This is a genomic window from Halothiobacillus sp., assembly GCF_027346185.1.
Classification (GTDB): domain Bacteria; phylum Pseudomonadota; class Gammaproteobacteria; order Halothiobacillales; family Halothiobacillaceae; genus Halothiobacillus.
Window position 1 is genome coordinate 1 of record NZ_DAIESY010000113.1, and the last position, 53,985, is coordinate 53,985.

The window sequence follows — 53,985 nt, forward strand, 5'->3', positions numbered from 1 at the left end:
GCTTTCTTTTCAGCCTCAAATTGTTCCAGCACGGTTTTTTCCCAAGGCTGGGGCGCTATGGCGCGCGGCTTGAGTGAGGTGCGATGAATTTCAAGATCGTATTTCTTACCCACCTGCGCTGCAATTTGCGGGGCTTGGGTATGACAAACGGGGATGGCAGCCATTGGCCCGCCCGCCTTCATGGCCGTTTGCAAGGCGGCTTTGAGCGTTGTAGCGTATTCCTTGATGGCTGCTTGAGATTTTTGCATGGCTGCCTGTTCAGATTTGGACTGATCCGCCTGAACCGCTAACGGGGAAAGAGCAAGGGCAGCGAACACAGAAAGCACGACGGGACGGAATGAATTGATTGGCATCGGTGTATCTCCAAGAGTTTTTATCAAAAACAGGGCGTTTCAAACGTGATGTTCACAAAGATAATAGTTTAGTCTTTATGCCCATTAAAATGGCTTGGCTAATCGTAACGTCTTTCAATAAGATTTATCGCTTATGTTTATTCTCCCGGAATTAATCTCCCAGGATTAATTTCTTGGGGCTCATAGCCGCTGAACCGATTCAACTGCGGGCAATGCCTGCAAGCGTTTGATCAGCCCGGCGGTATCACCGGCGGCGGGCAACTCGAAGGTCACGGCCATATCCGTCAGCCCGCTATTGCGTTCCAACCGGCTGCGACTCTCGACCACGCGCGCCTTGAACGGTGCCAGCACCGGCCCGAGGTCCGCCCAGAATCGGGCCACATCTTCCAGCAGGAAATCGAGCTTCAGGACTTGTGCCCAGCCAGTCGGCTGACTTGGCCACTCGACGGCCAGAATCCGTTCCGGGAACTCGGCCTGCAGATGGCGAATATTCGCGCAGTCGCTTTTATGCAGTTTGAGTCCTTGCCCCCGGGTGATGAATGCCAGTACCGGATCGCCGGGACGTGGATGGCAACAGCCCGCTGGCTGCGCCTTCATGCCATCGAGCGACAGCACTGCTTCTTCCGGCGACAGGGCCGCACCCGAAACGGAGGCGTTTTTTAACCGCTGCGCCGGTGCTGGCTCTTGCTCCGGCAATTTAATGACCTCACGGGCCGCATTGAGCAAGCTATTGGCATCGAGTTTGTGATTACCGACGGCTTCATACAAGGCATCCAGACTCTTGAGCTTGAGTGTGGTCACCAGTTTGGATTGTGCCTGCCGATTCAACCCCAGGCGACGAAACAAACGATCGCAATGCGCCGCGCCCGCCTCCCGGGCCGCCGTCTGATCCAGCCGGTGGAACCAGTTGCGGACCTTCGCCCGCGCACTGGCCGAATGCAGAAATCCGGCCTGCGCATTGCCCCATTCACGGCTGGGGCCGGGGGTCGGCTGGGTGAGAATTTCCACCTGATCGGCCTGATTCAACACGGTTTTGATCGGCACGATCTGGCCGTTGATTTTCGCCCCGCGACAACGATGCCCGACAAGGGTATGCACACGGTAGGCATAATCGAGCACGGTCGAACCCAGTGGCAGGGCGATGATGTCGCCTTGCGGTGTGAAGACATACACTTCTTCCACACGTGGCTGCGCCGTACCACCCGCTGCCAACGCCTGCCGCAGGCGGTTCAATTCGGCAGCAAAGGGGTCTTCCTGTTGCCCGCCGCCTTCCTTGTATCGCCAGTGCGCGGCCACGCCCAGTTCTGCCTGTTCGTGCATGGCACGGGTACGAATCTGAATTTCGACCACCTTGTCCTCCAGCGCGTGCACGGCCGTGTGCAGGGACTGATAGCCGTTTTCCTTCGGGCGGGCGATGTAATCGTCATATTCGGCCTCGATGGGCGCAAACAGGCTGTGTGCCACGCTCAAGGCAGCGTAGCAATCCTGCAGCGTTTCGACTTCGACCCGCAGGGCGCGCACGTCAAACAGGCCATCGAAGCTGAGTTTCTTGCGCTGCATCTTGCCCCAGATGCTGTAGATGTGTTTTGGGCGGCCATACACCCGCGCCTTGATGCCCGCCTCCGCCAATGCCGATTCCAGCGCGGTACGCACGCGCTGCAAATAGGCTTCCCGCTCGGTGCGCCGCTCATCGAGCAGGTGCGCAATGCGCTTATAGATGTCCGGTTCCAGATGACGGAAGGCGAGGTCTTCGAGCTCCCACTTGATCTGCCCCAACCCCAAGCGGTGTGCGATGGGCGCATACACATCCAGCGTTTCAGCCGCGATGGCCCGACGTTTGGCCTGATCCGGTTCGAATACGAGCCCACGCAACCGCTCCAGCCGATGCACGAGCTGAATCAGCATGACGCGCACGTCGCTGATGGCGCTCAGCAATAACCGACGCAGATTCTCGTACCAGTCGGCCTGCTGGTCGCGCCGATACTGCTCGCCCAACTGCAACAGGCGCTGCATTTGCGCCACCTGCCAGGCCACAACGCCACCATAGTCCCGCCGCAATTGATCTTGATCCATCTTGCCCAGCAAACGAGGGTCGGCCAGTACACAGGCCTGAACGGTTTCAATATCCGCACCGATTTCGAGCAGATCCAAAGCCGCACGCGGCCCACGTGCGCGCGAAACCTGGCCGTCCCATACCGAACCGGCCAGACGACAGGCAGCCATAACCCGCGTGTCACCCGCCGTGCGTTCGGCAAGCTCGCTGCACAAAGACTCATTGGGCGCATCGAGGGCATAGCGCATGATTCAACTCTCACAAACCGGCGATCAGGACGAAAAATGGCCTATCAGTATAGGGTTTTGGCAAGGGAAGTTTCGGATCAATCCAAGACATGCCGAACAAACTGCCCAGAACTATGCTCATCGGTTCACCCGAGGGGGCCGTTCCGTGCTTTAATTCGGGTCGAAATGACGACCGACAAAAAAGGCCCACACCATGACCGCTAAAAAAACTTTTGATTTGAACGCAGAACACCACCGTATCAATCGCAATTCGTGGCTGCGTGCGTCTGTGATGGGCGCCAACGACGGCATCGTCTCGGTATCAAGCCTGATGCTTGGCTTCATCGCCTCAAATGCCGACAACCAGACCATCGTACTGTCGGGTCTTGCCGGTCTTGTCGCCGGCGCCATGTCGATGGCTGCAGGTGAATATGTATCTGTGCAATCACAAAAGGATACGGAGCAATCCGACCTCGAACAGGAAGCCCACGAACTCGAGCGCAACTACGAATATGAGCTTCAAGAACTGGCCACCATTTACAGGGATCGTGGCCTTTCTCCCGCACTGGCTGAACAGGTCGCCAAGGAACTGATGGAAAAAGATGCTTTGGGCGCCCACGCCCGCGACGAACTGGGCTTACATGAAATTTCCCGCGCTCGTCCACTGCAAGCGGCGCTCTCATCGGCCGCCGCGTTCTCGATCGGTGCCGGCATGCCGCTGGTGTCAGCCTTGTTGCTCCCGCAAGCGTGGCTGTTCAGTGGCGTTATCACCATCACCCTGCTCGCACTCATTATTCTTGGCAGCCTCGCCGCCTGGACCGGCGGTGCATCCATCGTCCGCGGTGCCTCCCGCGTGTTAATTTGGGGCGCATTGGCCATGGCAGCCACCTCATTGATCGGTCATTTCTTTGGCATCAGTGTCTGACCCGATGGGTTCAACACTTGAAGGGGCTTGAAGAGGGCTTGCCATTAACGGCCTCAAGCGAGGATAATGCCAGCCCTTCGCGGGTGTAGTTCAATGGTAGAACTTCTGCTTCCCAAGCAGATAGCGAGGGTTCGATTCCCTTCACCCGCTCCACAACATTTCAGGGCCCGTATGGGCCTTTTGTCTTTTTGAGATTCGGAGAACGACCACAAAGTCATGCACCGAGTCACTAAGGGCGACTGCTTCGGTCTATTATTCTCCTTCTCAACCAAACATCAGAGTCACGTTTTGTCTCAGACTGATTGCATTATTGTCGGAAGTGGAGTCGCCGGGTTATCCAGCGCATTGCGCCTGGCCAAGGCCGGTTGGCGCGTCACCGTGCTTGAGCGGGAAGAAATCGGTCGCGAGGCCTCCTGGGCGGGCGGCGGTATTTTATGTCCGCTGTACGGTTGGCGTTATCCGGAACCGGTCATGCGCCTGGCGGCTGCGGGTATGGCGCAATACCGTCGATTCACCGACGAACTGAGCGCCAACGGCCACACCGATCCTGAACTATTCACCAGCGGCATGCTGATCCTTGATCCGTGTTCATCTTCCGCCGAGCAATCCACTGTTTCGAATTGGGCAACGCGCTACAGCATCCGGCACCAGTGGCAAGATGCGAGCCAGCACTTCCCGCACTTAGCTCAGGAACGCGCCCTCTGGCTGCCGGACATCGAAACCGTCCGTAACCCGCGGCTGATGCGGGCGCTGGTGGAATCCGTTCGTGAAGCCGGGGTGGATATCCGTGCGCACACGCCAGTGCATGGTTTGATTCTGGATGGCTCTCAGGTCATCGGTGTTCGCACCGAACAGGGTGACCTGTTCGCCTCGCATGTGCTGATCACGGCGGGCGCCTGGTCCGGGCAGTGGGTGCCCGACCCTCTGATCCCCGGCTTGAGCCCGGCCGACATCTTCCCTGTTCGCGGGCAGATGATACGTTTCGATGCCGCGATGCACACGGGGCTTGCTACCATTTTGATGGATGAAGGCGTTTACCTGATTCCACGCAAGGATGGTTCGGTGGTTGTTGGTTCCAGCGTCGAGCACGTCGGTTTCGACAAGCATACGACGGAAGAAGCCATGGCCCGCCTGCACCGCAAGGCAGTTGAGCTCTGGCCGAATCTGGCCCACGCCCCGATTGCACAGCAATGGTCCGGCCTGCGGCCCGGCACCCGTGACGAAATCCCCTACATCGGCGCGCATCCAGAGATTGCGAGTTTGTTCGTCAGCACGGGGTTCTACCGCAACGGGCTGGCGATGGCGCCTGCCGTGGCCGAACTCATTACCGATGTGATGCTGGGCCGACCGACACAAATCGATCTCGGCGATTACCGGATCGATCGCCCGTAAGAGTCGGGCTAAGAAGACCGAAAACAGAAAAGCCTGAGTCGTCCGACATGGACGTCCTCAGGCTTTTGCCGTTTCAAACGAGGGCTCTGTTTACCCTCACCAATCAACAGGCGCTCTGCCAGAGACAACCTGCTGCGCAAGCGGCTGAATTAAAGCGCATCCTCGTTCTCTTCACCCGTACGAATCCGCACTGCTCGCTCGACCGGGAACACGAAAATCTTGCCGTCGCCGATCTTGCCAGAATGCGCCGACTTGATGATGGCGTCCAAAACGGCATCGACCAAGTCATCGGAAACCACGATTTCCAGTTTTATTTTTGGCAGAAAATCAACCACATAATCAGCGCCACGATACAATTCCGTATGGCCTTTCTGCCGGCCGAAACCCTTGACTTCCGTCGCTGTCATGCCATTGATACCCAGCTCCATCAGTGCGGTGCGCACGTCATCGAGACGGAAGGGTTTAATGATGGCTTCGATCTTTTTCATGCAATTGTCCTTAGTTGAGTTGTTGTGGTTGCTGTAATGACAGGATATTAAGCCATATCCACCGGATCAACATCAATCGACCAGCGAATACCTTTTGTGCGGCGACTGCCCTGCCAGGATTCGAGTTGAGTCAGTGCCGCGTGCAGCCTTGGGCGATCGTCCGCCAGAATCAGTAATTGGTAACGATAACGGCCCGCCCGTCGGGCCAACGGGGCAGGTACCGGCCCCCATACATCCAGTGGGCTATCGGCAGGATCGGCATGGTATTGATGCAACCAGTCGGCCATATGGGTCAAAAGATCTCTGGGCGCATCGACATCCCGGGCATCCGCTCGGATCAGTGCCGCCGCACGCACGGGCGGCAATCCGGCTTCGGCTCGCTCCGCAAGCAGGGTTTGCGCAAAGCTGGCGTAACCGGCAAGGATCAGTCGGTTCAGGCCGACGTGTTCTGGCTGATGCGTCTGCACGAGAACCGTTCCGGCACGGCTGGCACGCCCTGCCCGCCCCGCTACCTGAATCAGTTGCTGTGCAAACCGCTCTGCGCCACGAAAATCATTGGCGAACAACGCCTGATCCGCATCCACAACGGCAACCAGAGAAACGTGGGGGAAATCATGCCCTTTGACCAGAATTTGCGTACCGACGATCAAGCGCGCCTCGCCGGACTGGATACTTGCCAGCCGACGATCCAATTCCCCCACCCGGCTCAAGGCATCCCGATCGAGCCGTTCGATGCCGAATCCGGGAAATAGCCCGGTCAACACATCTTCGAGCTGTTCCGTACCCAAGCCGCGTGGTGAGAGCGGCGTGGAACAACTCGGACATGCCGTCGGCGGCTGACACTCGAATCCGCAATGATGACAACGCAGTCGCTGCGCCCCCCGGTGCCAGGTCATGAACGAATCGCAATGTGGACACTCGGCAACCCAGCCACAGGCATGACACAACAGATTCGAGGCATAACCTCGCCGGTTGAGGTAAAGCATCACCTGTCCGCCCGCGAGCAGATGCGTTTCGATGGCAGCAGCCAGCTCATCCGACAACCCGCCGCGCATCCGTTGCTGACGCACGTCCAGCAGACGGATATCCGGCATGGCCGCTCCACCCGCCCGCTCCGGCAGGGTCAGCAGGTGATAGCGCCCCAAGGAAACATTGCGCAGTGATTCGAGCGACGGTGTGGCCGAACCCAGCATGATGGGCACACCCAAACGTCGCGCGCGCCAGATGGCCACGTCGCGTGCGTGATAACCAAAGCCTTCGGACTGCTTGAACGAGCCGTCGTGCTCCTCATCCACCACGATCAGCCCCAAATCGGCAAACGGCTGGAATACGGCAGACCGGGTGCCGATCACGACTTTCGCATCGCCCGAACGCGCTGCCAGCCAGGCATTCAACCGGTCGCCATCGTTCAAGCCCGAATGCAGCACGGCAGGAACCAAGCCTAACCGATCCGTAAAGCGGGTAACCAACTGTGGCGTCAGGGCGATTTCGGGCACCAGAATCATTACCTGCCGGCCCTGCGCCAAGACCTGATCGATCAGGTTCAAATAGACTTCCGTCTTGCCGCTACCGGTCACGCCTTCAAGCAGCCAGACCCCGAAACGGTCAAGAGAGGCGGCAACCTCGGTTACTGCTGCCGATTGCGCTTCATTCAGAGTCGGAGCAGGCAGGGTGTTGGCGGACGTATCGGCCCGCACTGGCCACATCCAGGACACGGTTTGTTCGAACGGCTCAATCAAACCCATATCGGCCAACCGCTGCCGCACAGCTTTGGGGAAATCCCGCAACCGGGATTCGGACACACCCTCCGGCGTTTGCGCGATCCGTTCCAGCAACGCGCGCTGTCGCACACCGCGCAAGGTTCCTTCGACCAAGGCCTGTTCGCCGGACGGCAGAATCCGCCACGCCATGCCACGCAGAGACTGGCCTTGCCGCAGTCTCGGTGCCAGCGCCGCCAGCACGGTTTCCCCCAAAGGGAAATGGTAGTAATCGGCAGCCCATCCCAGGCAGGCCAGCAATTCGACGTCCAGCAGCGGTTCGTCATCCAGAACCGACAGCACGGGTTTGATCACCCATTCCGCTTCTTTCTCCGCCGGGGACCAAAGCACGCCCATGCGTTGCCCCTTGCCCAGCGGAACCTGTACCCTTATTCCGGCCTGAACAGGTGTCTGGTTTGGCACACCGTAGGTGAACAAGGTCTGCAACGGCCCCGGCAAGGCGACCTGCCAATACACCATGCCTTCGCCCGAAGATGCTTCGCGCGTGCTGATGGATGGGGCGATGTTGGGCTTGGGCATGAGGTGTTCAGCAGGTGCGGATGAGACCGCCGTGATCTCAAAATTGCGTTCATCATAACGCCTGCTTCGCGGCATGTTGATGGTTCGATCAAGACATAGGCCATGACCGGATGAAACGCCTCTGAAAAGCTTAACCAGCACTTGCGTTTGTCATGCAAACGAGATAAATTGCGCGCCTTGCCTGGGTGGCGGAATTGGTAGACGCAGTGGATTCAAAATCCACCGATAGCGATATCGTGTCGGTTCGAGTCCGACCCTAGGCACCAAACACATGTTATAAATCAACAAGTTAATTGACATGAGGTGCATTCACGGTGCATCGATTTTAAGAAACCCAGCTAGTCTGGGTTTTCTTTTGCCCGGATTATTCCCTCCCCCTCTGTAAGCATAGATGACCGCCCGGTTTGTCCGGGACACTTAAACTTCGAGGGGCGGAAAGAAGGTATGCATGCGTCGTTACAGTGATGAGTTCAAAGAGCAGGTGGTACGCAAGATGATGCCGCCCAATGCCCAGTCGGTAGCCCAAGTGCATCGGGATACCGGCATTTCCGAGCCAACCCTTTATGCTTGGCGTAATCGTTATCGTGCGGAGGGCTATGTGGTGCCGGCAGATCAATCGAACCCGGAAAGTTGGCGTTGAGAGGACAAGCTGGCGGTGGTGATCGAGACGGCTGCCTTGAACGAGCAGCAGATGTCAGCGTACTGCCGTCGCAAAGGTCTTTATCCCGAACAGGTTCAGCGTTGGCGAGAAGCGGCAGCGGCTGGTACCTCGGGGGCTGAGCGGCTATCGGTGGCAGAGCGGCGAGCATTGCAAGCTGAACGCAAGAAGATCCGGCATCTGGAAAAGGATTTGCAGCGTAAAGAGAAGGCACTGGCGGGGGCGGCCGCACTGCTGATACTGCAAAAAAAGCCCGCGCCATCTGGGGGAACGACGGGGACGATTGATCGTTGCTACCGACCGTCAGATGGCCATTGAGTTGATTGATGTGGCCTGTGCCGCCGGGGCTCGCCAAGCCTCTGCTTGTGCCGTGCTGGAGATCGATACCCGCACGTTGCGGCGGTGGCGGCGACAGCGCGAGAAACACATGTTGTGCGATCGACGCAAAGCGGCTGCACAGACTCGGGCGATGGGCAACAAGCTCACGCCACAGGAGCGCGAACGCATTCTGGCAATCTGCAACGAGCCGGATTATCAGAGCCTGCCCCGTCACAGATCGTGCCGCGTTTGGCTGACCAAGGCGTATACGTGGCCTCTGAGTCAAGTTTTTACCGGTTGTTACGAGATGCCGGCCTGCAGCATCGCCGCGGTCGCGCGCAAACGCCGCGTACGGTGATCAAACCGCAGGGCTTCAAGGCCCAGGCCCCGAACCAAGTCTGGAGTTGGGATATTACCTACCTGGCCTCAACGATGCGCGGTGCTTTCTATCGACTATACCTAGTCGAGGATATCTACAGCCGCAAGATCGTCGGCTGGGAAGTCCATGAGCAGGAGACGGCAGCGTATGCGGCACAGATGATCCAACGGACCTGTCTGGCCGAAGGCATACAGCGGGAAGGTTTGGTATTGCACGCAGAAAATGGCGGACCGATGAAGGGCGCCACGATGCTGGCGACCCTGCAACGTCTGGGTATCGTGCCCTCGTTCAGTCGACCGTCGGTCAGTGATGACAACCCGTACTCGGAGAGCCTGTTTCGCACCCTCAAGTACGTACCGACTTATCCGGCAAAACCCTTTGCCAGCCTGAGTGAAGCCCGGGCGTGGGTGGACCGGTTTGTTCATTGGTATAACGAGGAGCACCGCCACAGCGCCATACGCTACGTCACGCCTGGACAGCATCACCGTGGTGATTATGCTGCGATCCTGGCGCATCGTCGAGAGGTATACAACCAAGCGAAAGCCCGACAGCCTCAACGATGGTCAGGGGGTATCCGTGACTGGCAGCCTATCGGCGAGGTCTGGCTGAATCCGCCTCGGGAAATCCGGGAGCGCAGCCAGAATAAAGACTTAGCTGCATGACATCAGCGGTCATCTTTGTTGACAAACACCGTGCTCTAGTTCACGAGTCTTGTCGGCTGATACAAAAACTTCTGAAAACCACTGAACATCTCACCGATTTCATCCGGCTTGCCGAGGTCGGCGATGGCATCATTGATGGAGTCGTGGTATTTCAAACGCAGTAGCGGGGTGAGTTTGGTTTTGTCCAATTCCTCCACCCCCACGCTGATGTAATGCGAGAGCACGAAATCCAGAAACACTTGCTGCTTGCTGTTGAAGTGGCTACTGATGAGTGCCATGGCCCGATCCGCGCGTTCTTCACGGCTCAGCGGTGTTTGGGCGTAGGCCACATAAGCCAGCACATCGAACAGATCACTCTTTTGTGCATCGATAATCTGTTGCATTTCCCGCAGTTGATCCGTACCGAAGCCTTTTTCGGCCAAACCATCGAGCAAGCGTTTGCGGGTTTCGGGATCGCTCCACAGGGCGCGTAATTCGTCTTCGTCTTTGAAAAACTCCGGCAATCGGCCAAATAGCGACTCCATGAACTGCTGGGCAGACATCGGCGTGCCATCCGGGTGCCAGAAGCTCGTGCTCATCATGTGCTGGATGGTGCGGGCTTTGCCATCGGAAAGCTGCACTTTCACCTTGGGTTTGCGCTCGTAAGGCGAACCGGGTTCATGCACGCCATCGGGCGGGGTTGGTTCACCCGGTGGTTTGGGTGGGCGGGGTTCGGTCGGTTCCGGTTCCAGCGGTTCACCATCCCATTCGGGGTCATTGAAGTGATGGTGCGCTTTGACGAAATCATAAATCGTGAAGTAATCCTTGCCGTCATACAGCCGCGTGCCGCGCCCGATAATCTGTTTGAATTCGATCATTGAGTTGACGGGGCGCATCAGCACGATATTGCGCACGTTGCGGGCATCCACACCCGTCGAGAGCTTTTGCGATGTGGTTAGGATTGTCGGAATGGATTTCTCGTTGTCCTGAAAATCACGCAGATATTGCTCACCCAAAGCGCCATCATTGGCGGTCACGCGTTGGCAGTAATTCGGGTCGCTGCTGGTTTTGATCTGGTTGATCAGGTCACGCACGGCCAGGGCATGTTCCTGGGTTGCACAGAACACAATGGTTTTTTCACGCTGGTCGATTTGCGCCATGAAAATCTCGACTCGCTTTTTCTCGCGTTCCTTGATCTCGATGATTTTGTTGAAGTCGGCCTCTTCGTAGCGCTTGCCCGCTTCAATCTCGCCTTCCACCAGCGTGTCATCGGGCGTGTACACGTACTCATCGAGCGTGGTGGCGATCTGCTTCACTCGGAATGGGGTCAAAAAGCCATCGTTGATGCCGTCCTTCAATGAATACACAAACACCGGCTCACCGAAGTATTTGTAGGTATCCACGTTGTCCTTTCGCTTGGGCGTAGCGGTCAGGCCAAGCTGAACGGCAGGTGAGAAATATTCCAGAATGCCGCGCCAGTTACTTTCATCGTTCGCGCCACCTCGGTGGCACTCGTCGATAATGATGCAATCAAAAAAATCCGGCGGGTAATCACCAAAATACGGTGCAGGCTTACCTTCTGCATCCTGCCCGCTCATGAATGTCTGGAAAATCGTGAAAAACAGACTGCCGTTTTTCGGCACCCGCCCCTGCTTGCGAATATCGGCAGGGTCAATCCGCACCAGCGCATCTTCAGGGAAAGCCGAAAAGGCATTGAATGCCTGATTGGCGAGAATGTTGCGATCAGCCAGGAACAGAATACGCGGGCGGCGGCTCGGCTCCGCTTCACGCTGCCAATCGCGCAGATTCCAACGGCTATGAAACAGCTTCCATGCCAGTTGAAAGGCAATAAAGGTTTTGCCTGTGCCGGTTGCCAAGGTGAGCAAAATGCGCGATTGATGATCGGTGATTGCCGACAGCACGCGCTCGATGGCGATGTCTTGATAATATCGGCTTTGGATATAGCCGCCCCGATCCTCGAACGGCACCGCCGCGAAGCGATCACGCCAAGCATTTTGGGTGGCAAAAGTCCGCGCCCATAACTCATCGGGGGATGGAAAATTTGCGAGCTCGGCTTCGGCACCGGATTCCATATCGACGCCATAAATGCCCTGCCCATTGGTCGCATACGCAAAACGGATGGCGAGTTTGCCGGAGTAATCCTTGGCTTGGCCCACGCCCTCGGTCAGTGGTTTATTCCACGCCTTGGCCTCGACCACGGCTAACTTGGTATTGCGGTATTCCAGTACATAATCGGCCGTCAGCGCCTTGCCGCGTTTACCCGCACCTTCAATGCGCCCCATGGTAATCGGATATTCCCGCCGAATGCGCGAACCGGCCACCACGCCCCATCCGGCAGCAGCCAAGGCAGGGTCAATATGTTCGGCGCGGGTTTCGGCTTCGTTCACCGGATCAGCCTCCTTGCATGCAGATTCGGTGTTAGTGGGGCGTTAAATCACGCCCAGTGGGGGTTTGCTTTGATCAGCTTGCGCCTGAACCTTGCGGTGGGCAGCTTCTTTGATAACCTGTTGCTGGCGTTCGGTGGCTTCTTTGAGCACACCGGCATAAACACGCTTCTTCTGCTCGGAAGACGCATTACGAATAAAGTCCGAAAATGGCGTTGACTCCACCGGGTGCGATTTTTTCAGGAAACTCAGCATAGTATTCAGCTCTTATCTAGCACTTGGAGATGCCTAAAAGGCGCTCAAGGGAGGAAACATCGTATTTTTCGGGAATATGGTTGTCAACGTTATCCACATTGTCTTTATAGACGCGCGTCGATCCATCAATGTTCTTGAACAATAGGTCAACGCGAATTTTTTTACCATAAATTTGTTTGAGATGATTAACCACTTGCCGGGAAGAAAAATACTGCTCAATAAAAGTCTCTGGCAAAATGCGTCGGCCTTCCATCGCTTCTCGTGCCTGCACAAACACCCATGCTTGGGCGGGATCTTGATACACATACAGAATCTGTACGAGACGATGTTTACCCAAGGCCCTCTGAATGTTTTTAACCGCCACCTTGAAGCTCGATAGCGTGCCATCCAGAAGGAAGCTCTGCTCTTTTTTAAACGCCTCATCAAGAATACGATCCACCACGCGAGCCACCGCTTTCTGAAATAACCACGCATTACCGCCGGTGTAGGCGGGAAACTCGTGGCGCAGTTCATCGGGGTCAATGCGTAGAATCTTGAAACCATCATTGGCTTCGAAGGCGCTAAGTAGTGCTTGTGATGTTTCTGTTTTGCCCGCCCCCGGCGAACCAGCCATAAACACCGATACGGGATTGGCCTCGGGGGGATGTAAATCAAGAGCGGTCAGTTTTTTTGCAATCTCCGCACGATGCTGCTTGGCATAAGCAATGGCCTCATTTTCAATTCGCTGCTCTTCGTCTGACTTGACCATGGCCGCCCCTATAATTGTCCACTGAAAACCTGGTGCAGCAGGGATTTTTTCAGCTCGTCGAGGGCAGCGAGTTTTTGTTGGTAGAGGGATTCGAGGCGTTGGGTTTCGGCAGCAACTGCCTTGATTCCGCCGACGATAGTTTTTTGCTGTTCAAGCGGTGGCAAGTTAATCGACAGATTCCCAAGATCGGTATTGCTCAAATTTGGCATTACCGCGCCACCGGCAATCTTCTCAAGCCTCTGCTTGCAGGCATCCGAGCGAAGGAATCTGACAAGGTAGCCGGAATCGCAACGCTCAGACGGTTTGATGAAGAAGCAGCCTGTCCCGCACAACCAACCATCCTCAACACTTGTGACCAACGCACAACGACCCATTTCGCCCCTGCGACCGATCACGATGTCACCCTCTCGCATGATGTAGCTCGAAAGACGCTCGGCGGTTTCTTTGGATACGGTTTTCTGCATGTCGGGTTCGATGCCAGTCGCGGAGATATGGGCTGGATTGACCAGAGGAATTCCGTTAGTAACGTAGTCACTCTTGTGAAGCAATGAGCCGAATGGCCCAGTGTAAATTCCACCAGTTGCTTTACCCAGTGTTGTGCTGATCCACCCCTCACCCCGCTGCGTGAACACGGATTGCAGGTGGCTTTCAAACAAGGCGCGGGCGTTCTGGCGGTTCTGTTCGACATTGGCGCGGGCTTTGGCGATGCCATCAAAAGCTTCGTCGAGAATGGCGACAATGCGGTGTTGTTCGTGGATCGGCGGAAGTGGGATTTGTAGTGATTTTACGAATGGAAGTTTTACGCCTTGAACCGTAGCACCAGTGCCGGCCGCCACGATTAAGTCCGCAGTGCTCTTGAGCCACCAAAAAAGAAAGCGCACTGCAAGATCGCTTGGGTTAATTGGAACAATAGCGCGAAGATCTTGATTGATAGCTGTGTCTTGTCCAAGTAGGCAGACTTTTCCCAATCCAACTCGGGTTGCGATTACCACATTGCCACTCGGAATAATGTTGGTTGCACTACTTGTGACGGCTGCCTTGGTGATCTTGCATTCAGTCTCGGTAATAACGTCCGACCGCATGTCCCGGACGGTCGCCCAATGGATTTCGCCTGAGTAATATTCCGCGTTGTCCTTGGATGGAGTACCGCCACCAATTACTTTGCAGACGTCGCCAAGACTTTTGGTCTTCCACCCAGCCTTCATAACAACGCCCGAATATTCGCCAGCACTTCCGCACTTTCCGCATCCAGCGCGGCAATCTCGTCCATGATGGCTTGCGGGCTGCGGTGGATAATTTCTTCATGGCCATTCGGGTTCTTGACCGAAAGATCATAGGTGGTGGTGTCGAGGGTGTTGGCATCCACGCGCCAGCTTTTGGGCGAATCGGCAAAGGTTTTTTGCAGTTCGATAAATTCAGCTAAATCCGCATCGTTTAGCGGGTTGGTTTTACCCATATTGCGGCCGGGGTCGAGCTGGTAATACCAAACGTTGCGGGTCGGCGCGCCTTTCTCGAAGAACAGCACAACGGTTTTGACACCAGCACCCAGAAACGTGCCGCCGGGCATATCGAGCACGGTGTGCAGGTTGCAGGATTCGAGCAGCAGTTTACGCAAGGATACCGAGGCGTTGTCGGTGTTGCTCAAGAAGGTGTTTTTAATCACCACGGCCGCGCGGCCACCAGCCTTGAGCAGTTTGATGAAGTGTTGCAGGAACAAAAAGGCGGTTTCGCCGGTGCGGATGGGGAAGTTTTGTTGCACTTCCTTGCGTTCCTTGCCGCCGAAGGGCGGGTTGGCGAGGATGACCTCGAAGCGGTCTTTGTCCTGCACGTCGGCGAGGTTTTCGGCCAGGGTGTTGGTGTGGACGATGTTCGGCGCTTCGATGCCATGCAGGATCATGTTCATGATGGCAATCACATAGGCCAGCGATTTCTTTTCCTTGCCGTAAAAAGTGCGCTCTTGCAGGGTTTTGATGTCGGCGGTGGTAAGGTTCGGCTGGCTTTTGAGGTAGTCGAAGGCTTCACACAAAAAGCCCGCGCTGCCCACGGCGCCATCGTATATGCGCTCGCCGATTTGCGGGGCGACCACGCGCACCATGGCGCGGATCAACGGGCGCGGGGTGTAATATTCACCGCCATTGCGCCCGGCATTACCCATGTTTTTGATTTTGGCTTCGTACAGGTGCGAGAGTTCGTGCTTTTCGGTTTGTGAGCCAAAACGCAGTTCGTCGATATGGTCGATGATTTCGCGCAGGTTGTAGCCGCTGTGAATCTTGTTTTTTATTTCACCGAAAATCTCGCCGATTTTGTATTCAAGCGTGTTCGGCCCCGCCGCGCGTTGCTTGAAGCCTTGCAGGTAGGGGAACAGTTTGCAATCCACAAAATCACGCAGGTCATCGCCCGTCATCGCGGCATTGTGGTCAACCACGCCGTTGGCATCTTTTGGCGCGGCCCAGGCATCCCATCGGTAGGCGGCATCCAATATCGGGGTGTAGGTTTTGCCTTCAAGCTGGGCTTCAATCGCCTTGTCCCGTTCAAGGCTATCGAGATATTTCAGGAACAACAGCCACGAGGTTTGCTCGGTGTAATCGAGCTCTGTGGTGCAACCGGCTTCTTTCCAGAGCACGTTGTCGATATTGCGAAAGGCTTGTTCAAACATGGCTTATGGGTTTTGTGTGGCGAAAACAGCTTGCATGATAGCCCAAGGGCTGGAAAACCTTTCCGCACCCACTCAATAGCGTGAATGAAACAGCAATTTCTGCCGGTTGGGCGAATGTTTCCTAAGAAAAGGCAAATGGGTACGCGACTGGGTACGTGAACGCTAAAAAACAAAAAACCGCCTTTCGGCGGTTAATGAAAATTTTAGATTTAATTGGTCGGGATGAGAGGATTTGAACCTCCGACCACCTACACCCCATGCAGGTGCGCTACCAGGCTGCGCTACATCCCGAGTATTTTCCACAGCAATGCCGTGTGAAATCAGGCGCGCATCTTAACCGAGCAGCGCCAAATAATAAAGCCATTTGATGCAATTTACGCGGCAAGATCACGCGGGTTTTCTCACACGGAACCACAAGGCATACATTGCGGGCAAAAACAGCAGGGTAAGGAAGGTGCCACCAAATATGCCGCCGATCAGGGTATAGGCCAGTGGCCCCCAGAAGGTGCTTTCGGTCAGCGGAATAAAGGCGAGTACGGCAGCCAAAGCGGTGAGTATGACGGGGCGCGCGCGGCGGATGGTGGCTTCGATGACGGCGGTGTAGCGATCCTGCCCTTGCCGCTCGTTTTCGTTGATCTGCCCCACCAGAATCAGGGTGTTGCGCATGAGAATACCCGCCAGACCGATCAAACCCAGCAAGGCGACAAAACCGAACGGCTGGTTGAACAGCGCCAGAGAGGCGACGGCACCGATCAGGCCCAGGGGTGCAGTCAAAAGCACCATGAACATGCCGGGGAAGGAACGCATGATGAGCATGATCAGGGTCAGCATCAGCAGCACCATGATCGGCATGACCTTGGCGATGGAGGCTTGTGCCTTGGCAGATTCTTCCACAGACCCACCGATCTGTATTTCGTATCCAAGCGGCAAGTCGGCACGGATCGGTTCGAGCTGTTTCCAGATCGCGGCGGTGACATCCGGCGGTTGGGCGCCGCTGACTTCGGCATCCACGTTGATATACGGATCACGATTGCGCCGCTTCATGATGGGGTATTGATACGCCGTGGTGATGTGCCCAAGCTGACCGAGCGGCACGGTTTTGCCGTTATCGAGGCGAATGGACAGGGCTTCGAGTTGGGCCAATTGGCGCGAGGTGAACGGGGAACCGCGCACGTTCAGATCCACGCTGCGAATATCGACGCGCAATTCGGTGGCCGTCGTGCCGGAAAGCCACATCTGCGTTTGCTCGGCGATGGCTTGGGGGGTGATACCCAACGCGGCCAGGCGCGCCTGATCGAGCTTGAAGTCGAGCACAGGAACTTTTTCACCCCAGGCCAGATGCGGGTCGATGGTGTGTGGATTGGCAGCCATGACGACGCGGACGCGCTCGCCAATGCGCTGAAGCTCACGGATATCCGGCCCCATGACCCGGAATTGTACCGGCCAGATGACCGGCGGGCCGTAAAGCAAGGGATGTGGCCGGATACGCGCCTCAGGGAAATCGCCCGCATCGATTTTCCTTTGCAGCATGGCCTGAAGCTCATCGCGCTCGGTCGCGTTGTGGGCCACGGCAATGATCTTGGCGAACGCCGGATTCGGCAGTTCGGGATTCAACGCCAAGAAGAAACGCGGTGCGCCCTGCCCGATATAGGTTGAGAGCGAATCGAGCTGTGGAGCGCCACGCAGCGCTGCTTCCACGCGGTGAGCCACTTTCTGCGTGGCCCCGATGGACGAACCTTCGGGCAGATCGATATCGATCAAGAGTTCAGGGCGATCCGAGCTGGGGAAAAACTGCTTGGCGACGCCCTTGCCCATCACGGCAATAGAGGCAACGAACAGCAGCAAGGTTACGCCCGCGACGAGCCAGCGATAATTCACGCAGAAGGTGACGACTCGGCGCAGGCCACGATAAACCCGCCCCTGATACATGCCGGTACTGCCCTCGGGGTGCGGAATAACCTTCGGCAGGAAGTGCACACCCAGATAAGGCGTAAAGACGACGGCAACCAACCAGGAGGCGATCAGCGATATGCCGAGAATCCAGAAGATGTTACCGGCGTACTCGCCGACATTGGACTGGGCAAAACCAATCGGCACGAACCCGACCACGGTAATGAGCGTGCCGATCAGCATGGGCGCTGCCGTGATGCGCCAGGCCGCTGCGGCCGCCTCGACGCGATCGACGCCTTCTTCGAGTTTTACCAGCATCATTTCGATGGCGATGATGGCGTCATCGACCAGCAGACCGAGCGAGAGAATCAGCGCGCCCAAGGTGATACGGTCAAGATTCTTTCCGGTCATCAGCATGATACCGAAGGTGATGCTGAGCGTCAGCGGCACGGCCAAAGCGACGACCAGACCGGCCCTCAAACCCAGCGCGATGAAACCGACCAGCATCACGACACCCAACGCGATGAAGAACTTGAGCTGAAACGTGTTGACGGCCAGCGCAATCGCATTGGCCTGATCGGTGATCTTGGTGAGTTTGACGCCCAACGGCAGTAACCCGGACTCGGATTTCTCGAAGGCCTCCAGTCGCTTGCCCAGGGCCAGGCCATTGGCGTTCTTCGCCATGACCACACCGACGATAATGACATTCTGGCCTTCGCTTTGAATGATATAGCTCGGCGGATCGGCATAACCGAGGCGCACCTTCGCCACGTCGCCGACGCGAATCACCTTGCCCTGGACATTCAGAGCGGTGTTTTCAATGCGCTGAACCATACCTGGGGCGCTCGCGCGGAAACCTGAATCCAACCGGAAATAGAGTCGCGGCCCTGCCGTTTCGATCAAACCGGCAGGCACGATGGTGTTCTGGGCGGCCAGGGCGCGGCCGACCTCAGCCGGGGTAATGCCCAGTACGTTCAGGGTATGGGGGTCGAAATCGACAAACACTTGCTCGGGTTGTTCGCCCAGAATATGCGCCTTAGCGACACCCGGCACCGACAGCACGGCCGAACGCAAACGCTCCGCTTCACGCGCCAGTTCGCGTTCAGGCAATTTCGGCGCTGTCAGGGCATAGAGGGTGAAATACACATCGGAAAAATCGTCGTTGAAGAACGGCCCCCGCACACCTTGCGGCAGTGTCGGTGCCACATCACCCAAGTGCTTGCGCACCTGATAGAACGACTGTTGAACCTGATCAGGCGGCGTATCCTCACGGAAATTGACCAGCATTTCGATGCGACCGGGGCGCGCGGTGGTTTCCACCCGATCAAAATAGGGCACATCCTGCAGGGCCTTTTCGAGGGGATCGGCCACCTGATCCTGCATTTGCCGGGCCGTGGCACCCGGCCATTGCGCCGTGACCACCATCACCTTGAGCGTGAACGCCGGGTCTTCCGCCCGCCCCAAGGAGACGAACGAGTAAATGCCGACCAAGGCCACCATGATGATGAAATACAAGGTAACGGCACGCTCGCGCACCGCCAGTGCCGACAGGTTAAACCCCGAGAACGGGCGGGTGGGCTGTTCGCTCACTGCTTATCTCCCGTTTCGATCACCGTGCCCGTGTCTGTTCCCAGGCCCGGCTGCATGCGAACTTTCTCACCATCATGGAGCCGATTGACCCCGAGCGCGACGATGGGGGTACCGGTGGGCAGATCGGTCGAAATCACGGCGAATTCATGCTCCAGCCGGTTTACGGTGATAGGCTGCATCTTCACCTTGCCGTCACGCTGCACCACGAACACGGCGGCTTGACTACCCTGACCGAGAATCGCCGAGATCGGAACAATCTTCGAAACGGATTGCCCGGCGAACGACAAGGTGACGCTTTGACCCAACCCGGCCACCACCGAAGGATTCTCTGCCAAGTCGAACCGGACTGACCAAGTCCGACTGGCCGGATCAACCGCGCCGTCTACGGAAGCGAACCTGGCATCGATCGGTGTCGATTGGCCATAAATCTGCGCCTGGGCTGAATGCGGCAAGCTGGTCAAACGCTGTTCCGGCACAGCCACCAGCGCCTGTCGCGCCTGCCCTGCCGCCAACGTCACCACCGGCTGCCCCGCGCTCACCACCGTACCTTGATCGGCATCCACCGACGCCACAACACCGGCAAAAGGTGCCGTGAGATCGGCATAATCCAAGGCCAGTTTCGCCTGATCGAGTTGCGCCCGACTGGCTGTTTGTGCTGCACGAGCGGTTTGTAGGCCGGATTTGGCCTGATCATAATCCTGCGGGCTGGCGAGTTTCCTGGTCAGCAAGGATTGAATGCGGTCGAAGTTCTGCTGCGCGAACCGCGCCTGCGCTTCGGCCTGTTGTGCCTGAGCCTGGGCTGCTGCCAGTTTTGCCCGAAGATCGGCAGGGTCCAGCTTCGCCAACACTTCACCCGCCTTGACACGGGCACCCCGCTCGACCAACCGTTCGGCAATCCGCCCTCCGACCTGGAAGCCTACTACCGACTGGGTTTTTGCCACGACCAGGCCAGTCAGGTCCGGCTGATCCAGCGTTCCGGGCTGAATGGTCGCCACACGCACCACTGGTGGAGGCACATCGACTTTGGGTTGGTCTTTCTGGCAACCTGCCAAAACCACGCTCAAAGCAATCAAAAATGCGGCCTTGCCATAGGGTTTCCGCGCCACAATTCCAACACTCATAGTCTTTTCCTTAGGTACCAACGCTACAGACGCCAAATCGCCCGACTGCTGCCATAATTGGTGCCCTTTTGTATTTGTTTGCCATCATATGACCACACTTGTCTGGTTCCGTCAGGATCTGCGCCTCACTGACCACCCTGCCCTCCATGCGGTGCTGCGCGCACCCACGGACAAAGGCCTCATCATACCGGTTTATATCCATACCGCCGAAACACTTGAGTCGGGTATGGGAAGTGGCCATGGCCTTCCTGAAGGCGGTGCCGCGCGCTGGTGGCGACATCATAGCCTCAAAGCACTTTCCAAAAGTCTGGAAGCACGGGGCAGTCGGCTTGTGATCCGACGTGGCGATCCGTTGACCGAGCTGCGGCAACTGATTCGGGAAACGGGCGCCACCCGCGTGGTTTGGCATCGGCGCATGGAACCGGCAGCACGCGAAGAAGACAGCCGGATCAAGGCCACTTTGCGCGCCGCGGGAATCGAGGTTCACTCCTTCAATGGCAATTACCTGCATGAGCCCTGGGAGATTATGAACAAACAGGGCAAACCTTTTCAGGTATTCACACCGTACTGGAAGGCCGTGATCACAGCCGGACTGGATTTGCCTTCACTGCCTGCGCCCGATGCCCTGCCAAACGTACCCGATAACCTCAACAGTCTTAACGTTGAAGATCTCGGGTTGTTGCCCAAAATCCCCTGGGATCTGGATTTCTATGTGCAATGGCAACCCGGTGAAACCGGCGCCTGGAAAAGGTTTGAAGACTTTCTGCCCCTGATCGACGATTATGCCGAAGCTCGCAATCTGCTCATCGGTACCGGGGTATCGAAACTCTCCGCGCATCTGCATTTCGGTGAAATCAGCCCGCGCCAGATTGTGCGCCACCTGCTCGATACGCGCGGCAGCGTGCTCGAACCGCGTGGTGTCGAGCATTTCGTGCGTGAACTCGGTTGGCGGGAATTCGGTGCTTATCTCGCTTTTCATTTTCCCGAAACCGTCGATTCACCATTGGATAAACGGTTTTTGCACTTTGCATGGCGTGATGCACCGGAAGATTTACGGGCCTGGCAACGCGGCCAGACAGGTGTCCCCGTGGTCGATGCCGCCATGCGTTGCCTCTGGCATACGGGATGGATGCACAATCGCGCGCGGATGATCGTGGCCTCGTTTCTCACCAAAAATCTGTTGATCGACTGGCGGCATGGCGCGGCGTGGTTCATGGACACGCTCATCGATGCGGACGAACCCAGCAACACCGCAGGCTGGCAATGGACCGCCGGTACCGGGGCCGATGCCGCACCGTATTTCCGCATCTTCAACCCCGTGTTGCAGGCCGAGAAATTCGATCCGGATGGCGCCTTCATTCGCCGTTGGGTGCCCGAACTGGCGCGATTGCATAATCGCTATCTGTACGCGCCCTGGACGGCAGACACAAATACATTACATCAGGCAGGAATCACACTCGGCAAAACCTACCCCGCCCCCATCGTCGATCTCCAAGGCAGCCGCCAGCGGGCCCTGGAACACTTCAATGAGATCAAGCGGGCGCCGTGAGGGGCATTCGTCGACTTGTGCCGAATCACTTCAGCCACAGCCACGCTAATCTGGCAGAATCCAGAACAATCGCAACCATGCAACCAGCAACAGCTTTTCATGAACAGGCAGTGATGAACAGGCAACCATGAATACGCACTTAAGGCATCCGTTCAGATTCTTCCAAGCGTTACGCCACCGGGTCGCCCGCGCCTTGCACATGGATGCCTGGTTTCCGCATGTCCCCATCGCCCTCGCTGTCGGCTTATCAGGGTTGATGCAGATCACCCAGACCCTGTCGTTGATCGAAGAATTTCTGGCTCTACCCCAGCAAACCATCGAACAGTTCAGCGGCGGGTTCAGCTCACTGGCAATTCGAGGTATTCCCCATGATGTGATCGGCGTGTTGCTGGTCATCATGTCGCTCGGATTGTTGGTTCGTTCTCGGTTGGCCTGGATGGTGACCGTGCTGATGAGCATCGCCAGCCTGTTGCTGGAACTCACGCCATTGGCCTCGCAACCGGCGAGCCTGATTCTGTTCCATGCGGTCGTACTGCTTCTGTTGCTGCTCAATCGCCAGCACTTCCAGCGCGCCAGCCTCACCACCGGCACCCTGTTCTCGATCACCGGGGTGCTGCTCACGCTGGGTTTCGGTGTCATTGGTTCCTATGTGCTGGGCGCCCAGTTCAAACCAGCCATTAGCGATTTCCCGACCGCGCTCTATTTCACCATCGTCACCATGTCCACCGTCGGCTATGGCGACATCATCGCGCAAACCACCGAAGCGCGGATGTTCACCATCAGCCTGATTATTCTGGGATTATTGGTCTTCGCCACCTCACTGACCGCGATCCTGGGGCCGATGATGAATCAGCAAATCATGAAACTCGTCCAACCCGGGAGCAAGAAAATGCAACGCAAGGATCATATTATCGTGGTCGGCAACGGGCCATTCGCCCGAAATGCGGCGGATTCGCTGGAAAAGCGCGGCCTTGAAGTGACCCGCATCCTACCGGCCGCACCCACGCCGGGTTCGGATATACCGAATGATTTCATCATCGGTGACGGCTCCGACAGCGATATCCTGTTGAAGGCCCAAGCCGATACTGCCCGCGCCATCATTGCGCTGACAGAAGACGATTCCGAAAATGCGTTTATCATCCTGGCCGCACGTGAAGTCAATGAAAAACTCAAGACCGTGGTTGCCGTTAGTGATGCGCACAATCTTAACAAGATCAAACGCGTACATCCCGATGTGGTGCTGGCCTTGCCCATTATCGGAGCCGAACTACTGGCCATGGCATTGAGCGGCGAAGAGATCAAGACCGACGCACTGTTCGAGCAATTGCTGAAACTCGATTAGCACCTTGCCCCTCTATAACACACCCGCTCATTAATTATCAAAACCCGTCTGATAATTAAGGCTAGAAACAAATAAATCCGGGCATTTATCCTGCCACCTTATCAAGGCTTGGACGGGGGTTTAATGATGCAGCGCCCGTTTTATCGGATGTGGCTTTTATATGCCTCAGCATAAGGTATAAGGCTTGAGTGTAGAGTCTCTGATGAGTGTATTGACCTAAAAGCGTTGGATGCTGATAAAAAACAGCCTGAACAGATTGATCAGGACTGTTTGTCAAGTTGAACTAATTTCTTAAACAATCAAAACCGGAATATCCTGAATCATCTGCAGGCCTTTGACTGCTTCTTTCTGATACTCCGCAATCTCGTTGAAATTGAGATAACGATAAATATCGTCGGCCAAGGGTTTGAGCCCGGCGACCTGTGCCTGATATTCCTCGTTGGTCGGCAGGCGGCCCAGCAAGGCGGACACCGCTGATAACTCGGCCGAGGCGAGATAGACATTGGCGTCTTTACCCATGCGGTTCGGGAAGTTGCGTGTTGAAGTGGAGACAACGGTCGCACCATTGGCAACGCGGGCCTGGTTGCCCATGCACAGGGAGCAACCCGGCATTTCGACACGCGCACCGGCTTTACCAAAAATACTGTAATAGCCTTCTTCGGTGAGCTGGTGCTCATCCATGCGGGTGGGCGGTGCAATCCACAAACGGGTAGGTACCGAAGCGCCATTGGCTTCCAGCACTTTTCCGGCCGCACGGTAGTGGCCGATATTGGTCATGCAGGAACCGATAAAGACTTCATCGATGTGGGTGCCTTGCACTTCAGACAATGGCTTGATGTCATCCGGGTCATTCGGACAGGCCAGCAAGGGTTCGGTGATGGTAGCCAGATCGATTTCGATGATTTCGGCGTATTCGGCATCGGCATCAGGTTCGAGCAACTCAGGGTGAGCAAGCCACTGCTCCATCGCTTCGATACGACGCGCGAGCGTGCGCTTGTCTTCGTATCCGCTGGCGATCATCCATTGCAACAGGGTGATGTTACTAGCCAAAAACTCGATAATTGGCTCTTTTGCGAGACGAACGGTGCAGCCATTGGCCGAGCGCTCGGCAGAGGCATCGGCGAATTCGAACGCTTGCTCGACCTTGAGATTCGGCAGGCCTTCGATTTCCAGCACGCGGCCATTGAAGACATTCTTCTTGCCTTTCTTTTCCACCGTCATCAAACCGCGCTGAATGGCGACATAGGGAATCGCATTCACCAAATCGCGCAGAGTGATGCCCGGCTGCATTTCACCCTTGAAACGAACCAGAACGGATTCGGGCATATCCAGTGGCATGACGCCCAAGGCGGCAGCAAAAGCCACCAGCCCCGATCCGGCAGGGAAGGAAATACCGATGGGGAAACGGGTGTGCGAATCGCCGCCGGTGCCAACGGTATCCGGCAGAATCATACGGTTGAGCCAGCTATGAATAACGCCATCGCCGGGGCGCAGGGAAACGCCGCCGCGGGTGCTGATGAATTGCGGCAGTTCGTGCTGCAACGCGATATCGACCGGCTTCGGATAGGCTGCGGTGTGGCAGAACGACTGCATGACGAGATCGGCGGAGAAGCCGAGGCAGGCCAGTTCTTTGAGCTCATCGCGGGTCATGGCGCCGGTAGTGTCCTGACTACCCACGGTCGCCATGCGCGGCTCGCAATAGGTGCCAGGGCGCACACCCACAACCCCACAGGCCCGGCCGACCATTTTCTGGGCCAGGGTGAATCCCTTGCCAGTGTCCTTGGGTTGAATCGGGCGGCGGAACACGTCGAACGAGGGCAGGTTCAAGGCGGCTCGCGCACGATCGGTCAATGCGCGACCAATGATCAACATGATCCGGCCTCCGGCACGGACTTCATCAGGAAGTGTAGTGGGCTTGAGTTCAAGGGTTTCAATGACCTTGCCATTTTTCAATAGCTCACCCTCATACGGGCGAATAGTGATGACATCGCCTGTTTCAAGCTGGTCAACATTCACCTCGATGGGCAGTGCACCTGAATCTTCAGCCGTATTGAAGAAAATCGGCGCGATCTTACTGCCCAGAATCACGCCGCCGGTGCGCTTGTTGGGCACGTGCGGGATATCGCGTCCCATCGCCCATTGCACGGAGTTGATAGCTGATTTGCGCGAGGAGCCTGTGCCGACCACATCCCCCACATAAGCAACTGGGTGGCCCTTCTCCTTCAGTGTTTCGATGGTTTTCAGGCCATCAGGCATTTTGCTTACCAACATAGCTAAGGCATGCAAAGGTATATCCGGACGGCTCCAGGCATCTTGCGCGGGCGAGAGGTCGTCGGTGTTGGTTTCGCCCGGCACCTTGAACACCGTGACGGTGATTTCTTCGGCCAGTGCGGGTTTGTTCAGGAACCACTCGGCGGCCGCCCAGGATTCAATCACGGCTTTGGCGCGGGTATTCCCCGCCCGCATTTTGTCTTCCACATCACGGAAGGCATCGTAGATCAATACGGTGCCTTTGAGCGCCTCCGCCGCCGCGTCACCCACCACATCATCGTCGAGCATCGCCACGAGTGGATCAATGTTGTAACCACCGATCATGGTACCGAGCCATTTGACCGCTTGCACCCGATCAATCAGGGGGGAACTGGCTTTGCCATTCGCGACATCGGCCAAAAAGGCGGCCTTCACATAGGCGGCCTGATCGACCCCCGGTGGCACGCACTCGGTCAACAGGTGCAACAGGAACGCTATATCCTCCCCAGCCGGTGGATTTTTGATCAGCTCGATCAGGCTGGCCGTCTGCTCGACCGTTAGCGCTTTGGGTGGAATCCCCTGCTGTTCTCGTTCTTGTTGATGGCTGCGATAGACTTCAAGCATGACGGTTTCCTCAAATTCAAAATTCTTAATTGCTGTGATCATACGGGAGCCTTTGGGAATCTCTGCACGAATCCATCCATGGCATCGCGGGCTTACGCCAGCTCCGCGTTCATACCCGTTCCGTGCTCCGCATTTCAATGACTTACGTCATTGAGCGGCAATGCAGCATTTACGGCTTTCATCCGGGCATCCTGTTCAATGTGTTTGATTGTCTGGTTTTATCTCGATAGGCGCAAATCAATCACGGCATCCGGGACAAAACACAACTTTTGCACAATTTTCAAGCATAACCGCCTCAACATGAGGATAAAAAAAATATTAATAAACATATATTTAACAAATTTTTAACCTATGAGTGAAATTTGTGCGTCAAAAATAAGCACGTTCTAATCGTCACAAAATCGCGACAGATGTCGATCGAGCCATTGCAGGGCAATGATCGGGGCTGCTGAACAGATGATGCCGGAATCGATACGGGCCAAGGCTTCATCCAGTGTCATGGTATGCAGCTTGATGTCCTCGTGCTCTTCCGGTAGACCAAAAAACGTATCGGTCGGGGCTGTATCGATCAGGGCAAGAAACAAATAGATGCTTTCCGTCGTTCCACCGGGACTCACCCAATAGCGCGTGATCGGTATCAGACGCACGGGTTCGAGCCCCGACTCCTCTTTCATTTCACGTCGGGCAACAGACTCTACTGATTCGTTCGGCTCGATCATGCCTGCCACAATTTCAGTCAGCCATGGCCCGCCCGGTGCTTCGAACGCACCGGGCCGAAACTGCTCGATCATCACGACTTCGCGTCGTTTGGAAACAAAGGGCAGAACGGCCACAGCGTGGCCACGCTCGAACATCTCCCGACTGATTTGTGGCGACCAGCTACCGTCATAGCGCTCGAAGCGAAGCAGATAGCGGTTCAACTCGAAAAAACCACGGTACAAAGGTTCTATATTCAGTAATTCGTACTGCATCTTCATCCTGATTGGTTAATGATGTGACCGTGCAGTCTATGCTACCCGAAGTTCATAGGACTATTACGGCCAAACGGGAAAAGCAGAAGGTACCCCATGTCCCCATCCTTGATTCAACTACTGGAACCCCTGATCGGCAGCACGCTGACTATTGACCGCCGCCGCGGAACGGTGATTGATATTCTGGAAGACCCCCCTTCACTGGTGATGAGTAGCCCCGAAGCGCCTGAAGAAATTCGTCTCGATCATCTGGGAAGACCTCAAGAAACCAGCGTACCAAGCTGGACCGTGAGCCTGTTCAGCAAATCCGGAAACGCCCTGCATCCGGATTTACAAAGACAACTCCATCCTGATCTCGCAGTCAAGGCGCATGAATTTCTTAATAACAGAGATTAGAAACCCGCACTAAGTGCACGAATTTCATCATAAATTTCCTGGTCAATCAAACTCACGCTCAAATCGAGACCCAGTTTTTCAGCGGCAGGAATGGGCTTGCCATCCGGTGTTGCGGTCAAGCCTTTTGCCTGCGCGATTGCCGTGATAACCACGTCGGCATGATTGGCCGAACCCGCGTGTGTATAGTTGAGGTTATTCGCTTCCCGCACCACGTCTTCATACATCGGCGGAAAATCCCAAGCCTGAACGATCTTGGCACCTAGCCGAGGTTGCAGGCTCATCACCAATTCGTTTAACAGAGCCGGGGCCTCCTGTAACTTTGGAATATCTTCAGCCACCACAATCACCGGAATCCCCCCTACGCCGTGGAGCAATCCAGCCAACAACGCCTGGTCGACATCGAGCATGGTGTACTCCCTGGCAATACGGTGGGCTAACGCCGCAATCTGGGCTGAAAAGGACCTATGCTCCTGCATCGCCTTCTTGACCACGGGATGATTCGCTTTAAAAAGATGCTGTCTAGACAGCGATACAATTAACTGGCTGACTGTGCGCATACCAAGACGCGTAATCACCTGGTGCAAGCAGTTAATCTTCTCTACACCACAGTACATTGCACTATTGGCAACTTGGATCAGGCGTGCGGCAATGGCTGGATCCTGTGCGACCACATCCACCAGATCCTGAATCGTGCTGTCCGGTTGCTCCGCCACACGCCGTGAACGGATTGCGACATCAGGCAGTACAGGAAGCGCAATGCCCTTCTCCATGATTTTATTGATGATGGCCTGTTCCAAAGCAGGATTAACCATTTCAAGCTCCTTGTTATAACTGGCGGCACAAGCACACCAGTAAACGGTCATTCATTGCTGACTTGTTTCGTCAGAACATGAAAACACTCAAGCCAATCGAGTGTATTTGATCCGTTTGGGTTGATCGGCATCCGAGCCCAACCGCTTGTGCCGATCCGCTTCGTAATCCTGGAAGTTCCCCTGGAAGAACACCACGGAGCCATCGTCCTCGAAGGCGAGAATTTGTGTTGCGATTCGGTCAAGGAACCAGCGGTCATGCGAAATGACCAACGCGGTGCCCGGAAAATCAAGAATCGCCTGCTCCAACGCCCGCAGGGTTTCGATATCGAGGTCGTTTGTCGGTTCATCGAGCAGCAGCACGTTTCCGCCGGACTTGAGCAACTTGGCCAGATGCACGCGATTGCGCTCACCGCCGGACAAATCCTTCATGAACTTCTGCTGATCCTGCCCCTTGAAGTTGAAGCGGCCAAGATAGGCGCGCGAAGGCATCTCGTATTTGCCGACCGTGATGTTGTCGTAACCGCCGGAAATCTCTTCCCAGACGGTCTTGTTATTTTCCAGATCGTCGCGACCCTGCGCCACATAGGAGATCTGTACCGATTCGCCGATGGAGATTTCACCGGCGTCCGGTTTCTCCTCACCAATCAGCATCTTGAACAAGGTCGATTTACCCACGCCATTGGGGCCGATGATCCCGACGATCCCACCTTTGGGCACGGAGAACGACAAACCTTGATACAACACACGGTCACCGAACTGTTTGGACAGATTGGTGACGTCGATCACCTTGTCGCCTAGGCGAGGTCCTGGTGGAATGTAAATTTCGTTGGTTTCCGAACGCTTCTGGAATTCTTCTGATTGGAGCTCCTCGAACCGGGCCAGACGTGCCTTGGATTTGGCCTGACGCCCCTTGGGATTCTGCCGGACCCACTCCAGTTCCTGCTCCATAGCCTTGCGCTTGGCCGATTCTGTTTTCTCTTCCTGTGCCAGACGCTTTTCCTTGCTGTCGAGCCACTCGGAGTAATTCCCCTCGAACGGGATGCCCTGACCACGGTCGAGTTCGAGAATCCAGCCGGCCACATTGTCAAGGAAGTATCGATCATGGGTCACGGCCACCACGGTCCCGTTGAACTCCTGCAGAAAACGCTCAAGCCAGGCAACGGATTCCGCATCCAGGTGGTTGGTTGGTTCATCAAGAATCAGCATATCCGGGTTGGAAAGCAGCAAACGGCAGAGCGCCACACGACGGCGTTCACCGCCGGAGAGTTTGGTGACATCCGCATCCCAAGGCGGTAGACGCAGCGCATCGGCAGCGATTTCGAGCTTGCGATCGAGATCCCAACCGCCTGCTGCATCGATTTTATCCTGCAACTCAGCCTGTTCAGCCAGCAATGCATCAAAATCGGCATCCGGGTTGGCAAACTCATTGCTTATCTCATTGAAGCGTTCAAGCAAACGTGCTGTTTCACCCGCGCCGTCCATGACATTGCCGCGCACGTCCTTGGCCGGGTCGAGATCAGGCTCCTGCTTGAGATAGCCAATTTGAATACCGGGTTGAGGACGTGCTTCACCAATGATGTCCTTGTCGACACCGGCCATGATGCGCAGCAGAGTAGACTTACCCGCACCGTTGTAACCCAATACGCCAATTTTTGCGCCAGGGAAGAAATTGAGGTAAATGTCTTTGAGAATAAATTTTTTCGGAGGGACGAGTTTGCCGACCCCATTCATGGTGAAGATATATTGCGCCATACGACCTTGGGTTTTGAGAGTAAAAGTACGGGTATTATCAATCAGATCTAGGTAAGGATGCCAGTACCACCGACAAGCCCGCCCATCAGTAAGCATGCATCCACCCTTTGGGGGCTTCTTATTCTGCTGATTACCGGGCTGGCTTTTACTCCCGTTCTGGCAGCCACACCACCCAAGCTCCCTAATCTGGATGACGACGAACTCGATTTGAGCAAAAAACCCTGATGCAAGGAACGCAATGGGTTCTTAACGTCTAAAATAGATAGCCAGGCAACTAAATCAGAGTCCGATCTCATGTTCGATCTTCATCTTCGCCGAGGCAACCTACAGCGACTGATCCCGTTCTGGGCCAGTGTGCTTTTAACACTTTTCCTTTTTCATGCGCCGGTGTATGCACAGACGCCAACAGCAGCGCAAGATCGAGTGGTCGCCCAAAATCTGATGAAAGATCTTGTCGATTCCAGCTGGATTCGGGATGGCAACGGGTCAAAAATCGTCTATCTGTTTTTCGATCCGAACTGCCCCTACTGTCATCATGTGTTCGATTCGTTGATGAAGATTCGCAAAGAAATGCCCGATCTGCAATTTCGCTGGATACCATTGGGCATGCTAGGCAGCAATTCGACGGCCAAGGCGGCAGCCATCATTCAGGCACCCGATCCGCTGAAGGCTTTTATGACGAATGAGAGGAATTATGGTTTTCTCAATTCGGATACCGGTGGCGGCATCCCACCGGCCAAGCACGTGGACGCAGCATCGCAAACAATCCTGGATGAAAACCTTTCGATTTTGCAGGGACAGAATTTGTACGGCATCCCCGTGGTGGTCTTTCAGGCCGATGATGGCAAACCCTTTTATTTTTCAGGTCAGCGCTCTGAGGCACAGTTAAGGGAAATTCTAGCGCATGCGGTAGCCGGCAGCTTTGGTGGCGGGCAACCAATCAAAGGTCAGCAGAATAAATAGTTGAATTCATTTCAGTTACTTCAAAAAAGAAAGCCCGAATTGATCGGGCTTTTTTACGTTATGTCACATTACGTGATGTGACACTTCATTCATGAATGAGATCAAAGTGACTTCTTGCAGAAGTACCAGTCAACACATTCGTATTCACCGCTATTCATACGCGCTTCGGCTTCTTGGGCCGTTGCCGGTGGTGGCACGATGACCTTGTCACCTGGCTGCCAGCCTTCTGGTGTGGCAACGCCGTACTTGGTAGAGGTTTGCAGCGCTTTCACCAGACGAAGAATTTCCGGAATCGAACGACCGTTACTCATCGGGTAGTAAAGCATGGCACGCAAAACGCCTTCCGGATCGATCACAAACGTGGCACGAACCGCTTGAGTATCCGAAGCGCCTGGATGCACCATACCGAACATGCTTGCGACGTTCATCGAGAGATCGGCAATAATCGGGAAGGTAATTTCCACGCCAAACTTCTCTTTGATATTGCGTTCCCAGGCAATATGGGAGTAGTTGCTATCGATTGATAAGCCCAACAGATCGCAATTGATGGCCTGAAAATCGGGATGCGCCTTGGCAAATGCCATAAACTCCGTAGAACATACCGGGGTGAAATCCGCAGGGTGCGAAAACAGAACCAGCCATTTGCCTTCGTAGTCTTTCAGTGTTTTACGGCCGTGGGTTGTGGGTGCGTCAAACTCGGGTGCGCGTTCATTCAAACGGGGCAATGAAATGGAATCATCACTCATGGTCAATTCTCCTGGTTGGTCTATACATTGGATCAAACGATTCATTTGCCTGAAGGCATCGTTCTACAGCCGTGCTGTGGAATTAAATTTACCAATACATGATAGATAAATAAAATGAAATATTCCTATCGATTCGATAGATGCTGACTATCTTTCCGCATTTATCGATTAAACCATAGCGATCTTTCAGCGTGATTACACGATCATTGGTTCCGTTTTTATTTGTACGGCGAAATGCCTCCAGACATCCGCTTCGATCGCTTCGGCCAGTTGCAGAATTTCCTTCCCATCGGCGCCACCCCGATTAATCAGTACCAAAGCATGACGATCGTAAACACCGGCAGCACCAAATATGCGCCCTCGCCATCCTGCTTGTTCAATCAGCCATCCGGCGGAAAGCTTGACGGAATCGGGATCATCCAGTGCGTAGAGCGGTACATCAGGCCAATTGGCCTTCAGCTTGTTTGCGTGCTGCAGAGATACAATGGGATTATGAAAAAAACTCCCCAAACTTCCGGGGAGCAGTTGGCGCCAATCAGGGAGTTTTTTTCGTCGTACTCGGGTCACGATTTCGGCCATATCACTCGCAGCAAGTGCGGACATGGGGGATTTTTTCGTCATCAAATACGCATCGGCCTCATCGGCCAGACCGGGATAAGAAAAATTCGGCCAATCTGCAGGTGGCTTTTTGTGCAAACGAACCCACACACGCAGGACCAACCATCGATTCGGTTCCGACTTGAACCGGCTGTTGCGATAGCTTAATTGGCATTGTTCGGCCGTCCAGTGAAGTAGTACCTGTTTCTGGCGATCCCATAGCTCGACAGAATCAAGCACATCGCACAACTGCATACCGTAGGCGCCGACGTTCTGTATCGGCGCGGCGCCAACCGTCCCCGGAATTTCTGCAAGACGCTCAAGCCCATACAAGCCCTGAGCCGTGGTCAGACGAACCCAATCATCAAGGCCCAGTCCCGCTTCGGCGAACGCCAATATCGTCTCCCCCTCATCAACGAAACCATGATCAGCCGCTTTGATACCAACTACTTTACCGATGCGTTCCGTGACAAACAGGATGTTGCTGCCCCCGCCTACGACCAGCGTTTGTGGATCGGCGAGCCATTCCTCACGCAACCGGGGATTAGCCAAGGCGCGCTCGATATGGTCGATTTGTAAGAATCGATCCGCACTAGCGTCAACCCGCATGGTGTTACCAATGGGTTCATTGTTAAAAAGATCAAATCCCGAATTCACAAAAAAACCCTATATACTCATTTCGCATCGGTAACAGCGGTGGCTTGGCGTTGCAGCACCTGAATAATGGATTCGACAACGATATTGGGCTGATTGAATGGCGGGTGATCCAAATTGATCATCTGTTGATCTGCCCAACGGGTCGAGATAACGCCCATGCTTCTGGCCGCATCAGCGGGACACAAACACAACCCCGGTCGGCCCAGCGCGGCAGCGAGCCACGCACTGGCATTCAACCCGGTCAGGATATAGTGCGCCGTCAAAATCGTTGGCCAGTGTTTCAGCAATCGCTGAGCCGGGTTAAGCGCATGCTCTTCTTCAAGATAGGTTACTCGCAACGGGGTCTTAGCAATTCGATTCCTGAATTGCTGAAATGATTGTGCATCCCAGGGCAGTGAACTCACGTCGACAATCAAATCAGCCTCTGTATTGCCTGCGGACTGATCTGCTTCAACGGGGGAGGTCAACAAACCGTAGTTGGGCGCAAGGTCATGGAGGGAGTAGTTCAATGCGGCTGCGAACAAAACCCGTACGGCCTGGAGCGGGTGGAGCTCGGACGGAAGCGGGAAAACCGACGAATAATCGTTGTCTCGACGGGGTTGCGATAGATCGGCGATACCAACCCGACGCCAATTCACAAGGCGTGTGAATGCGCGTGTTTGTGACGTGCCGAACGGGTCAATAACGACATCCGGCGCGGTGAGCAAAGCAGCACTGGCCGACCTGGCCTCACGCCGTGCCGACCAACCAGAAGGATGCCAACGCGGCAGCGAGAACCCCTTCTCGTCAATCACCACTTTACCGGTTACGGCCGGGTGCGCCTTGATGCACCGAATGATCTCAGGCGTACCGGCGACCGTAATCTTCAAACCCGGAATTGCATCTTGCGCGTCAGTAAACGCGGCCCAAACGGGCAAACTACGCAGGGGATCGGAATCTAAACAAACTAAAATATGCATCCTTCAAACACCGTCCATCACGGGCCGAATGCTGAGTACGGGTTTTGCAGTGGAATCCATCCATCACCTTTCACATCGCCACAACGGCCTTTTATCGAGTCCTCATGCTAAACTTCGCGGCCCGGTTTTCCTAGACATTTATCCTCGTCATTTATCCTAGACTTTTATCTCGGAACTTTTGCGTTTTATGACACTTCAAGCCCCTCGTCGCATTCTGGTGACATCTGCCCTGCCCTATGCCAATGGCCCCCTTCATCTGGGGCACATCATCGAAACCATCCAGACGGATATCTGGGTGCGTGCACAAAAGCTGTTCGGCAATGAATGCCGCTATCTGTGCGCGGACGATACGCATGGCACGCCCATCATGCTCAAGGCGCAACAGGAAGGCATTACGCCCGAAGAACTCATTACGCGCATAGGCAATAGCCACAAGGCCGATTTTGCTGATTTCATGATTGGCTTCGACATATTTCACAGCACGCATTCCGAAGAAAACCGGCGCATGGCCAGTGAGATATTCAAGCGGCTCGACGCTCGTGGCTTGATCAGTCGTAAAACCATCAAGCAAGCCTATGATCCGGAAAAGCAAATGTTCCTGCCCGACCGATTCATCAAGGGTGAATGCCCCAAGTGCGGCGCAGCCGATCAATACGGTGACAACTGCGAAAAATGCGGTGCCACCTACAGCCCGACCGACCTGAAGAACCCGCGCTCGGTGCTTTCCGGTGCGACACCCGTTGAACGTGATTCCGAACACTATTTCTTCGACCTTCCGAAAATGGAAGACCAGCTCAAACAATGGCTGAGCGAGGATCGGGTACAGCCCGCCATCCGCGCCAAGTTACAGGAATGGTTCGATAGCGGCCTGCAGGCCTGGGATATTTCACGCGATGCACCCTATTTCGGTTTTGAAATTCCCGGCGCACCCGGCAAATTCTTTTATGTGTGGCTGGATGCGCCCATCGGCTATATCGGGGCCTTCCTTAAACTGGCAGAATCGACAGGGCTTGATTTCGACACGTATTGGGGTGAAAACGCCCAAACCGAGCTGATCCATTTCATCGGCAAGGATATCGCCTACTTCCACACGCTGTTCTGGCCCGCCATGCTCATGGGCGCCGGATTGCGTACGCCGACAGCGGTGTATGCGCATGGCTTTTTAACCCTCAACGGCGAGAAAATGAGCAAGTCGCGCGGCACGTTCATCCAGGCCCGCACCTACCTCGACCACCTCGACCCACAGGCATTGCGCTACTACTTCGCGGCCAAACTCAGCAGCAGTATTGACGACATCGATTTGTCGCTCGACGATTTCCGTCTGCGCGTCAACTCGGATTTGGTCGGCAAGGTCGTCAATATTGCCAGCCGTTGCGCCGGTTTCATTCACAAGCAGTTCAATAGTGAGTTGAGTGCCGAACTCGCCCACAGCGTGCTCCACGAACAACTCGTGGCCGCCGCCGAATCCATCAAGACACGCTACGAGCGCCGTGAAACCGGTCAAGCCATGCGTGAGATCATGGCTTTGGCTGACCTCGTGAATCAATACATCGATGAACAAAAACCTTGGGCCATGGCCAAGTCGCCCGAAACACTCGCCGCCGTTCAAGGTGTCTGTACCGATGGCTTGAATGCCTTCCGCATCTTGATGACCTACCTCACGCCCGTCCTGCCGGCCATGAGTGCCAAGGCGGCCCAATTCCTGAATCTGCCTGAATTCCGTTGGACCGATCTTGCGCGCCCGATGGTTGGACACAAGATCAACGCCTTTGAACCGCTGATGACGCGTATCGAACAAACCGCGACGGATGCCCTGCTCAAAGCAACACAAGAAGAGGCCCAAGCCATGAATCAAGCCAACCCTGCACCAACCCTGGAAGAAAAAACCCCAAGTGCCGAAATCGAACCGATTGCAGAAGAAATCACCATCGATCAATTCGCAGCCGTGGATTTACGTGTGGCACGCATAGTTAATGCAGAGCATGTAGAAGGTGCCGCGAAATTGTTGCGCTTAACACTTGATATTGGCGAAGGCGAAACCCGGCAAGTCTTCGCCGGCATCAAGTCGGCCTATGATCCGGCCACCCTCGTTGGCCGCCATACCGTCATGGTTGCCAACCTCAAACCCCGCCAGATGAAATTCGGTCTGTCGGAAGGCATGGTACTGGCCGCGGGCGACGGCAAAGGCGGACTGTTCATCTTGTCACCCGACGAAGGCGCCACCGCAGGCATTCGTGTTAAGTAGGTTGTAACGCCGTAATCGGCTGACAAAAAACCGCCAATTGGCGGTTTTTTTTTGGAAAGAGCAAAACCGCTAATTCTTGCTTTTATCTGGCTTCGATTCCGACTGGGCATCCTCGTTTGAATGATGATGTGTCGGGATGCGAGGATCATCGTCATCCATCAGGATACGGTGAGCGGGGCCTTCCAAATCTTCGTATTGGTTATTCTTGATCGCCCAAAAAGCCGCCCAAACCAAGATCCCGGCAATCACCATGCTGATTGGTACGAATAAATATAAAACAGTCATCTTAAAACCTCTGAACACGTTCACGGCCGTTCTCGGCTTTGAGCCGAGCCCTCACCTGCTATTTACTTCGAGCCTACGCCAAAAAGACAAGTTCCGCATCAGGAAAACAAAAAGCCTGCAATAAGCAGGCTTTAACCTAAGGAATCTCTGCACGAATCCATCCATGGCTTCGTTCAGACACGCACAAGCCGGTACACGCCCGTCTTGTGCTCCGCATTTCAATGACTTACGTCATTGTGCGGCAGGGCCTCCATGCCCTGCTCGGGGAGGTCTGCATTTGTGCAGACCTCCCCTAAGTAGCCGTTGAGACGACCGGGGATTAACGCAAGGTCGTCACCGGGTATTACTGCACCGTGCCGGCACGCGCACCAAAGCCAGAGGATTGCCCGTGACGCAAGGCCTCAATGCGCTCATCAAGGGGGGGATGAGACATGAACAAACGACCGAAAGAACCATTGTGCCCTGAAATGCCGAACGCAGTCATCTGAGCTGGCAACTGTGCTGGCATGTCGTAATTCAACTTCAACCGCTCCAATGCCGCAATCATCTTCTGACGACCGGCAAAGCGGGCTCCTGCTTCGTCTGCACGGAACTCTCGCTGGCGCGAGAACCACATCACGATGATGCTGGCCAAAATCCCGAAGATAATTTCAGCAACGATCGTGGTCACATAAAAGCCGATACCCGGCCCATCGCCCTGATTTTTGAGCAGAACGCGATCGACAAAATAACCGACGATACGCGCAAAGAAGATAACGAACGTATTCACCACACCTTGAATGAGGGTCAAAGTAATCATGTCGCCATTGGCCACGTGACCAATCTCATGGCCCAATACGGCTTCGGCCTCGTCTCGAGTCATATTGGCAAGCAAGCCAGTCGAAACAGCGACCAACGCATTGTTTCTGCTCGCGCCCGTGGCGAATGCATTGATTTCCGGTGAGTCATAGATGGCGACTTCCGGCATGCCGATGCCAGCCATCTTGGCCTGGCGCTCAACGGTTTGCAGCAACCAGCGTTCGGCCTCGTTTCGGGGCTGTTCGATCACTTCGGCACCCACGCTGCGTTTGGCCATCCATTTGGACATCATCAGCGAAATCAGGGAACCACCGAAGCCGAATACAGCAGCCAGTACAAGTGTGGAGCCATAATTGATGCCAGTCTTATCCATTGTCACGCCAAGGCCGAACACCTTGGAGATGACAAACCAGGCGACAGACAGGATCACCATGACAGCCAGGTTGGTCAGTAAAAACAGAATAATTCGTTTCATGGCAGGAACTCGTTCTCCAAAAAGTTTAAGCAGGTCCGACTCATTCAGAGTCTGATGCGTGAGATCAACACTCTAGCTTAAAGTTTGGTTCATTTGATTTTTTTCAAGTAGCTTTGCATATCATCTCCTGGCATAACATCTGGAGGCGTAGGAGTAAGTGCTCCGATGGTCTCAAGACAGTCGCCCGGTTTTCAGATAGACGACCAATCGAGCCTCCTGCAGAAGATCAGTCAGTGTTTGCCGCTCATGTCTGGGCATGGGGAACAGAGGAAGGGTTTTCAGCAGGGAAACCGTTCGCATTAGGATCAGATAATTGGCGCTCGACATATATGCCGAGGCAACGGCCAAGGCGGAATCCAACATTTGATTCGCGCGATCGAAACGCCAGCTCAACCAGAGCATGCCGATGACATATTCGGCCACCAACCGCTGATCTTCGCGCCGCCCTGCCGCCGCGCGCAGAAGTTCTGCTTCACTGACATTCGGCATTTTTGATTCCGCTCGCTGTAAAAACAAGCGCAACTGTCGTTCGAATTGCGGATCTATTTTGGATTTAATCGGCAAAATCAGCTCTTCGTCCATAGGAAGGCCGCTCTGTTATGAATAGCGGCTCAGTTTAGCGCCATCTTGCGGAAGATCGATAAACAGCTGGCTCTTTCAGCGATTCAGGCCACCTGACGTGGTTTGACCGAATCAGGCACACCACCATCCTGTTTTCGCTGAACGAAATGCCGGACATAACGGCGTTGAAGATTCGACCTTGCCAACCAGATGAATACATCCGCCGTTTTGAAATCTTTATCCCAGAACGGTTCACCGCCGATCTGTGCACCAAGACGAAGGTAGGCTTTCAATAAAGGGGGCATGCGGACTTCCTGCGCGAGCAAAGCCGTGTCAAGCTCCATACGAGGAAGCGCACGCAGAGAATTGACCCGTAACGATTCCGGCGTGAGATACCGTTCACGTAATTGATCCATGATGAGATTGGCCTGAATACCACCATCATCCAGAGGAATGCTCGCGCATCCCATCAGGTACATGAACCGGTTGTTTTCCATGAATTGCGCCAGACCAGACCAAAGACAGCCGATGGTGGCGCCATTTCGATAAGCCGGGTCGACACAGGTTCGACCGATTTCCATCACACGACCTTCCACAGCATTTAAGCGGGAGAGATCAAACTCTCTGGCGGAATAGTATCCTCCGGCAACCTGAGCCTGAGTATCCGTAAGAATGCGTGTACACGCCACCGCTTCACCGGAATCCAAATCCCGCACCAGCATGTGGTGGCAATAGTCATCAAAATGATCGCTTTCCAGCCCCAATGGCAGGGCGCAGTCGATTTTTGCACCCAATTCTTCAACAAAAACCCGATAGCGCAGACGAAAGCAGGCATCGATCTGCTCTTGGTTCAGCGCCAACTCGACTTGTAGTCGGCGATCTGAGTCAGCTTTGTTTTTCGGCCCCTTGGTTGAAGACGCTTTGTTGCAATCCAAATCCATGACACACCACACCTAGATTGATATGTAATGCAACTTAATCAGCGGATATGTCATTAGCGTGTTCGGTTTATTTCGCATCGCTGACAAGAACGTGAAATTTTAATGAATATGCGAGAAGGATTTCGGATGGCGGATTGCGCCCCGCACACGGTCACGGCAAACTAGGTGCCATTTCAACGCCAAGTGATCACGCCCTTATGAATCTTTATCCATTGATTCGCGCCCTGCTGTTCCGATTCGAACCAGAAACGGCCCACCGACTGACATTTGCCCTGCTCGATCTGGCGGCCAAAACACCGTGGTGCACCTACGCGCGCGGAAAGGTTCCCTCAAGTCCGGTGGATGTTATGGGGTTGAACTTCCCTAACCGAATCGGTCTGGCGGCCGGGCTCGACAAGAACGGCGATCATATCGATGCCCTCTCATGCCTCGGGTTCGGATTTATCGAAATCGGCACCGTCACCCCACGCGCCCAACCCGGCAATCCGCGACCACGGTTGTTCCGGCTGCCCGATGCCGAGGCACTGATCAACCGCATGGGATTCAACAACGATGGCCTTAAAACCTTTCTCGACAATGTTCAAAATCGAACCAGCAAAGGCATTCTGGGCCTGAACATCGGCAAGAATTTCGATACCCCGATCGAGCGGGCGCTCGATGACTATTTGATCGGACTGAGAGAAGTCCATCGTTTCGCCGACTACGTCACGATCAATATTTCATCCCCGAACACAAAAAATTTGCGCCAGTTGCAAGCTGCGGATCAATTCGGCCCCTTGCTCGCCGCATTGAAAAAACAAAAGGACGAACTCGATCAGAAAAACGACCGTCAAGTCCCGATCGTGGTGAAAATCGCGCCCGATCTGAGCGATGAGGAAATCGAATCCATGGCCCGACTTCTCCTTGATGAAGGCATGGATGGCGTGATCGCCACCAACACCACCATCGATCGCGCCATGGTGGCGGGTCTACCGCATGCCGACGAGGCGGGTGGATTGAGTGGCCGGCCAGTTCGCAAGGCCTCGACCGAAGTCATCCGCCAGCTTCGCGCCACGCTGCCTGCAGATTTCCCCATTATTGGCGTCGGTGGTATCGATAGCGCCGCTGCGGCGCTGGAGAAGATCGAGGCCGGAGCGGACCTGCTGCAGCTTTATACGGGTTTCATTTATCGCGGGCCGGGGCTGATTCGGGAAATTGCACAGGCTTTGGCTTCAGCGGATCGAGACCGCAATTCTAAATAGTTAAGTATTGGGCAGGGGCGGAGCGATTTTTACAAACAGGGCAATCGGGATCACGGCGGTACCGAATCGTCCTGAATTCGGCCCGCTTGAGATCGAACAGGGCGAGTCGTCCAACCAGGGTGTCACCAAAGCCTGCCAACGTCTTGATGGCTTCACTGGCCTGCAAACTGCCTATCATCCCGACCAACGGCGAAAGCACACCTGTTTCACTGCAACGCAACGCATCCTCCCCTTCTTCCTGATACAAACAGCGATAGCATGGTGACTCGGGCTGTCGCGTATCGAACAAGGTCACCTGCCCTTCCATGCGGATCGCCGCACCAGAAACCAGCGGCTTTTGAGCATCGACACAGGCTGCATTGAGCGCAAAACGCAGTGCGAAATTATCCGAACAGTCACAAACCAGATCGACATTGGCCAGCAATTCCGGCAGGTTCTCATTTGTAAGCTTGTCGTGAATAAGCCTAAGTTTTACATCCGGATTGATAGCGGCAATTCTCCGAGCAGCCGAATCAATCTTAAGTAAGCCCACAGCAGCGGTGTCGTGAATGACCTGTCGCTGCAGATTGCTCAAATCAACCGTATCAAAATCGGCCAGCACCAACTGGCCCACGCCCGCGGCCGCAAGATACAAGGCTACGGGTGAACCCAAACCGCCCAAGCCTGCGATCAAGACGCGAGATCCGCGCAGACGCTCTTGCCCCTCATAGTCGATTTCAGGCAGCATGATGTGGCGGCTATAGCGCAGTAATTGCTCGTCGTTCATTAATAATTACAAAAGGTTAAACAGAATTGAGATGGGCTTAAAGGTAATGCTGCCAGGGATCATCGCCACGCTCAGTTGAGCCTTGGTGACGCGAGAAGCGCTGGCAAGCGGAAATCTGCTCCGCTGTTGGCCTGAATACCTGATTGGGCATGGGGCAGTTCCCCAGACCCATGGCTTCGCGCTGATTTTCTTCTGAATACTCGATGAGCGCGATTTTGAGCTTGTTCAAAAGGGAAGCATCCAGATGAAAACCCGCGAGTTGCAGATGACGCCGCAAAACCTTGAGGCAGATCATTTGCAAGTCATATTCAACCCACATGCAGGCAGGGTTTTTGGGTTGAGCATCCTGCACTCCGTCCAGGTGAACGGCAAATGCGCAGGCACCCGCCGCCTGATCCCCGTTGTGATGAGGCCCGCGAAAGGTGATCTCACGATGTTTGATTCGTTCGGAACTGTCCATCATCCACTCCTGCGCCCCGGAAATTTTTAGGGGGTGCGCTGAACTCATGGAATCAGATTAACGCAATTTGGGCATTTTGTGACCTTCAAATGACCTAAAACCAATCTTAGATGACGCTATGTGCCCGCCGCACTGGCATCAATCAGCAAGTAAACCTCAAATCAACGCCGCTGTGCAGCGGTGTTTCGTTCCTGCCCGGCAAGATCGGTTCGATGAGAAATAGATGCAAATCCATGTTGAATCAGACACTCGGCCACGGCCTTTGCCTGATCGTAGCCATGCTCGAACAGAATCCAGCCACCTGGCTTCAACCGGGTTGTTGCCTGAGCGATGATCTGTCGGTAATCGGCCATACCCTCATCTTGCGCGACCAACGCAGTCTGTGGCTCAAAACGCAGGTCACCGACATTGAGATGAGGATCATCCAGGCGGATGTATGGTGGATTGCTGACAATCACGTCCAAACTTTCTTGTTTAAACATGCCGCACCAGGAACCCTGAAGCCACCCGATCGGCAAGGTCGACTGGTAACACAGTCGCCGTTCATTTTGACGTGCAACCTGTAATGCCTCGAAACTCAGATCACAACCGAAAACCTGTGCCTGTGGTCGCTCAAACGCCAGGCTGATGGCAAGCACGCCGGAACCGGTACCGAGATCCGCGACCGTCACTGCCTGCTCTAAAGGGATTTTTTCCAGCGCCCACTCCAGAAGGTGTTCGGTTTCAGGGCGAGGAATCAACGTGGCGGGCGTGACCTGAAATTCATGGCGCCAAAACGGCTTGAATCCCGTGATATAGGCAACAGGTTCACCAGCCGCACGACGCTCGAACGCGCTCCGCAACCGTTCAGCCATTGCTGACGGCAATAGTCGCTCCGGTTCCATCAACTGACGAGCTCGATCAAGACCGGCCAATTGTGTCACCAGACTGCGGATATCGACCATCGCATCGGCATCACCGCCGAGCAAGCCCCGTGCTTCGTCGATCAATTTGGCGAGTGGAATACCCTGTTCGTGGGTCATGTGATCCACATCATCAATCAGAGCGGGGCCTGAGCCAGCGCCGCCAGTTGGTCGGCCTGATCGGTCTGTCGCAACGGGTGAATGATGGGATCAAGATCACCCAACAGTACTCGATCGAGCTGATAGAGCGTCAGGTTGATGCGGTGATCGGTTACGCGGCCCTGCGGGAAGTTATAAGTGCGAATACGTTCAGAACGGTCGCCCGAACCCACGAGTGCCTTGCGCGTGGCCGCTTGTTCCGCGTGGGCTTTCTGCCGCTCCGCATCTGCCAGTCGTGCGGCCAGTACACTTAAAGCACGGGCCTTATTTTTGTGCTGAGATCGCTCGTCCTGACATTCCACCACCATACCGGTCGGCAGGTGGGTCACGCGGATCGCCGAATCGGTTTTATTGATGTGCTGCCCACCGGCCCCGGAGGCGCGAAACGTATCGATTCTCAGGGTGGAAGGATCGAGCGTGATGGCCTCCGATTCCGGCACGACCGGCATCACGGCGACCGTCGCGGCGGAGGTATGGACACGGCCCTGGGTTTCCGTGGTCGGCACACGCTGTACGCGGTGCGCGCCGGATTCGAACTTCAATGCCGCATACACGCCATCGCCACTGATTTGGGCGATGACTTCGCGATATCCGCCATGCTAGCCCGGTTGTTCGGAAAGAATTTCGGTGCGCCAGCCTTGGGCATCGGCGTACTTCAAATACATGCGCAACAAATCCCCCGCGAAGATGGCGGCTTCATCCCCCCCGGTGCCGGCTCGAATTTCAAGGATGACATCGCCATCATCGGCCGGATCATGCGGCAACAGGTGAACTTTGAGCGCTTCATCCAGCGATTCGATTTCAGCCTGCAATTCCTTCATTTCTTCGACGGCCAGCGCGGCCATCTCGCGGTCAGATTCACGGCTCATCTGTTCGGCCGCCTGCAAATCGGCTTTCGCCTTCTGATAGCGATCGAGCACCACAACGAGATCGTGCAGACGGGCATGCTCTTTCGACAGGCTGCGGAATCGATCCTGATTGTTGATTACCTCCGGTTCGGACAACAACGCATTGAGTTCGTCATACCGTTCGGACAGGGCGAATAAGCGATTCAACAGAGCGGATGGCAGCATGGAGCATTCAACAAGAGAGGAGGAACAAGATCCCGACAAGCGGGAAGAAGGATGACAATCGAAAATACGACCCAGCTAAGACGAGGGGGAATCCCCCCCCAGACCGAGGACGTTCTGAACCGCATGAACGGCGGTCAGATCACCCGTAGCACAGGCTTCACGCAGCACGACGGTGGGATGATGAATGAGCCGGTTGGTCAAAGTGTGCGCCAGGTAATCCAGGGTTTCCTCAGGAGATTTGCCCGCCGCCAGCAAAGCCTTTGCTCTGAACAGAACATCATCCCGGGTTTGCTCTGATTGGCGCCGGTAGGACTTGATCAGCTCCGCGCCCGTCTGCAACTGAACCCATTCAAGGAAATGCCCGACTTGCAGGGTGATGATTTCTTCCGCCTGTTCGGCTGCGGCTGCACGAGATTTCTGACCTTCATCGATAACCGATTTGAGATCATCGACCGTATACAGGTACACATCCTGCAAATCGCTCACCTGCGGCTCGATGTCGCGTGGAACGGCAATGTCGACCATAAAGATCGGACGGCGCTTACGCTGCTTGAGTGCCTGCTCTACCGCCCCTTTACCCAGTACGGGCAACGGGCTGGCGGTTGAGGAAATAACCACGTCGGCCTTGTGCAGATGCGCCGGGATGTCGGTGAGGCCGATGGCTAGCCCGCCAAATTGTTCAGCCAGGTGATGGGCGCGATCGATCGAGCGGTTGGCAACGATGACCTGCTTGAGCCCACTGCCCTGAAGATGACGGGCACACAGTTCGATTGTTTCACCTGCACCAATCAGCAGGGCAGTCTTTTGGGAAAGATCACCGAAAATCCGCTTGGCGAGACTCACCGCCGCAAATGCTACCGACACCGGGCTGGCGCCAATCTGTGTATCGGTACGTACCTGCTTTGCCACCGAGAAGGTGTGCTGGAATAACCGACTTAGAACGGGGCCCAACGCCTGAGCATCTTGAGCGATGGTGAAGGCATCCTTGATCTGGCCGAGAATTTGCGGCTCACCCAGCACCATGGAGTCCAAACCGCAGGCAACGCGCATCAGGTGGCGAATGGCGAGCTCATCGCGGTGGTCATACACATAAGGGGCGATGGCTTCCGGCGGCAAATGGTGAAACGCCGCCAGCCACTCGACCAGATTCTCCCGCACGCAATCTGAACGGGTATAGATTTCGGTCCGATTGCAGGTAGAAACGATCGCGGCTTCCTTCGCACCACAACCATGAATCAGGCCCTCAAGCGCGGAAGACATGCGCTCAGGCCCGAAGGCGATGCGCTCACGCACATCCACCGGGGCCGTTTTATGATTCAAACCAAACGCAATAAGTGACATAGACGCGAATTATAGCCTGTCGGAGTCGTATTGAGCAGCCGCACGATACAGCAAGCCAGCCATTATATAAGTAAGCACTGAAATATGACCGGGAAAAATTTGCATGGTTTATTATTTACGACCCAAGTCATTCAAGGGTAAGCGCTGCCGATTACGGTATTGCGGCCAGTAGCGCAACGAAGCCCAGAACAGTGCGACAATGCCCAAACCAGCAACCGACCAATTGGCCCACTCACCCAGGGGATAACCGGCATTGAACCAGGGCGAAGACAGTGCGCAGATCGCAGTGACAACGATCCCCACAGGTAGCGGCCATCGCGCATGGTTCAGACTTGACCAGCGATTCAACCAAAGCTGCGCCAACATGACCGAGATCAGGCCAATTACAGATCCCGCAAGCACATCGGTCGGCCAATGCACGCCGACGGCCATTCGAGACACGCCCAATAGAGCGGCCGCAAGCAGAACCACGACAGACCATCCGACTGATAAACGTAGGCCGACAATCAACAATCCTGCCAGCGTGAACGCCGTAACGGCATGGCCAGAGGGAAAGCTGCCGTGGTCGAGCCGATGCCCGATCAAGTGCATGGCATCAGCTGCCAGGACGGCGGGTGGTCTGGGTATATCAAGAATCGGTTTTATCGAGTGGGTGATGGCGGTCGCAACAAGCGCAGAAAGCAGCAGCAAGGCACCCAGGCGCGGACGCCAGAGCATGAACGGCAACAACAAGCCCAGAGCCAGATAGGTGTCGGCCAGAGCGGTCATTCCCGACCAGAAGCCAGGTGCCAAAGGCCCCAGATTATTGAACGCATGGAAAATGGCCATACGCGCACCCGGTACAGCCTCAACAAGAATCAAGGCCAACGATGCCGCCATGCCGAAACCACAGGCCAGACGAACACCCGGCAATTGAGAAAAGTTCATGTTCGAAGTCACGTGGTGTTTTGACAGGTTCATCGCGCAGGCTCATCAGGTTGTGACTTCGATTGACACCAATTGGCGTCCTCAAGTTCAGTCAGAGCCGACGGGCGCACATGATAGGACTTCACTTCCTTCGATTCGTAATACGTGCGCGAAAGCATTTCCGAAAGCACACCCGTGGTCAGAATCTGAACCGCAATCAACACCAGCATGATGCCGACCATGAATAACGGCCGATCACCAATTTGCTCGCCCATTATTTTCAGCACCAGAAGATAGGCAAGGATCAGGCTGCCAAGCGTACCGAAACCCATGCCCAGCATCCCGAAAAAGTGCGCGGGGCGGGCAGAAAAGCGCATGAAGAAATATACCGAGATCAGATCGATAATGACCCGGAACGTGCGCGACAAACCATATTTTGACGTACCGGCCGTACGCGGATGATGCGCAACCACTTCCTCCTGAATCCGGCTGGGCGAGGTTTGCGTTGCCAGCCAGGCAGGGATAAAACGATGCATCTCACCGTACAGACGCACGCCCTTGATGATCTCTGCACGAAACACTTTCAGGCTGCAACCGTAATCATGCAGCGAGACGCCCGTGATCCGTCGAATCAGTCGATTAGCAATTTTGGAGGGGACCTTGCGCAGCCAGAGATTATCCTGCCGGTTCTTGCGCCAGCCCGATACCAGATCGAGATCTTCACGCAGCAGACGATCCACCATGCGTGGAATATCCATTGGATCGTTTTGTAGGTCGCCATCCAGGGTGGCGATCACCTCGCCACGGGCGAAGTCGATACCCGCCTGCATGGCCGCCGTCTGGCCGAAGTTGCGTGCCAGTGGTACCAGTCGAACATGCGAACCGAACGCCACCCTGCCCTGCTCGATCATTTTCACGGTGCGATCACTCGAACCATCATCCACCAGCAGCAATTCCCAAGGTGCGGGGTAGTCGGCCAAGGCCTCATGTACTCGCTTTATCAAGGGGGCGATGTTTTCCTGCTCATTGAACACGGGGACCACCAGAGACAGACTGGCGGATTGATGCGATTTCGAGGTTGCCGAATCCACTGGAACCGAACCCATCACATCTGAGTTTATCGGCTCTGAATTCATCGGAGCGGAAGACTTAGGGGATTCTGGATGCGGCATGGGCAAATATCCTGAGCGAAACCATTAAATACGGCCCGACAATGTGGTGTCTGAAACAAAAGGTGGCTGATTTTAAGCCATTTCAGGCATAAATGCGCCATCGGAAAGCATTACCGGGCTTTGGCTGCAACATCGTGGCCCGGTTGCGACAGGTGTTAACCACTTATAGGCCTTTGAACGTACGCGGCAGCCTGAGTGTAAACACCAGGCCATGGGCATCTACTCTGTTAGAGACAGACACGGCTCCGCCGAGTTTACCGGCCGCCTCTCTGGCAATCGCCAGACCCAGCCCGCTTCCTTCTCCCGATGCGTCCTGCAGGCGGTGGAATGGGGCGAAAACAGCTGCCTGATTTTCGGTTGGAATGCCCGGCCCGGTATCAACAACTTCGATCAATACAGCATCAGCCTCTGCTCGTAACCTGAGGGTGACGACTCCACCGGAGGGTGTATATTTAAGCGCATTCTCCAACGCATTGCGCATAACCAGCCCAAGCGCTTGTGCGTTGGATTGAATACGTATCGAAGCGGATTCATCCATGCCCAAATCAATCTGTCGGGCTTCGGCCAGCGGAACGAACTCAGCCAGCCATTGGCGCGCGAGTGCAACAAGATCGATGTCCTGACAGGATTCCTCGCCAGACTGGAGTCTGGCCAGATCAAGCAGTTGCACTGTCAACTTCCGTGCCCGCTCGATTCCGGCCTTAAGTGGCACAAGACGTTCTCGCATCATTTCAGGAGAACTGGCCGCAGAGAGATTCTGTGCCTGAAGCGAAAGGGCCGTCAGTGGCGTGCGCAATTCATGGGCCGCATCGGCGATGAAACGACGTTGTTCAGCAATCATTGTATCCACTCGCGCCAACAACCGATTGATGGCTTCGACAAACGGCACCACTTCTTCCGGCAAGTTTTGTACCGACACGGGTTGCGGACGTTCAGCCGCCTGCAGGTCAATATCCTTTGAACGTTGTTTGAGCGACTTCAACTCAGCACGCACGATGAATGCAATGACACCGATGAGAATCGGCAGCATGAGTAAAGATGGAATCAAGGTGCGCAGGGCGCTGTTCAATGCGATTTCGTTGCGGCTCTCCGTAGATTGAGCCACAACAAGCTGTGATCCACCGCCCGTATCTCGTACAAATATCCGGATGGATTCCGGGCCGGCGGGATTCATCAAGGTGTGTAACCCTGCATCGATCCGCTCCGGCAGCCAGGCAGGACGCGCACGATCAGGGAGGCGATAAATCCGGATCAATGACTCGGGGTCTTCTACTGACTTGCTGACCGTATCCAGTTGCTGGTGCACGGTTCGCCCTGAAGCCGGAAAGTCGACACTGAGCGCCGCAACCTGCCGTATAGTGTCATCCTGAAACTCCTGAGCCTCGTCATAAGCGAAATAAAGCGCAGCAAGCGAAGCGCTGACCCCCGTAACGAGAACGGCCACTGCCAGCATTTTCGACAGACGAATCTGCAGTGAGTGTCTCCTTGCCGAACGCCCCTGAGATGTTCGAGTCACGGCGCCGTCCCTACTCGCCAGCCGGAGCCACGCACATTCTTGATGACGCCCGCCCCCAGCTTGCGGCGGACGCCATGAATCAGAAAATCAATCGCGTTACTTTCGACTTCCTCATTCCAGCCGTATATCTGCTCCTCCAGTTCTGCCCGTGTCAGAATCTGTCCCGGTCGCAACAGTAATGAATGAAGCAAGGCAAATTCGCGCGCACTCATTAACACAGTGACGCCGCTGCATGTAGCCTCGCGAGTCGCCGGGTCAAGATCGACATAACCATTGCTGAGGATGGGTGAAGACTGCCCGCTCTGACGACGTATAATCGCGCGCATCCTCGCCAGCAACTCATTCACGTCGAACGGCTTGACCAGATAGTCATCTGCGCCCAGATCCAGCCCCCGCACACGATCATCCACACCATCACGCGCCGTGATGATAATCACCGGCAGGTCGCGCCCCGCCTGCCTCAATCGCTTTAACACATCAAGACCGTCGTGTCCGGGCAATCCAAGATCAAGCAACACGACCTGATGCTCTGCGCTGTCGAGCGTAGCCAGCGCGGTTTTGCCATCTTGCACCCAGTCCACGGCGTATGCGGCATCTTTCAGGGCTGTGGAAACCGCCTCGCCAATCATGGCATCGTCTTCTACCAATAAAATGCGCATGACGCTCCTTAGCTCCTCGGAAAACTGAACTGCTGGCGCCTCGAACTCTTTTTTCGATATGGCTTTTACTCGATTTCAGCTTTTATCACATCTTTACGGGTCAGGCTGAGATAAACCACCAGGCTTGAGATGGCCACAAAAAACAGAAGACTGGTTTGAACCGTGCCCAAGCCAAGCCCGCCCACAGCAACCGGTTGCGACAGGAAATCGCCAAGTGAAGCGCCCAGAGGACGTGTCAGGATATAGGCAATCCAGAAAGCAAGGACTGCATTCAACTTGAACACGAAAAATGCGAAGGTCACAACGGCAATCATCCCGCCGAACATCAATGCCGAGTAGGCATAACCCATCGTCATCCGTTCGGCCACTAGATCACCGGCCGCCGTGCCAAGCGCGAACGTGAAAAGAATCGCGAGCCAATAGTAGAGCTCCCGCCCACGCGTATCGATACGATGGATCGACAGTGTTTTCTCCCTGGCATACCAGACCGCAAACGTCACAGCCAAGGCAACGGAGAAAGCAAGCGTGCTGGCCTCAAGTGGAACGCCGAGCTGATCGGTCAGAATATCGGTAATCAATGTACCGACGATACTGATCAACACGACCGTTAACCAATAGAGCCAAGGCGTGTAACGTTTTGTTTTAACTTGTGCGAACAGGAAACCAGCGAGCAAGCCCGTCATCACGATCGCCGTGCCCGTCAGCCCGACATTCAGATTGATATTGAGGAAATCAGCCGCTGTCTCGCCCACTGTAGTAGCGAGAATCTTGATAACCCAGAAAAGTGCGATGACTTCGGGCACTTTATTGAACAGTGTCTTTGCATCGGTCAGTTGAGCGTCATTCATTGAGCTTCTCCCAAAATTGGAAACGGCGCCGCAACGAACATCACGGCGCCCGACAGTAATCGTGGATCAGTCCGCACGATCGCCCGAGTCATCATGATCGGCCTGATCGGCTGTGACCGAAATCACCTTACCGTCATTCGCATCTACCTTGACATCTGAGACTGCCTGCCCCTTGACCACTTCCACATCAAAAACCCGCTGTCCTTGGAACGATTCATACTCGGCTTTTGAAGCCTTACCACCGACATGCTGTTCCGCTGCGGTCACAGCATCGGCAAGGCCAATATTTGCCTCAGAAATAGCCAGGGCATCGTTACCTTCGTGCTGAGAAGATGCATAAGCGCCACCAACGTCAAGAGCAGAAAGAGCCACCAGCGCGGCCAGATAAGTTTGACGTTTCATGATATTCATCCCTCTGTAATCGTGCAGACATTGCACAGGGACAAAGATAGCGGTCGAGAATTAGCTGAGAATTAGTGACTTCGACATTCAACTACGAAGCAGGAGAAATATCCACGGGCATAATCTCGGGCCACGATAGCTGCAAGCGCTGCAATAAACGAGACAAGGGCGTAATGCCGACAAATACCTCAACTATCTGGCCATTTCGAACCAGCAGGATCGTCGGCGTTCCCATGATGCGCAGCGTTTGTGCCAGCGCTCTATGCTCCATCACCGATAAGCGAAAAACCCTGTCCGGGTATCGTTTGGCAATCATGTCCAGAACCGGAGCCATTTTGCGACACGCACCGCAATTTGGCGCATCGAAAGCCACCAGAACATTCATACCCGACCGATCTTCAAACGGATGCGCCAAATGGTCAGCCACTTGCGTGGACTGAAAGGCACGCAGCAACTCATCAGGCACCGCTTGGCCCTGCATTGATTTCGCTCGCCGCACCACCAACCACTGCCCCAACAGGATCAGGAGCACCAAGGCAAACAAAACAGCGGGGACGGTCATATCGGGCATGGTCATAAATCCGTGTGTAATTCAATAAGTTTTGCTCGCAGCGGACAATCCTCGGGCAGGAAACTGCCTATGCGCGCAGTGAGAACGTAGAATAATACAGAACCAAATTCAGCGGCCACGGTCTCGTTTATTCCCCCGCTATCCGCCAAGAGGCATGACATGCGTTTTAACAAAACTCCCAAATCATCCATCGCCGGCCTGATCGAACTCCTCTCGCAACTGGAAACCGGGCGTAAACAGGGCTTCTGGGAAAAACCGGATCCTCGCGCACTGGCCCAGCGCTGGCATCCGGACACGGGATTCAAAGTCATTCACCATCCTGCCTTGATCCCGGTTGAAGATCTTCTCCATCGAGAAAAACAGCTTGGACAAATCGAACGAAATACACGCCTGTTTCTGAGTGGCAGACCCGCCAATCACGTGCTCCTTTGGGGTGCTCGCGGTACCGGCAAGAGTTCGATCATACGCGCAACCCTCACCCGTCACGGGGGGAAAGAACTGGGCATGATCGAGCTGGATCGGGAAGGCTTGGCTGCTCTGGGTGATCTGATTCAGATTCTGGGCAATCAGGACCGAAAATACATTCTGTTCATCGATGATTTGTCGTTTGAGGCAAACGATGCCAGTTACAAGGGCTTGAAAGCGTTGCTGGACGGTTCTCTGATGGCGCCACCTGATAACGTGCTGGTCTACGCCAGCTCAAATCGCAGGCACCTGCTTCCGGAATCCATGCAGGACAATCTGGCCGCACAAGTGGTTGAAGGCGAGTTACACGAAGGCGATGCGATCGATGAAAAAGTCTCGTTATCCGAACGGTTTGGTTTGTGGCTGGCATTCCATCCATTTAACCAGGATCAATATTTGGATATCGTGCGGGCGAAAATTCAAACCATTGAAGGAGACACACCCGAACAGACAGACAAAATCCGCGATGAAACACGTTGGCAGAAAGAAGCGCTCATGTTCGCGCGCTTGCGTGGGTCACGAAGTGGACGGGTTGCGCACCAGTTTGTGCGTTACTGGCTCGCAGAAAACCTGGCAGACATTTGAGAACGAACAGACAAACCCGTTTTTGATGACAAAAGAATGAAACAAAAGTTATCCAATTAACAACACCTTCTGCTCATTTCGAACCTCAGGATGAAAAACTGCTTGTAATTGATGTCTTTTGCTTTAATGTCGGTGTTGTGTTTACCAAGGCGCAAGTTTTGTTGCCCGACCATAAACACCTGAAGGGTGCGTTTTAGTGCTATACAAACCCTTTGGTTGAAACGATAGCACGTGTACGAGAGTATTTTTTCCGATGATTAATATCTATGTTGGCAACCTGTCCTATCAATCTGGCGATGCAGACGTTCGTTCTGCATTCGAAGCTTTCGGCGAAGTTAAATCCGCCAAAGTAATCCAGGACATGGCGACAGGTCGCTCCAAGGGTTTCGCGTTTGTTGAAATGGCTGACAAAGCTGCTGGCATGACTGCCATCGAGCAGTTGGACAACACCGACCTGAATGGTCGTAACATTCGTGTCAACGAAGCCCGTCCTCGCGAGCGTACCAATGATCGCGGCGGCGATCGTGGTGAATTCCGTTCACGCCACTAAGCCAAAAACCTCTTAGGTAATACGCTTAGATACAGTATGGGCCAACGGCTTTAAGCCTTTGGCTCCGGTGTGAATCAGAATTTACAGAAGGCTCGCAAGAGTCTTTTTTTTCGTCTGCAATTTATGAAAAATCAACGTTCCCAGTGTAACGCCCCCATGCAAAACAATAGATATGGTGTATTGGCATTACGAGAACGCCAATGCACATAGAACGGCTCAATTACGACCGCAAAAAGCTTGAGGCCCGGGACGATGACGTATGACTACAATCGAAATGGCATCACGACGTTGTTTGCCGCTTTAAATGTTCACGAGGGTACGGTGTGATCGGGGAATGCCTGCCCCGACATCGCAATGATGAGTTCCAAAGCTTTCTGATAAAACTCGACCGTGAAACGAAAAAGGGCTTCGATATCCATCTGATTGTCGACAACTGCGCGACCCAGAAACATCCCAAGATGAAGGCGTGGCTGACCAAGAAGCCACGGTTCCACATGCACTTTACGCCGACATCGGCATCATGACTGAATTTGGTGGAACGCTTTTTTCGGGACATCACCGAAGAACGTATTCGCAGAGGTGTTTTTCGCAGCGTAGATGAGTTAAAAGCCGCCATCACGGCCTATCTTGAACATCGAAATGCGCACCCAAAACCTTATCACTGGACCGCAACGCCTGACGCCATTTTGGCCAAGGTCACCAAAGCTAAAGAAATGTTGGAGACGTTACACTAGGAGCCTTACGTCTTGCCGGAGTTTCCTCCCACTAAGGCAGCCAACGCGGCCCCAATGATGATCAGATATTCAACGAGCTGGAACAGAACAACAATATGCCCGCCGGCTATATAAGAAACCCAACGATGACCGAGCCAAACAGCAAAACCCATCCGATAATAACGTTCATGCTTGTCCTATTGATCCGGAACATAGAAGATTGAACTTTTGTTAACGGGTTTTGTCTTTATTTGCATGGATAAAGAAGATGCAAGATTTCAAACCCTGGAGCAGTTGCATGAACGGCGTAAACAAGTCGTTCGACTGCATCGCAAAG

Annotated in this window: 47 protein-coding genes, 3 tRNA genes and 2 pseudogenes; 15 read left to right on the forward strand and 37 right to left on the reverse strand. The window is 54.9% G+C overall.

The features are described 5' to 3' along the window. Both M7R55_RS07880 and M7R55_RS07885 read right to left on the reverse strand, forming a co-directional pair. Positions 1–353: DUF3365 domain-containing protein (locus tag M7R55_RS07880; protein ID WP_298219869.1), on the reverse strand; the 353-nt coding region annotated here is incomplete at its 3' end. 180 nt (positions 354–533) lie between these two features. Continuing rightward, positions 534–2,654: an HD domain-containing protein gene (locus M7R55_RS07885; RefSeq protein ID WP_298219870.1), complete on the reverse strand. Its 2,121-nt coding sequence runs from the start codon at positions 2,652–2,654 to the stop codon at positions 534–536. A 193-nt stretch (positions 2,655–2,847) separates the two neighbouring features. Between M7R55_RS07885 and M7R55_RS07890 the strand changes: the two genes are divergently transcribed. From M7R55_RS07890 to thiO, 3 genes are all read left to right on the forward strand, one after another. Continuing rightward, entirely contained in the window at positions 2,848–3,558 is a 711-nt protein-coding gene (locus M7R55_RS07890) for a VIT family protein (protein ID WP_298219871.1), read from the forward strand. Positions 3,559–3,637: 79 nt separating this feature from the next. Beyond that, positions 3,638–3,711: transfer RNA gene (locus M7R55_RS07895), tRNA-Gly, on the forward strand. A gap of 135 nt (positions 3,712–3,846) precedes the next feature. Further along, positions 3,847–4,950, forward strand: a complete 1,104-nt coding sequence (gene thiO / locus M7R55_RS07900; RefSeq protein WP_298219872.1) for a glycine oxidase ThiO — start codon at positions 3,847–3,849, stop codon at positions 4,948–4,950. A 149-nt stretch (positions 4,951–5,099) separates the two neighbouring features. Here thiO and M7R55_RS07905 read toward each other — a convergent pair whose 3' ends face one another. Further along, positions 5,100–5,438, reverse strand: a complete 339-nt coding sequence (locus M7R55_RS07905) for a P-II family nitrogen regulator (RefSeq protein WP_298219873.1) — start codon at positions 5,436–5,438, stop codon at positions 5,100–5,102. A 47-nt stretch (positions 5,439–5,485) separates the two neighbouring features. Beyond that, positions 5,486–7,810, reverse strand: a complete 2,325-nt coding sequence (locus M7R55_RS07910; RefSeq protein ID WP_298219874.1) for a primosomal protein N' — start codon at positions 7,808–7,810, stop codon at positions 5,486–5,488. Positions 7,811–7,914: 104 nt separating this feature from the next. Between M7R55_RS07910 and M7R55_RS07915 the strand changes: the two genes are divergently transcribed. After that, a tRNA-Leu gene (locus tag M7R55_RS07915) sits at positions 7,915–8,001 on the forward strand. 182 nt (positions 8,002–8,183) lie between these two features. Further along, a pseudogene (locus M7R55_RS07920) lies at positions 8,184–9,752 on the forward strand (IS3 family transposase). Positions 9,753–9,787: 35 nt separating this feature from the next. Here M7R55_RS07920 and hsdR read toward each other — a convergent pair. The 8 genes from hsdR to M7R55_RS07960 all read right to left on the reverse strand — a co-directional run bounded on the left by hsdR (position 9,788) and on the right by M7R55_RS07960 (position 20,396). Continuing rightward, a complete protein-coding gene (hsdR, locus tag M7R55_RS07925; RefSeq protein ID WP_298219875.1) occupies positions 9,788–12,139 on the reverse strand; it encodes an EcoAI/FtnUII family type I restriction enzme subunit R in 2,352 nt (783 codons plus the stop codon). Between the two features lie 42 nt (positions 12,140–12,181). Further along, positions 12,182–12,391 (reverse strand): hypothetical protein, encoded by a 210-nt coding sequence (locus M7R55_RS07930; protein ID WP_290682236.1) that lies wholly within the window; start codon positions 12,389–12,391, stop codon positions 12,182–12,184. A gap of 16 nt (positions 12,392–12,407) precedes the next feature. After that, a complete protein-coding gene (locus M7R55_RS07935; protein ID WP_298219876.1) occupies positions 12,408–13,139 on the reverse strand; it encodes a zeta toxin family protein in 732 nt (243 codons plus the stop codon). An 8-nt stretch (positions 13,140–13,147) separates the two neighbouring features. Continuing rightward, positions 13,148–14,344, reverse strand: coding sequence for a restriction endonuclease subunit S (locus tag M7R55_RS07940; RefSeq protein ID WP_298219877.1), 1,197 nt, complete (start codon positions 14,342–14,344; stop codon positions 13,148–13,150). Beyond that, a complete protein-coding gene (locus M7R55_RS07945; protein WP_298219878.1) occupies positions 14,341–15,795 on the reverse strand; it encodes an N-6 DNA methylase in 1,455 nt (484 codons plus the stop codon). Before M7R55_RS07945 ends, M7R55_RS07940 begins: the two co-directional genes overlap by 4 nt. A 214-nt stretch (positions 15,796–16,009) precedes the next feature. Continuing rightward, a tRNA-Pro gene (locus M7R55_RS07950) sits at positions 16,010–16,086 on the reverse strand. Between the two features lie 96 nt (positions 16,087–16,182). After that, entirely contained in the window at positions 16,183–19,275 is a 3,093-nt protein-coding gene (locus M7R55_RS07955) for an efflux RND transporter permease subunit (RefSeq protein WP_298219879.1), read from the reverse strand. Next, the gene (locus M7R55_RS07960) at positions 19,272–20,396 is read right to left on the reverse strand and encodes an efflux RND transporter periplasmic adaptor subunit (RefSeq protein ID WP_298219880.1); all 1,125 of its coding nucleotides are present in this window, start codon (positions 20,394–20,396) and stop codon (positions 19,272–19,274) included. The genes M7R55_RS07955 and M7R55_RS07960 overlap by 4 nt, the downstream gene beginning before the upstream one ends. An 88-nt stretch (positions 20,397–20,484) precedes the next feature. Here M7R55_RS07960 and M7R55_RS07965 point away from each other — a divergent pair, with 88 nt between their 5' ends. Both M7R55_RS07965 and M7R55_RS07970 read left to right on the forward strand, forming a co-directional pair. After that, the gene (locus tag M7R55_RS07965; RefSeq protein ID WP_298219881.1) at positions 20,485–21,945 is read left to right on the forward strand and encodes a deoxyribodipyrimidine photo-lyase; all 1,461 of its coding nucleotides are present in this window, start codon (positions 20,485–20,487) and stop codon (positions 21,943–21,945) included. Positions 21,946–22,072: 127 nt separating this feature from the next. Then, a complete protein-coding gene (locus M7R55_RS07970) occupies positions 22,073–23,287 on the forward strand; it encodes an NAD-binding protein (protein WP_298219882.1) in 1,215 nt (404 codons plus the stop codon). A gap of 291 nt (positions 23,288–23,578) precedes the next feature. On the opposite strand, the gene acnB is transcribed toward M7R55_RS07970, so the two are convergent. Together acnB and M7R55_RS07980 are read right to left on the reverse strand one after the other, a co-directional pair. Beyond that, complete coding sequence (gene acnB / locus M7R55_RS07975; protein ID WP_298219883.1) at positions 23,579–26,161, reverse strand: bifunctional aconitate hydratase 2/2-methylisocitrate dehydratase; 2,583 nt, start codon at positions 26,159–26,161, stop codon at positions 23,579–23,581. Between the two features lie 386 nt (positions 26,162–26,547). Continuing rightward, on the reverse strand, positions 26,548–27,132 hold the full coding sequence (locus tag M7R55_RS07980) for an NUDIX domain-containing protein (RefSeq protein WP_298219884.1): 585 nt from the start codon (positions 27,130–27,132) through the stop codon (positions 26,548–26,550). A 96-nt stretch (positions 27,133–27,228) separates the two neighbouring features. Here M7R55_RS07980 and M7R55_RS07985 point away from each other — a divergent pair, with 96 nt between their 5' ends. Beyond that, positions 27,229–27,528 (forward strand): hypothetical protein, encoded by a 300-nt coding sequence (locus tag M7R55_RS07985; protein ID WP_298219885.1) that lies wholly within the window; start codon positions 27,229–27,231, stop codon positions 27,526–27,528. Here M7R55_RS07985 and M7R55_RS07990 read toward each other — a convergent pair. Together M7R55_RS07990 and ettA are read right to left on the reverse strand one after the other, a co-directional pair. Beyond that, positions 27,525–28,391 carry an HDOD domain-containing protein gene (locus M7R55_RS07990; RefSeq protein WP_298219886.1) on the reverse strand — a complete coding sequence of 289 codons (867 nt, stop codon included), beginning with the start codon at positions 28,389–28,391 and terminating at the stop codon, positions 27,525–27,527. The genes M7R55_RS07985 and M7R55_RS07990 overlap by 4 nt on opposite strands. A gap of 36 nt (positions 28,392–28,427) precedes the next feature. Next, on the reverse strand, positions 28,428–30,092 hold the full coding sequence (gene ettA / locus M7R55_RS07995; protein ID WP_298219887.1) for an energy-dependent translational throttle protein EttA: 1,665 nt from the start codon (positions 30,090–30,092) through the stop codon (positions 28,428–28,430). 57 nt (positions 30,093–30,149) lie between these two features. Here ettA and M7R55_RS08000 point away from each other — a divergent pair, with 57 nt between their 5' ends. Together M7R55_RS08000 and M7R55_RS08005 are read left to right on the forward strand one after the other, a co-directional pair. Then, positions 30,150–30,317, forward strand: coding sequence for a hypothetical protein (locus tag M7R55_RS08000; RefSeq protein WP_298219888.1), 168 nt, complete (start codon positions 30,150–30,152; stop codon positions 30,315–30,317). A 69-nt stretch (positions 30,318–30,386) separates the two neighbouring features. Then, positions 30,387–31,055 carry a thioredoxin fold domain-containing protein gene (locus M7R55_RS08005; protein WP_298219889.1) on the forward strand — a complete coding sequence of 223 codons (669 nt, stop codon included), beginning with the start codon at positions 30,387–30,389 and terminating at the stop codon, positions 31,053–31,055. A 101-nt stretch (positions 31,056–31,156) separates the two neighbouring features. Here M7R55_RS08005 and M7R55_RS08010 read toward each other — a convergent pair whose 3' ends face one another. From M7R55_RS08010 to M7R55_RS08020, 3 genes are all read right to left on the reverse strand, one after another. Continuing rightward, positions 31,157–31,801, reverse strand: coding sequence for a peroxiredoxin (locus M7R55_RS08010; RefSeq protein WP_298219890.1), 645 nt, complete (start codon positions 31,799–31,801; stop codon positions 31,157–31,159). Positions 31,802–31,996: 195 nt separating this feature from the next. Then, positions 31,997–33,007, reverse strand: coding sequence for a UDP-N-acetylmuramate dehydrogenase (murB, locus tag M7R55_RS08015; RefSeq protein ID WP_298219891.1), 1,011 nt, complete (start codon positions 33,005–33,007; stop codon positions 31,997–31,999). 65 nt (positions 33,008–33,072) lie between these two features. After that, a complete protein-coding gene (locus tag M7R55_RS08020) occupies positions 33,073–34,014 on the reverse strand; it encodes a hypothetical protein (protein ID WP_298219892.1) in 942 nt (313 codons plus the stop codon). A 187-nt stretch (positions 34,015–34,201) separates the two neighbouring features. Between M7R55_RS08020 and metG the strand changes: the two genes are divergently transcribed. After that, positions 34,202–36,259, forward strand: a complete 2,058-nt coding sequence (gene metG, locus M7R55_RS08025; protein WP_298219893.1) for a methionine--tRNA ligase — start codon at positions 34,202–34,204, stop codon at positions 36,257–36,259. Between the two features lie 69 nt (positions 36,260–36,328). On the opposite strand, the gene ccoS is transcribed toward metG, so the two are convergent. From ccoS to M7R55_RS08045, 4 genes are all read right to left on the reverse strand, one after another. Next, positions 36,329–36,544, reverse strand: a complete 216-nt coding sequence (gene ccoS / locus M7R55_RS08030) for a cbb3-type cytochrome oxidase assembly protein CcoS (protein ID WP_298219894.1) — start codon at positions 36,542–36,544, stop codon at positions 36,329–36,331. A gap of 343 nt (positions 36,545–36,887) precedes the next feature. Next, complete coding sequence (gene htpX / locus M7R55_RS08035) at positions 36,888–37,817, reverse strand: protease HtpX (protein ID WP_298219895.1); 930 nt, start codon at positions 37,815–37,817, stop codon at positions 36,888–36,890. Positions 37,818–37,988: 171 nt separating this feature from the next. After that, positions 37,989–38,306 carry a hypothetical protein gene (locus M7R55_RS08040; protein ID WP_298219896.1) on the reverse strand — a complete coding sequence of 106 codons (318 nt, stop codon included), beginning with the start codon at positions 38,304–38,306 and terminating at the stop codon, positions 37,989–37,991. A 176-nt stretch (positions 38,307–38,482) separates the two neighbouring features. Continuing rightward, a complete protein-coding gene (locus M7R55_RS08045; protein ID WP_298219897.1) occupies positions 38,483–39,319 on the reverse strand; it encodes a GNAT family N-acyltransferase in 837 nt (278 codons plus the stop codon). 197 nt (positions 39,320–39,516) lie between these two features. On the opposite strand from M7R55_RS08045, the gene M7R55_RS08050 reads away from it, so the two are divergent. Continuing rightward, positions 39,517–40,560 carry a quinone-dependent dihydroorotate dehydrogenase gene (locus M7R55_RS08050; RefSeq protein WP_298219898.1) on the forward strand — a complete coding sequence of 348 codons (1,044 nt, stop codon included), beginning with the start codon at positions 39,517–39,519 and terminating at the stop codon, positions 40,558–40,560. Here M7R55_RS08050 and M7R55_RS08055 read toward each other — a convergent pair. The 12 genes and pseudogenes from M7R55_RS08055 to M7R55_RS08110 form a co-directional block, all read right to left on the reverse strand. After that, a complete protein-coding gene (locus M7R55_RS08055) occupies positions 40,553–41,326 on the reverse strand; it encodes a molybdopterin-synthase adenylyltransferase MoeB (RefSeq protein ID WP_298219899.1) in 774 nt (257 codons plus the stop codon). The two genes, M7R55_RS08050 and M7R55_RS08055, sit on opposite strands and share 8 nt — an antisense overlap. A gap of 37 nt (positions 41,327–41,363) precedes the next feature. Further along, positions 41,364–41,786 carry a hypothetical protein gene (locus M7R55_RS08060; protein ID WP_298219900.1) on the reverse strand — a complete coding sequence of 141 codons (423 nt, stop codon included), beginning with the start codon at positions 41,784–41,786 and terminating at the stop codon, positions 41,364–41,366. Positions 41,787–41,947: 161 nt separating this feature from the next. Next, entirely contained in the window at positions 41,948–42,808 is an 861-nt protein-coding gene (gene prmC, locus M7R55_RS08065) for a peptide chain release factor N(5)-glutamine methyltransferase (protein ID WP_298219901.1), read from the reverse strand. A gap of 17 nt (positions 42,809–42,825) precedes the next feature. After that, positions 42,826–43,920, reverse strand: a pseudogene (prfA, locus tag M7R55_RS08070) (peptide chain release factor 1). 75 nt (positions 43,921–43,995) lie between these two features. Then, positions 43,996–45,261 (reverse strand): glutamyl-tRNA reductase, encoded by a 1,266-nt coding sequence (gene hemA, locus M7R55_RS08075; protein ID WP_298219902.1) that lies wholly within the window; start codon positions 45,259–45,261, stop codon positions 43,996–43,998. A gap of 111 nt (positions 45,262–45,372) precedes the next feature. Then, entirely contained in the window at positions 45,373–46,188 is an 816-nt protein-coding gene (locus M7R55_RS08080; protein WP_298219903.1) for a phosphatase PAP2 family protein, read from the reverse strand. Positions 46,189–46,217: 29 nt separating this feature from the next. Beyond that, positions 46,218–47,339 carry a glycosyltransferase family 2 protein gene (locus M7R55_RS08085; RefSeq protein WP_298219904.1) on the reverse strand — a complete coding sequence of 374 codons (1,122 nt, stop codon included), beginning with the start codon at positions 47,337–47,339 and terminating at the stop codon, positions 46,218–46,220. A 163-nt stretch (positions 47,340–47,502) separates the two neighbouring features. Continuing rightward, positions 47,503–48,855 (reverse strand): ATP-binding protein, encoded by a 1,353-nt coding sequence (locus M7R55_RS08090; protein WP_298219905.1) that lies wholly within the window; start codon positions 48,853–48,855, stop codon positions 47,503–47,505. After that, positions 48,852–49,514 (reverse strand): response regulator transcription factor, encoded by a 663-nt coding sequence (locus M7R55_RS08095; protein ID WP_298219906.1) that lies wholly within the window; start codon positions 49,512–49,514, stop codon positions 48,852–48,854. The genes M7R55_RS08090 and M7R55_RS08095 overlap by 4 nt, the downstream gene beginning before the upstream one ends. Before the next feature lie 65 nt (positions 49,515–49,579). Next, positions 49,580–50,362, reverse strand: coding sequence for a hypothetical protein (locus tag M7R55_RS08100; protein ID WP_298219907.1), 783 nt, complete (start codon positions 50,360–50,362; stop codon positions 49,580–49,582). Positions 50,363–50,428: 66 nt separating this feature from the next. Beyond that, positions 50,429–50,764 carry a PepSY domain-containing protein gene (locus M7R55_RS08105; RefSeq protein ID WP_298219908.1) on the reverse strand — a complete coding sequence of 112 codons (336 nt, stop codon included), beginning with the start codon at positions 50,762–50,764 and terminating at the stop codon, positions 50,429–50,431. Positions 50,765–50,855: 91 nt separating this feature from the next. Continuing rightward, entirely contained in the window at positions 50,856–51,335 is a 480-nt protein-coding gene (locus M7R55_RS08110) for a thioredoxin family protein (RefSeq protein ID WP_298219909.1), read from the reverse strand. 159 nt (positions 51,336–51,494) lie between these two features. Between M7R55_RS08110 and M7R55_RS08115 the strand changes: the two genes are divergently transcribed. Together M7R55_RS08115 and M7R55_RS08120 are read left to right on the forward strand one after the other, a co-directional pair. Then, positions 51,495–52,385, forward strand: a complete 891-nt coding sequence (locus tag M7R55_RS08115) for an ATP-binding protein (protein ID WP_298219910.1) — start codon at positions 51,495–51,497, stop codon at positions 52,383–52,385. A gap of 253 nt (positions 52,386–52,638) precedes the next feature. Continuing rightward, the gene (locus M7R55_RS08120) at positions 52,639–52,935 is read left to right on the forward strand and encodes an RNA-binding protein (RefSeq protein WP_012823910.1); all 297 of its coding nucleotides are present in this window, start codon (positions 52,639–52,641) and stop codon (positions 52,933–52,935) included. 308 nt (positions 52,936–53,243) lie between these two features. Here M7R55_RS08120 and M7R55_RS08125 read toward each other — a convergent pair whose 3' ends face one another. Further along, entirely contained in the window at positions 53,244–53,387 is a 144-nt protein-coding gene (locus M7R55_RS08125) for a hypothetical protein (RefSeq protein ID WP_298219911.1), read from the reverse strand. An 81-nt stretch (positions 53,388–53,468) separates the two neighbouring features. Between M7R55_RS08125 and M7R55_RS08130 the strand changes: the two genes are divergently transcribed. After that, positions 53,469–53,669 carry a hypothetical protein gene (locus M7R55_RS08130; protein WP_298219912.1) on the forward strand — a complete coding sequence of 67 codons (201 nt, stop codon included), beginning with the start codon at positions 53,469–53,471 and terminating at the stop codon, positions 53,667–53,669. A 5-nt stretch (positions 53,670–53,674) separates the two neighbouring features. Here M7R55_RS08130 and M7R55_RS12255 read toward each other — a convergent pair whose 3' ends face one another. Further along, on the reverse strand, positions 53,675–53,821 hold the full coding sequence (locus M7R55_RS12255) for a motility-associated protein (RefSeq protein WP_366881174.1): 147 nt from the start codon (positions 53,819–53,821) through the stop codon (positions 53,675–53,677). Between the last annotated feature and the right edge of the window lie 164 nt (positions 53,822–53,985).

Coding starts and splice junctions, on each gene's coding strand:
- M7R55_RS07885 (WP_298219870.1), bottom strand. CDS start 2,654: ATGCGCTATGCCCTCGATGCGCCCAATGAGTCTTTGTGCAGCGAGCTT.
- M7R55_RS07890 (WP_298219871.1), top strand. CDS start 2,848: ATGACCGCTAAAAAAACTTTTGATTTGAACGCAGAACACCACCGTATC.
- M7R55_RS07905 (WP_298219873.1), bottom strand. CDS start 5,438: ATGAAAAAGATCGAAGCCATCATTAAACCCTTCCGTCTCGATGACGTG.
- M7R55_RS07910 (WP_298219874.1), bottom strand. CDS start 7,810: ATGCCGCGAAGCAGGCGTTATGATGAACGCAATTTTGAGATCACGGCG.
- M7R55_RS07930 (WP_290682236.1), bottom strand. CDS start 12,391: ATGCTGAGTTTCCTGAAAAAATCGCACCCGGTGGAGTCAACGCCATTT.
- M7R55_RS07935 (WP_298219876.1), bottom strand. CDS start 13,139: ATGGTCAAGTCAGACGAAGAGCAGCGAATTGAAAATGAGGCCATTGCT.
- M7R55_RS07940 (WP_298219877.1), bottom strand. CDS start 14,344: ATGAAGGCTGGGTGGAAGACCAAAAGTCTTGGCGACGTCTGCAAAGTA.
- M7R55_RS07945 (WP_298219878.1), bottom strand. CDS start 15,795: ATGTTTGAACAAGCCTTTCGCAATATCGACAACGTGCTCTGGAAAGAA.
- M7R55_RS07960 (WP_298219880.1), bottom strand. CDS start 20,396: ATGAGTGTTGGAATTGTGGCGCGGAAACCCTATGGCAAGGCCGCATTT.
- M7R55_RS07965 (WP_298219881.1), top strand. CDS start 20,485: ATGACCACACTTGTCTGGTTCCGTCAGGATCTGCGCCTCACTGACCAC.
- M7R55_RS07970 (WP_298219882.1), top strand. CDS start 22,073: ATGAATACGCACTTAAGGCATCCGTTCAGATTCTTCCAAGCGTTACGC.
- acnB (WP_298219883.1), bottom strand. CDS start 26,161: ATGCTTGAAGTCTATCGCAGCCATCAACAAGAACGAGAACAGCAGGGG.
- M7R55_RS07980 (WP_298219884.1), bottom strand. CDS start 27,132: ATGCAGTACGAATTACTGAATATAGAACCTTTGTACCGTGGTTTTTTC.
- M7R55_RS07985 (WP_298219885.1), top strand. CDS start 27,229: ATGTCCCCATCCTTGATTCAACTACTGGAACCCCTGATCGGCAGCACG.
- M7R55_RS07990 (WP_298219886.1), bottom strand. CDS start 28,391: ATGACCGTTTACTGGTGTGCTTGTGCCGCCAGTTATAACAAGGAGCTT.
- ettA (WP_298219887.1), bottom strand. CDS start 30,092: ATGGCGCAATATATCTTCACCATGAATGGGGTCGGCAAACTCGTCCCT.
- M7R55_RS08000 (WP_298219888.1), top strand. CDS start 30,150: ATGCCAGTACCACCGACAAGCCCGCCCATCAGTAAGCATGCATCCACC.
- M7R55_RS08005 (WP_298219889.1), top strand. CDS start 30,387: ATGTTCGATCTTCATCTTCGCCGAGGCAACCTACAGCGACTGATCCCG.
- M7R55_RS08010 (WP_298219890.1), bottom strand. CDS start 31,801: ATGAGTGATGATTCCATTTCATTGCCCCGTTTGAATGAACGCGCACCC.
- murB (WP_298219891.1), bottom strand. CDS start 33,007: ATGCGGGTTGACGCTAGTGCGGATCGATTCTTACAAATCGACCATATC.
- M7R55_RS08020 (WP_298219892.1), bottom strand. CDS start 34,014: ATGCATATTTTAGTTTGTTTAGATTCCGATCCCCTGCGTAGTTTGCCC.
- metG (WP_298219893.1), top strand. CDS start 34,202: ATGACACTTCAAGCCCCTCGTCGCATTCTGGTGACATCTGCCCTGCCC.
- ccoS (WP_298219894.1), bottom strand. CDS start 36,544: ATGACTGTTTTATATTTATTCGTACCAATCAGCATGGTGATTGCCGGG.
- htpX (WP_298219895.1), bottom strand. CDS start 37,817: ATGAAACGAATTATTCTGTTTTTACTGACCAACCTGGCTGTCATGGTG.
- M7R55_RS08040 (WP_298219896.1), bottom strand. CDS start 38,306: ATGCCGAATGTCAGTGAAGCAGAACTTCTGCGCGCGGCGGCAGGGCGG.
- M7R55_RS08045 (WP_298219897.1), bottom strand. CDS start 39,319: ATGGATTTGGATTGCAACAAAGCGTCTTCAACCAAGGGGCCGAAAAAC.
- M7R55_RS08050 (WP_298219898.1), top strand. CDS start 39,517: ATGAATCTTTATCCATTGATTCGCGCCCTGCTGTTCCGATTCGAACCA.
- M7R55_RS08055 (WP_298219899.1), bottom strand. CDS start 41,326: ATGAACGACGAGCAATTACTGCGCTATAGCCGCCACATCATGCTGCCT.
- M7R55_RS08060 (WP_298219900.1), bottom strand. CDS start 41,786: ATGGACAGTTCCGAACGAATCAAACATCGTGAGATCACCTTTCGCGGG.
- prmC (WP_298219901.1), bottom strand. CDS start 42,808: ATGACCCACGAACAGGGTATTCCACTCGCCAAATTGATCGACGAAGCA.
- hemA (WP_298219902.1), bottom strand. CDS start 45,261: ATGTCACTTATTGCGTTTGGTTTGAATCATAAAACGGCCCCGGTGGAT.
- M7R55_RS08080 (WP_298219903.1), bottom strand. CDS start 46,188: ATGAACTTTTCTCAATTGCCGGGTGTTCGTCTGGCCTGTGGTTTCGGC.
- M7R55_RS08085 (WP_298219904.1), bottom strand. CDS start 47,339: ATGCCGCATCCAGAATCCCCTAAGTCTTCCGCTCCGATGAATTCAGAG.
- M7R55_RS08095 (WP_298219906.1), bottom strand. CDS start 49,514: ATGCGCATTTTATTGGTAGAAGACGATGCCATGATTGGCGAGGCGGTT.
- M7R55_RS08100 (WP_298219907.1), bottom strand. CDS start 50,362: ATGAATGACGCTCAACTGACCGATGCAAAGACACTGTTCAATAAAGTG.
- M7R55_RS08105 (WP_298219908.1), bottom strand. CDS start 50,764: ATGAAACGTCAAACTTATCTGGCCGCGCTGGTGGCTCTTTCTGCTCTT.
- M7R55_RS08110 (WP_298219909.1), bottom strand. CDS start 51,335: ATGCCCGATATGACCGTCCCCGCTGTTTTGTTTGCCTTGGTGCTCCTG.
- M7R55_RS08115 (WP_298219910.1), top strand. CDS start 51,495: ATGCGTTTTAACAAAACTCCCAAATCATCCATCGCCGGCCTGATCGAA.
- M7R55_RS08120 (WP_012823910.1), top strand. CDS start 52,639: ATGATTAATATCTATGTTGGCAACCTGTCCTATCAATCTGGCGATGCA.
- M7R55_RS08125 (WP_298219911.1), bottom strand. CDS start 53,387: ATGTTTCTGGGTCGCGCAGTTGTCGACAATCAGATGGATATCGAAGCC.
- M7R55_RS12255 (WP_366881174.1), bottom strand. CDS start 53,821: ATGGGTTTTGCTGTTTGGCTCGGTCATCGTTGGGTTTCTTATATAGCC.